The 56,741-nt window shown below is 67.9% G+C and carries 50 protein-coding genes and 1 tRNA gene (2 of these 51 running past the window's edge); 24 read left to right on the top strand and 27 right to left on the bottom strand.

Translation table 11 applies throughout. The features are described 5' to 3' along the window. From PSC72_RS04135 to PSC72_RS04120, 4 genes are all read right to left on the bottom strand, one after another. Nucleotides 1-328: the 5' portion of a DUF2391 family protein gene (locus PSC72_RS04135; protein WP_274324629.1), read on the bottom strand. It extends 278 nt beyond the left edge of the window; 328 of the gene's 606 nt are visible here — the first part of the coding sequence; its start codon is at nt 326-328; the stop codon falls past the left edge of the window. 91 nt (nt 329-419) lie between these two features. Further along, a complete protein-coding gene (locus PSC72_RS04130; RefSeq protein ID WP_274324628.1) occupies nt 420-704 on the bottom strand; it encodes a DNA-directed RNA polymerase subunit L in 285 nt (94 codons plus the stop codon). A 130-nt stretch (nt 705-834) separates the two neighbouring features. Then, nucleotides 835-1,101, bottom strand: a complete 267-nt coding sequence (locus PSC72_RS04125; RefSeq protein WP_274324627.1) for a C2H2-type zinc finger protein — start codon at nt 1,099-1,101, stop codon at nt 835-837. Between the two features lie 2 nt (nt 1,102-1,103). Next, nucleotides 1,104-2,486 carry a hypothetical protein gene (locus PSC72_RS04120; protein ID WP_274324626.1) on the bottom strand — a complete coding sequence of 461 codons (1,383 nt, stop codon included), beginning with the start codon at nt 2,484-2,486 and terminating at the stop codon, nt 1,104-1,106. A 256-nt stretch (nt 2,487-2,742) separates the two neighbouring features. Between PSC72_RS04120 and PSC72_RS04115 the strand changes: the two genes are divergently transcribed. Together PSC72_RS04115 and PSC72_RS04110 are read left to right on the top strand one after the other, a co-directional pair. Continuing rightward, nucleotides 2,743-3,606 (top strand): cytochrome c oxidase subunit 3, encoded by an 864-nt coding sequence (locus PSC72_RS04115; RefSeq protein WP_274324625.1) that lies wholly within the window; start codon nt 2,743-2,745, stop codon nt 3,604-3,606. Nucleotides 3,607-3,643: 37 nt separating this feature from the next. Beyond that, nucleotides 3,644-3,886 carry a DUF7385 family protein gene (locus tag PSC72_RS04110; RefSeq protein ID WP_274324624.1) on the top strand — a complete coding sequence of 81 codons (243 nt, stop codon included), beginning with the start codon at nt 3,644-3,646 and terminating at the stop codon, nt 3,884-3,886. Between the two features lie 30 nt (nt 3,887-3,916). On the opposite strand, the gene PSC72_RS04105 is transcribed toward PSC72_RS04110, so the two are convergent. Next, entirely contained in the window at nt 3,917-4,279 is a 363-nt protein-coding gene (locus PSC72_RS04105) for a hypothetical protein (protein ID WP_274324623.1), read from the bottom strand. Nucleotides 4,280-4,367: 88 nt separating this feature from the next. Then, entirely contained in the window at nt 4,368-4,544 is a 177-nt protein-coding gene (locus tag PSC72_RS04100; protein ID WP_274324622.1) for a hypothetical protein, read from the bottom strand. A 108-nt stretch (nt 4,545-4,652) separates the two neighbouring features. On the opposite strand from PSC72_RS04100, the gene PSC72_RS04095 reads away from it, so the two are divergent. Next, nucleotides 4,653-5,648 (top strand): glycosyltransferase family 2 protein, encoded by a 996-nt coding sequence (locus PSC72_RS04095; RefSeq protein WP_274324621.1) that lies wholly within the window; start codon nt 4,653-4,655, stop codon nt 5,646-5,648. A gap of 73 nt (nt 5,649-5,721) precedes the next feature. On the opposite strand, the gene PSC72_RS04090 is transcribed toward PSC72_RS04095, so the two are convergent. The 3 genes from PSC72_RS04090 to PSC72_RS04080 form a co-directional block, all read right to left on the bottom strand. Further along, nucleotides 5,722-6,174, bottom strand: coding sequence for a GtrA family protein (locus PSC72_RS04090; RefSeq protein WP_274324620.1), 453 nt, complete (start codon nt 6,172-6,174; stop codon nt 5,722-5,724). Nucleotides 6,175-6,232: 58 nt separating this feature from the next. Beyond that, entirely contained in the window at nt 6,233-8,041 is a 1,809-nt protein-coding gene (locus PSC72_RS04085) for an ArnT family glycosyltransferase (protein ID WP_274324619.1), read from the bottom strand. Nucleotides 8,042-8,393: 352 nt separating this feature from the next. After that, nucleotides 8,394-8,468, bottom strand: a tRNA-Thr gene (locus PSC72_RS04080). A gap of 211 nt (nt 8,469-8,679) precedes the next feature. On the opposite strand from PSC72_RS04080, the gene PSC72_RS04075 reads away from it, so the two are divergent. After that, nucleotides 8,680-9,033, top strand: coding sequence for a hypothetical protein (locus PSC72_RS04075; RefSeq protein WP_274324618.1), 354 nt, complete (start codon nt 8,680-8,682; stop codon nt 9,031-9,033). Between the two features lie 100 nt (nt 9,034-9,133). Then, nucleotides 9,134-9,775, top strand: a complete 642-nt coding sequence (locus PSC72_RS04070) for a plastocyanin/azurin family copper-binding protein (RefSeq protein ID WP_274324617.1) — start codon at nt 9,134-9,136, stop codon at nt 9,773-9,775. Between the two features lie 27 nt (nt 9,776-9,802). On the opposite strand, the gene PSC72_RS04065 is transcribed toward PSC72_RS04070, so the two are convergent. After that, nucleotides 9,803-10,789, bottom strand: a complete 987-nt coding sequence (locus tag PSC72_RS04065; protein ID WP_274324616.1) for a class I SAM-dependent methyltransferase — start codon at nt 10,787-10,789, stop codon at nt 9,803-9,805. Nucleotides 10,790-10,912: 123 nt separating this feature from the next. On the opposite strand from PSC72_RS04065, the gene dph5 reads away from it, so the two are divergent. Beyond that, nucleotides 10,913-11,692 carry a diphthine synthase gene (gene dph5, locus PSC72_RS04060; RefSeq protein ID WP_274324615.1) on the top strand — a complete coding sequence of 260 codons (780 nt, stop codon included), beginning with the start codon at nt 10,913-10,915 and terminating at the stop codon, nt 11,690-11,692. Here dph5 and artA read toward each other — a convergent pair. From artA to PSC72_RS04035, 5 genes are all read right to left on the bottom strand, one after another. Next, the gene (gene artA / locus PSC72_RS04055; RefSeq protein WP_274324614.1) at nt 11,681-12,688 is read right to left on the bottom strand and encodes an archaeosortase A; all 1,008 of its coding nucleotides are present in this window, start codon (nt 12,686-12,688) and stop codon (nt 11,681-11,683) included. The two genes, dph5 and artA, sit on opposite strands and share 12 nt — an antisense overlap. 167 nt (nt 12,689-12,855) lie before the next feature. After that, nucleotides 12,856-15,948 (bottom strand): DUF7282 domain-containing protein, encoded by a 3,093-nt coding sequence (locus PSC72_RS04050; RefSeq protein WP_274324613.1) that lies wholly within the window; start codon nt 15,946-15,948, stop codon nt 12,856-12,858. A 499-nt stretch (nt 15,949-16,447) separates the two neighbouring features. Continuing rightward, entirely contained in the window at nt 16,448-17,200 is a 753-nt protein-coding gene (locus tag PSC72_RS04045; protein ID WP_274324612.1) for a VOC family protein, read from the bottom strand. Between the two features lie 47 nt (nt 17,201-17,247). Beyond that, nucleotides 17,248-17,685: a TIGR04206 family protein gene (locus PSC72_RS04040; RefSeq protein WP_274324611.1), complete on the bottom strand. Its 438-nt coding sequence runs from the start codon at nt 17,683-17,685 to the stop codon at nt 17,248-17,250. Continuing rightward, nucleotides 17,682-18,791, bottom strand: coding sequence for an OBG GTPase family GTP-binding protein (locus PSC72_RS04035; protein WP_274324610.1), 1,110 nt, complete (start codon nt 18,789-18,791; stop codon nt 17,682-17,684). Before PSC72_RS04035 ends, PSC72_RS04040 begins: the two co-directional genes overlap by 4 nt. 147 nt (nt 18,792-18,938) lie before the next feature. On the opposite strand from PSC72_RS04035, the gene PSC72_RS04030 reads away from it, so the two are divergent. After that, on the top strand, nt 18,939-19,139 hold the full coding sequence (locus PSC72_RS04030; protein WP_274324609.1) for a VNG_1110C family protein: 201 nt from the start codon (nt 18,939-18,941) through the stop codon (nt 19,137-19,139). Between the two features lie 61 nt (nt 19,140-19,200). Here the strand turns inward: PSC72_RS04030 and PSC72_RS04025 are convergent, their stop codons facing one another. Together PSC72_RS04025 and PSC72_RS04020 are read right to left on the bottom strand one after the other, a co-directional pair. Continuing rightward, the gene (locus tag PSC72_RS04025; protein WP_274324608.1) at nt 19,201-20,037 is read right to left on the bottom strand and encodes a TrmB family transcriptional regulator; all 837 of its coding nucleotides are present in this window, start codon (nt 20,035-20,037) and stop codon (nt 19,201-19,203) included. Nucleotides 20,038-20,189: 152 nt separating this feature from the next. Further along, nucleotides 20,190-21,188 (bottom strand): transcription initiation factor IIB, encoded by a 999-nt coding sequence (locus PSC72_RS04020; protein WP_274324607.1) that lies wholly within the window; start codon nt 21,186-21,188, stop codon nt 20,190-20,192. Between the two features lie 286 nt (nt 21,189-21,474). Here PSC72_RS04020 and PSC72_RS04015 point away from each other — a divergent pair, with 286 nt between their 5' ends. The 6 genes from PSC72_RS04015 to PSC72_RS03990 all read left to right on the top strand — a co-directional run bounded on the left by PSC72_RS04015 (nt 21,475) and on the right by PSC72_RS03990 (nt 27,292). Next, nucleotides 21,475-21,963 (top strand): 50S ribosomal protein L11, encoded by a 489-nt coding sequence (locus PSC72_RS04015; protein ID WP_274324606.1) that lies wholly within the window; start codon nt 21,475-21,477, stop codon nt 21,961-21,963. Between the two features lie 206 nt (nt 21,964-22,169). Continuing rightward, nucleotides 22,170-22,808, top strand: a complete 639-nt coding sequence (locus PSC72_RS04010; protein WP_274324605.1) for a 50S ribosomal protein L1 — start codon at nt 22,170-22,172, stop codon at nt 22,806-22,808. A gap of 1 nt (nt 22,809) precedes the next feature. Further along, nucleotides 22,810-23,850 (top strand): 50S ribosomal protein L10, encoded by a 1,041-nt coding sequence (locus PSC72_RS04005; RefSeq protein WP_274324604.1) that lies wholly within the window; start codon nt 22,810-22,812, stop codon nt 23,848-23,850. Nucleotides 23,851-23,855: 5 nt separating this feature from the next. Continuing rightward, on the top strand, nt 23,856-24,203 hold the full coding sequence (gene rpl12p / locus PSC72_RS04000; protein WP_274324603.1) for a 50S ribosomal protein P1: 348 nt from the start codon (nt 23,856-23,858) through the stop codon (nt 24,201-24,203). A gap of 187 nt (nt 24,204-24,390) precedes the next feature. Then, the gene (locus PSC72_RS03995) at nt 24,391-25,992 is read left to right on the top strand and encodes a long-chain-fatty-acid--CoA ligase (protein WP_274324601.1); all 1,602 of its coding nucleotides are present in this window, start codon (nt 24,391-24,393) and stop codon (nt 25,990-25,992) included. Between the two features lie 61 nt (nt 25,993-26,053). Continuing rightward, nucleotides 26,054-27,292 (top strand): tripartite tricarboxylate transporter permease, encoded by a 1,239-nt coding sequence (locus PSC72_RS03990; RefSeq protein ID WP_274324600.1) that lies wholly within the window; start codon nt 26,054-26,056, stop codon nt 27,290-27,292. A 403-nt stretch (nt 27,293-27,695) separates the two neighbouring features. On the opposite strand, the gene trpG is transcribed toward PSC72_RS03990, so the two are convergent. Genes trpG through trpD form a run of 4 tightly spaced genes read right to left on the bottom strand, consistent with a single transcriptional unit; the run spans nt 27,696 to nt 31,715 of the window. After that, the gene (gene trpG / locus PSC72_RS03985; protein ID WP_274324599.1) at nt 27,696-28,319 is read right to left on the bottom strand and encodes an anthranilate synthase component II; all 624 of its coding nucleotides are present in this window, start codon (nt 28,317-28,319) and stop codon (nt 27,696-27,698) included. Further along, nucleotides 28,316-29,995, bottom strand: a complete 1,680-nt coding sequence (trpE, locus tag PSC72_RS03980; RefSeq protein WP_274324598.1) for an anthranilate synthase component I — start codon at nt 29,993-29,995, stop codon at nt 28,316-28,318. The genes trpG and trpE overlap by 4 nt, the downstream gene beginning before the upstream one ends. Further along, on the bottom strand, nt 29,992-30,693 hold the full coding sequence (locus PSC72_RS03975; RefSeq protein WP_274324597.1) for a phosphoribosylanthranilate isomerase: 702 nt from the start codon (nt 30,691-30,693) through the stop codon (nt 29,992-29,994). Before PSC72_RS03975 ends, trpE begins: the two co-directional genes overlap by 4 nt. Then, nucleotides 30,690-31,715 carry an anthranilate phosphoribosyltransferase gene (gene trpD, locus PSC72_RS03970; protein WP_274324596.1) on the bottom strand — a complete coding sequence of 342 codons (1,026 nt, stop codon included), beginning with the start codon at nt 31,713-31,715 and terminating at the stop codon, nt 30,690-30,692. The genes PSC72_RS03975 and trpD overlap by 4 nt, the downstream gene beginning before the upstream one ends. 142 nt (nt 31,716-31,857) lie before the next feature. Here trpD and PSC72_RS03965 point away from each other — a divergent pair, with 142 nt between their 5' ends. After that, entirely contained in the window at nt 31,858-32,949 is a 1,092-nt protein-coding gene (locus PSC72_RS03965; protein ID WP_274324595.1) for a M24 family metallopeptidase, read from the top strand. A 119-nt stretch (nt 32,950-33,068) separates the two neighbouring features. Here PSC72_RS03965 and PSC72_RS03960 read toward each other — a convergent pair whose 3' ends face one another. The 3 genes from PSC72_RS03960 to PSC72_RS03950 all read right to left on the bottom strand — a co-directional run bounded on the left by PSC72_RS03960 (nt 33,069) and on the right by PSC72_RS03950 (nt 36,503). Then, nucleotides 33,069-33,239 (bottom strand): hypothetical protein, encoded by a 171-nt coding sequence (locus tag PSC72_RS03960; protein ID WP_274324594.1) that lies wholly within the window; start codon nt 33,237-33,239, stop codon nt 33,069-33,071. A 113-nt stretch (nt 33,240-33,352) separates the two neighbouring features. Beyond that, nucleotides 33,353-34,705, bottom strand: coding sequence for a hypothetical protein (locus PSC72_RS03955; protein ID WP_274324593.1), 1,353 nt, complete (start codon nt 34,703-34,705; stop codon nt 33,353-33,355). A gap of 208 nt (nt 34,706-34,913) precedes the next feature. Beyond that, a complete protein-coding gene (locus PSC72_RS03950; protein WP_274324592.1) occupies nt 34,914-36,503 on the bottom strand; it encodes an alkaline phosphatase family protein in 1,590 nt (529 codons plus the stop codon). Nucleotides 36,504-36,689: 186 nt separating this feature from the next. Here PSC72_RS03950 and PSC72_RS03945 point away from each other — a divergent pair, with 186 nt between their 5' ends. From PSC72_RS03945 to PSC72_RS03920, 6 genes are all read left to right on the top strand, one after another. Beyond that, nucleotides 36,690-38,087, top strand: a complete 1,398-nt coding sequence (locus tag PSC72_RS03945; RefSeq protein WP_274324591.1) for a sulfatase-like hydrolase/transferase — start codon at nt 36,690-36,692, stop codon at nt 38,085-38,087. Between the two features lie 202 nt (nt 38,088-38,289). Further along, a complete protein-coding gene (locus PSC72_RS03940) occupies nt 38,290-39,213 on the top strand; it encodes a hypothetical protein (RefSeq protein ID WP_274324590.1) in 924 nt (307 codons plus the stop codon). Between the two features lie 219 nt (nt 39,214-39,432). After that, nucleotides 39,433-40,545, top strand: a complete 1,113-nt coding sequence (locus PSC72_RS03935) for a DUF1616 domain-containing protein (protein WP_274324589.1) — start codon at nt 39,433-39,435, stop codon at nt 40,543-40,545. Then, entirely contained in the window at nt 40,542-42,389 is a 1,848-nt protein-coding gene (locus PSC72_RS03930) for a hypothetical protein (RefSeq protein ID WP_274324588.1), read from the top strand. The genes PSC72_RS03935 and PSC72_RS03930 overlap by 4 nt, the downstream gene beginning before the upstream one ends. Nucleotides 42,390-42,517: 128 nt before the next feature. Then, nucleotides 42,518-44,035 carry a flippase gene (locus PSC72_RS03925; protein WP_274324587.1) on the top strand — a complete coding sequence of 506 codons (1,518 nt, stop codon included), beginning with the start codon at nt 42,518-42,520 and terminating at the stop codon, nt 44,033-44,035. A 178-nt stretch (nt 44,036-44,213) separates the two neighbouring features. Continuing rightward, nucleotides 44,214-45,167 (top strand): alkaline phosphatase family protein, encoded by a 954-nt coding sequence (locus tag PSC72_RS03920; protein ID WP_274324586.1) that lies wholly within the window; start codon nt 44,214-44,216, stop codon nt 45,165-45,167. Between the two features lie 46 nt (nt 45,168-45,213). On the opposite strand, the gene PSC72_RS03915 is transcribed toward PSC72_RS03920, so the two are convergent. Next, nucleotides 45,214-46,656 (bottom strand): right-handed parallel beta-helix repeat-containing protein, encoded by a 1,443-nt coding sequence (locus PSC72_RS03915; RefSeq protein WP_274324585.1) that lies wholly within the window; start codon nt 46,654-46,656, stop codon nt 45,214-45,216. Between the two features lie 169 nt (nt 46,657-46,825). Here PSC72_RS03915 and PSC72_RS03910 point away from each other — a divergent pair, with 169 nt between their 5' ends. Then, complete coding sequence (locus tag PSC72_RS03910) at nt 46,826-48,010, top strand: glycosyltransferase family 4 protein (RefSeq protein WP_274324584.1); 1,185 nt, start codon at nt 46,826-46,828, stop codon at nt 48,008-48,010. A gap of 132 nt (nt 48,011-48,142) precedes the next feature. Here the strand turns inward: PSC72_RS03910 and PSC72_RS03905 are convergent, their stop codons facing one another. Next, nucleotides 48,143-50,185: a right-handed parallel beta-helix repeat-containing protein gene (locus PSC72_RS03905; protein WP_274324582.1), complete on the bottom strand. Its 2,043-nt coding sequence runs from the start codon at nt 50,183-50,185 to the stop codon at nt 48,143-48,145. A 737-nt stretch (nt 50,186-50,922) separates the two neighbouring features. Between PSC72_RS03905 and PSC72_RS03900 the strand changes: the two genes are divergently transcribed. Beyond that, a complete protein-coding gene (locus PSC72_RS03900; RefSeq protein WP_274324581.1) occupies nt 50,923-51,090 on the top strand; it encodes a hypothetical protein in 168 nt (55 codons plus the stop codon). Nucleotides 51,091-51,096: 6 nt separating this feature from the next. Here PSC72_RS03900 and PSC72_RS03895 read toward each other — a convergent pair whose 3' ends face one another. Beyond that, nucleotides 51,097-52,131, bottom strand: coding sequence for a hypothetical protein (locus PSC72_RS03895; protein ID WP_274324580.1), 1,035 nt, complete (start codon nt 52,129-52,131; stop codon nt 51,097-51,099). 254 nt (nt 52,132-52,385) lie between these two features. On the opposite strand from PSC72_RS03895, the gene PSC72_RS03890 reads away from it, so the two are divergent. Both PSC72_RS03890 and PSC72_RS03885 read left to right on the top strand, forming a co-directional pair. Next, nucleotides 52,386-56,288 carry an MMPL family transporter gene (locus tag PSC72_RS03890; protein WP_274324579.1) on the top strand — a complete coding sequence of 1,301 codons (3,903 nt, stop codon included), beginning with the start codon at nt 52,386-52,388 and terminating at the stop codon, nt 56,286-56,288. Further along, on the top strand, nt 56,285-56,741 hold the 5' portion of the coding sequence (locus PSC72_RS03885) for a TrmB family transcriptional regulator (protein ID WP_274324578.1). The gene runs 326 nt beyond the window's last position; 457 of the gene's 783 nt are visible here — the first part of the coding sequence; its start codon is at nt 56,285-56,287; its stop codon lies beyond the right edge, outside the window. The genes PSC72_RS03890 and PSC72_RS03885 overlap by 4 nt, the downstream gene beginning before the upstream one ends.

The following is a 56,741-nucleotide window of genomic DNA, read 5'->3' as shown; positions in this document are numbered from 1 at the left end:
TCGAGCCCGCGATGGCCTCACCGATCTCTAGCGTCCCGCCCTCGACTATCATCGGGATGCCGAAAATGAACGCGCCGACGACGGCCTCGCCGGCGTCCCGCAGGTCGAAAGAGTCGCGGAGCCGCCCGATCACCCGCGGAGTGTGCGCCCGTCGTGCGGTCCGCATCGCCTCGCGGACCTGCTCGCGCTCCTCGGGCGTGTCGACCAGCTCCTCCAGTTCCTCCAGCTCGTCCAGCACGTCGTCGATGTCCGGTTCCGATTCGGGGCCGCCGTCGGTGCTGACGGGGGGCGCCGCGGACCCGGACCCGTCGGTTCGCTGCCGTTCCATACCACCTCGATCGGACGAGCGACTCAAAAACGTACGGTAGCCGCGGCTCGCGGGCCGAGGGAAACGGAGAACGAACGTCAGCGAAGGGGACTCAGGCGGCCGCTTCGAACGCGTCGCGCAGGGAGTCGGACTTCTCGATGACGCGGTTGGCGCCGTCCTCCAGGGCGTCGAGCGCGTCGGTGTTCTCGTCGGTCTTGATCGTCAGCACGGGGTCGGTCTGCCCGCCGGACTGCTCGGGGTTCACGTCGTAGGTCGCCGCGGTGATCCCCTCGGTCTCCAGCAGCGCGCCCTTCAGCACGTTCATGAACGTGTGGTCTTCGCCCGCGATCTCGATAGAGATCATCGTCGGCTCTTTCTCGATGACCCGCAGTTCCATACCCGTATCCAGCGCGCTCGCGCGCATCAAACTTACGTTCCCGCTCCAGATTCTCGCAGTTCCGGCCGCGCGCGCTCCGTTTGTCCGCCGGTTTCCCCTTCGGCTCGCCGATCGCACCCCTGCCGCGTCGTCAGACGACCGCGTAGACCATCAACAGCCCGAAGTAGACGACGACCAGCACCGCGAGCGCCTTGAGCCTGAACCGACGGAGCTGGCCGGTTTCCGCCTCGTGTGCCTCCTCGTATGCCTCCCGTTCCGCCTCGTCGATCGCGTCGGGGTGGACCTGCCCGCGGTGGAGCGCGAGCAGTCCGTCGCTCTCGAAGGGGCGACCGCAGTAGGCGCACTCGGCGGGGGTCCGGTCCGGCGGAACGTCGTAGCTGGTCCGTTCGTCGGTCATGGTCAGGGGATGTACGGGAGCGGCACGTCCGGTCGGGTCACGATCCAGAGGCTCGCCATCGTGTAGCCGATCATCACGGCGATGAAGGGGTACTGGCTGCGGATGGCCTGCAGGCGGCCGGGGAAGAGGTCGAACGCGGTGGCGTGGGCCGCCAGGATAGCGAGCAGGTGGCCGCCGAGGACGCCGGCGATGGCGACCCCGCCGAACCAGCCGGGCACGACGATCAGGCCGGGGTTCACCGTCGCGAACGGGGCCACCACGGCCGCGAACAGCGCCGGGATCAGCGAGAGGAAATAGCCCAGGAAGTGCGCGACGTGGTAGCCGGCGGCGATGGCCAGAAGCGGCGGGGCGAACCGCCGCGCGAGCGTCTCGCTGGCAACGTAGGTGGGCGCCGTCCGACGGGCGAGGCGGGCGGCCAGCAGATAGACGCCGAAAAAGAGCGCGAATCCGGCGAGCATCGCCCCCGGGTAGAGCAGTTCCGGGGGGTACCCGAAGCCGACGAGGCCGCGCGCGAGGTCGCGCCAGGCCGGCGTGGCGACGAAGCCGTCGAAGGTGGTCACCCACAGGATCGCGACGACGAACGCCGCGTCGTCGACGCCGTCCAGCAGGTCCGAGGCGAGCGCGGCGCCGGGCAGGCGCAGGGACAGCGAGCCGTCTCTGTCGCGGCCCAGCGGTGCGACGGCGCCGTAGTAGCGGAACACCCGCGCGACGGGGTCGACCTCGTCGAACCACGTCTCGGTCCCGTAGACGACGGCGCCGGCGACGGTCACGACGGAGTACCCGACGACCGTTACGGCGAGCACGCGCGGTTCGTCGGCGAGCGGGCTGACCACCTCGATCCAGACCAGCGCGAGCAGGCCCGCGACGCTGGGCCACGCGCCGAAGCGCCAGCGGTAGGTCCGGCCCAGGTCCGGGAGCGCCGCGACGGCGGTCCGCCAGGGGTTCACCGCCGGCCAGGCGTTGCCGACGAGGTACGTGCTCATCGCGAATCCGGCCCACCAGCCCGCCCAGACGATCACCACGGCCGGGTTCGAGAGCGGGTCGCTCGGGCCGACGAACCCCGTGACCACGACGCCGACGAGCGCGACCACGCCGAGCGCGCCCGCGCCCCAGCGGAGCGCCGCCGGAGCCGGGAGGGCGACCGTCCGGCGTCGCTCGATCACCGCGTCGACGGCCGAGCGGTCCGTCGCGAAACTCGCCAGCAGGAAGGAGGCGCCGACGATCGCCCCGCCCGTCGCGAGCATCAGCCACGTCGGGACGGTCAGCGATTCGCGGGCGGCGCCGCCGAGCGAGCCCCCGTGCGCGAGCACCGGCCGCGCCGCGACCGCGACGAGCGAGGCGAGTGCGGCCCCAGCCAGCCAGGACCTTCGCGTGCGTCGTCCCATCTGCCGGGAGTTCGCTCCCCCGTCGCCTCAAAGTATCGAAACCCTCCGCGAGGCCGCCGGCCGACCGCGTGCGAAGCCGTTCGATCCCGCCGATTTTCGGTATCCGGACCGGACCGATTCCGTCGACGGGCGACGGCCGAACCGGTTCGCCCGGAGTGCCGAACGAGTTCGGAATCTCACACGAACGATCGCGAGAGTGCGGCCGGCCGCGGTCGGTTTGAGAGGCTTTTTAGTGTTGCTGGCGCAAGCCAGAGGTATGAGTCTCGCGGACGATACGACAGAGGACCACGGGGACCACGGCGGTCACCACCTGCCGGCGGTCGAGGACTGGCCGCGCGGGTTCGGCGAGGCGAGCTGGTGGCCGTTCGTCACCGCCGCGGGCGCGGCGGGCATCTACCTCGCAGCCGCGCTGTTCGTGCTCGGCCGGGGCACCGAACCGCTCGTCGGCCCGATGGTCGGGCCGGCCGCAATCATCGCCGGCGTCGTCGTGTTCCTCGTCGGCCTGTACGGCTGGCTGTACCACGCGTTCGTCGTCAACTTCTGGGAACAGGGGACAGACGAGCACGGCGCCGGGACACTCCGACTCGCGATGATACTGTTCCTCGTCTCGGAGGTCGCCACGTTCGGCGCCGGCTTCGTCTACTACTTCTTCATCCGCGCCGGCGAGTGGTCCCACGAGGGCCTCCCCCACCTGCTGAGCAGCCTCGTGCTCGTCAACACGGGCATCCTGATCGTCAGCAGTTTCACGCTCCACTACGCCCACGTCGCGCTCCGCAAGAACAACCGCACTCGGTTCCTCCAGCTGCTGGGACTGACGCTCCTGCTCGGTGTCGTCTTCATCGGCGGCCAGGTCCTGGAGTACTACGAGTTCATCGTCAACGAGAACTTCACGCTCGCCGAGGGCGCGTTCGCGTCGGCCTTCTACGGGCTAACCGGACTCCACGGCCTGCACGTCAGCATGGGCGCGGTCCTCCTCGGCATCGTCTTCGTGCGCGGCCTCAAGGGGCAGTACTCCGCCGATCGGCACACCTCGGTCAGCACCGCTTCGATGTACTGGCACTTCGTCGACGTCGTCTGGGTGTTCCTGGTCGTCGTCCTCTACGTCGGCGCCACGCTCTGAGCGGGAGTTTCAAGACCACTTCTCCCCATCGAGGGGTATGGAACCGCTCGACGTCGACGACGGGTTCGACGTGCACGAGTACCGCCACGGTCTGAAGCTCCGCAAACAGGACCGCGGGACGATGCACCTCGAAAACCGCGACGACTTCGCCTGTCCCGCCTGCGGCGAGGTCTTCGAGCAACTGTTCGTCTCCGAGCGGCGCGAGAACACCTTCGGCGACCCCGGGACCTCCTTCTGCGTCGTCCGCACGGACGACCAGATCCTGTTGCTCACCCACTGAACGGGCGCTCGCCGTGGGCGACCCCCGCTCTCAGGACGCCGTCGGATTCCAGACGCCGGTCAGCACGAGCGCGAGCAGGACGAAATAGGTCGCCACTCCCCAGCAGGCCGCGGCCACGAACCAGCGACCGCCGACGGCGACGGCGACGACGCCGCCGGCCGCGAGCGCGACGACGCTCCCCGCCTGGACCGCGGGCCGCTCCCACAGGTCGCCGGCGGGTGTGTCAGCGACGAACAGCGCTTCGACGGCCAGCGCCGCCGCGATACCGGCCGCTGCGCTCCCGGGTCGAACCAGCAGCGAGAGCGATTCCGTGACTGCGAGGAGGGTGAGTAGCGCGACCCCGCACACCACCGCGAGCAGCGCGTCGCGGGCGACCGACGGCGGGGCGGTCACGACTCGGCCGGCGAGGAGAACCGTTCGGGGCCGGCTGTCCGTTCGACTGGCCGGCGCGGCCCCGGTCCGGTGGTAGTCACGGGCCGGGTCAGGTGGTGAAGCCGGCGTCGGCCTCGTGTTCTTCGAGCACCCACTCCAGTTCCTCGATGGCCCGGAGGATAGCGACCTCGGCCTCGTCCTCTAGCTCCGAGGAAGGCGGGTCCGTTCTGTCGTACGCGTCTTCGAGTTCGGCGATCCGTTCCCGGATGTCGTCCTCTGACCGCATACTGGGGTGGACCGTCCGAACCCGCTTGATGGTACCGGTTGGTTCGACCCGAGCGTACATGCGAGTTAATCAAAAAGTTTAACGGAAATATTATTCAACTGTTCTACAGTGAAGCTCTCCATCGTCGTACCGGTCTACAACGAGAACGGCAACCTGGTGGACTTACACGCCGAGATCACCGAGACACTGGGACGCCACTACGAGGACTGGGAAATCATCTTCGTCGACGACGGCTCGACGGACGGGAGCTACGACCAGCTCGCGGAGCTGTCGACCCGGGACCGACACGTCAAAGTGATCCGGCTCCGCGGCAACTTCGGGCAGAGCGCGGCCCTCGACGCGGGTCTGCAGGCCGCCAAGTACGACGTGATCGTGACGATGGACGCGGACGGGCAGAACGACCCCGCCGACATCCCGCGGCTGGTCGACCGGCTGGAGGAGGGGTACGACTGCGTCTCCGGCTGGCGGAAGGACCGCGACGACCCCCTCGGAAAGCGAGCGGCGTCCAGGTTCGCCTACCTGCTCAGGCGGTTCGTGCTCCGGACGGACATGCACGACTACGGCTGTACGCTCAAGGCGATGCGAGCACAGGCGGCGAAGGAACTCACGCTCACCGGGGAGATGCACCGGTACATCCCGCCGCTTTTGACCTGGCGCGGCTACGACGTCGACGAGGTCGAGGTCAACCACCGCGAACGGCGGCACGGCGACACCAAGTACGGCTGGGAACGCCTGCCGAAGGGCTTCATGGACCTCGTGAACGTCTGGTTCTGGCAGCGCTACTCCGGTCGCCCGCTGCACGTCTTCGGCGGACTCGGGATCATCTCCGGCGTCGTCGGGACGCTGGCGGGCGCCTACTCGGTGTACCTCAAGCTCGCCGTCGGGCAGAGCCTCTCAGACACCGCTCTCCCGCTGTTCGCGGCGTTCATGTGCCTGCTCGGACTCCAGTTTTTCATGTCGGGCATCCTCGCGGACATCGGCGTCAAGAACTACTTCGAACTCAGAGACGACCGCGGCTACCGCATCGAAACGGTCCTCGACGGGGGGGAGCCCGTGGATGTCCCGAACCGCGAGACGGTGCCCAACTCCGTCCGAAGCCGATAACCGCCGACTCGGTCGAACGCGCCGCGTTTCCCGACCGGTGACGAAATTTTCGCGCCCGTTGGGGCGAGATTCGTCAGTCCGACCGGTACCAGAGGAGCCGGTTCATCGAGAACGTGCCGAAGAACACGAGAGCGCTCCCGACGAACCAGGCCAGGGGGTACCAGACGTCGACGGCGAGGAGTCCGAGGTAGATGCCGTAGTTCACGAGTTTGCCGACGCCCATGATGCCGTAGTAGCTGAGGCCCCGCTTGAGGAGTCCGGACTGGGAGTTCGAGACGTCCGCGTCGGTGAACACCCACCAGTTCGTCAGCGCGAAACTCCCCAGCAACACGACGAGGGTCGAGACGATCGCGGCGTAGCGCTCGGGGATCGTCCCGGTCTCGACGAGCACGTACAGGAGCGCGAGGTTGGCGACGAGACCGCTCCCGCCCGTGACCGCGAACTTGACGACCTCTTCGAGGAGGTCGCTGCGGTCCGCGACGAACGCCTTCAGATCGGAGCGGCTGTCGGAATCGGCGGCTGTCACGCGTTAGTGGGCCATCGTCGGTCGCTCGGAATAGTGTTACTATCGGTACCCGGTCGGCTCAGGACCCACACGCCGGGGCCTCGGCCGATTCGACGTACAGTTCGGCGTCGTGTTTCCGGTAGAACTCCTCGTCCGTCGGGCAGTAGTGAGCGTCGACCGCCCGGGCGAGCTCGGGGCTCCGGTCCAACAGCGTCCGCGTTCGCGGTCCGACGACGACGTACGGGACGCGACCGTCCTCCATCTCGGACAGCATCTGCGCCTCTATCCGGTCGGCGGCGGGCGTCCTGGTGGTGTGTTTCAGCAGCCAGAACCCACGCGAGAGGTCGCCGGCGAGTCGCCTGTCGGCATCGGTGACGTAGAGCGCGTCGGCCGTGAGGACGCGGTCGCCCGGTTCGGTTCGCTCGTCCAGATCCGCACCCGCGGCCTGGACGTCGGAGACCGTCTCCAGCCCCGACGTCCCTTCGCCCAGCGCCGCCCGCGCCGGAAGGAACGGCACCGAGGCCACGGTCGCGACCACGACGGCCACGGCGAGGACGACGCCGGCGAACGCGAGCCGTCGGTCGCCCCACTCGCCCGTCTCGAGGGACACCGCGACCGCGACGCCGGCGAGGACCGCGACGTACGGGATCAGATCCAGCATGTACCACACCGAGACCGGGCTGTCCCGGTAGAGGTACCCGCCGACGATGAACGCGACGACCAGCGCCGGAAGCGCGAGTCGGCTGTCGAACGGCCACTCGCGGGCGGGAGCCGGGCCGCGCCAGACGACTGCCACGGCGGCCAGGACGACCGACGCGGGGAGCACGACCAGTAGCGGACTGGCCTCCGCGTGCCTGGCGAACAGCAGTCCCCCCGCAGCCGTGCCGCCCAGCAGGCCGACCACGAGAACGACGGGAGTCAGCCGACGGACGCGTTCGTCGGCGTAGCGGTCGATCGCCGACCTGAGGTACACGAGAAACGGGAGTACCGCCGGCAGCGAGACGACCACGGACCACATGACGATGCGGAGCGTCCCGGCGTCACAGCCCTGGCAGACAGCCGCCAGCAGCCCGCCTGTGCTCTCTTCGGCCGTCTCGGCGCCGGTCGTGAGCGACTGCTCCACCCACGCGACGTTCCCGGCGCCCGTCCCGATGAAGCTGCTGAGCGCGTGCTGCACGGCGACCGGGCGAACCTGTCCGACGTCCGGCAACGCGATAGCGACGTACCCGAACACGACGGTCAGGAGCGCGCCCCCGAACAGCGCGACCCCGGAGACGAACAGGTCCGGTAGCTGTCGGTCGTACCGCGTGAGCCGGTAGTACGACGCGACGACGGCCACGGCCACGAGGTGGACGAGGACGACACGGCGGACCAGAAACCCCGCACCGACGAACGCGCCCGCGAGCGCCGCTTCCCCGTGGGAGATCCGTTCGCCGTCGAACGCTCGGACGGCGAGTAGCAGCGCGGTGACCCCCAGGAGCTGTGCGACCAGCTCCGTCTTGACCGGGATGCCGTAGACGTACGCCACGGGCGTCCCGAGGAAGATAGCCGCGGCGGCCAGCCCGGCACGGCGCGAATGCAACCGTCGCGCGAGGGCGAATACGGCGACACCGAGGAGCGCCGACACCGCGATCATGAACAGGCGCGCCCCGAGGATGCGGCTCCCGCCACCGACGAGGGCGAGCGCTCCCGCGAGCAGGTAGTGGAACAGCGGCGAGCGCGTGGGGTAATCGACGATGGGCGTGTTTCCGAGGAGGATCATCCGCGCGTCGTAGACGAACAGGCCAGCGTCGCTGCTGACCGCGACGAAATCGAGGAGGAGGAGCCGAAGGCAGACGCCGGCGATCACGAGCGCCAGCAGCGGCCTCGACGTGACAACTCCACTCACTCTCGTCCGAAAACCCATATTCACTATCACCTGATTTTTCACAGCCTCGTATAACTCGTGTGGTTGCTAGCTGTTGGTTCCCGATTACTGGCCCTGTTCCGGTCAGGACAACGGCGATCACCCGAGACCCGCTGGAATCGACACAGAACCGGCTACAGAGCCACTGTCTGTGTCACAGCAATACTACACGCACCGCTACGCGTCTCGCCTGCTGTGTCTCTCCGTCAGTCGCCGTTCCTCACGTCGCCCGTCACAGAAAGAGCCGGGAGAAGCACTTGAACCAGGGTCCAGTGCTCTTCGCCGATTCAGATCCGCCGGCTTGTGCTCCTCACGTCGTCCGTTCGTCGCAGGAAGCCGGTGGAGGGATTTGAACCCTCGGCCTAATCCTTACGAAGGATTCGCTCTAGCCAGTCTGAGCTACACCGGCACAGTCGGTGACCTCGTGTGCCCGGTCCTGCACTGCGTCGCAGGACGCCGGCGGTCGGTCGCTCCACTTTATCGTACCGCCGATAACCGCAATAAGGATTGCGAATCGGGTCGACTCTGGCAGACCCTCCCGGACTCGGTCAGGCCGCCAGTGCCGTCCGCCCTGTCTTTGCAGTCACTCGGTCTTCCCGTCTGGCGACCCGATCACCGACATGCGCCGATCCGACACCCGCGAGAGCCCCGAGGAACGCATCGACGAACACGCCGACGAAACCACGCTCGTCCCGTCCGCCGCGGGGAGCGTCGCGGCGTGGGCGCCGGGACTCGACTACCGCGACCCGGACACCGACGACCCCGCCTTGGCAGGCGAGCGAGCGGACCGCGAGTCTTACCGCGGGGGCGACGACGACGGCGGTTGGTGGGACGAAGGACTGATCACCGCCCTGATCGTCGCCGGCGCGGTCCTGTTCGTCATCCCCGAGCCGGCGACCTCCGGGATCGGGATCCTCCTCCTCGCCATCGGCGTACTGGCCTGGCTCGTCGACCTGGCGATACCCGGGACGTGAGCGCGGTCGGCCCGCCGACCCGGCGGCCGTCCGATCGCGGTGACCAGCCCCGAGACATGGCAAGCCGGTCGCTCAAACGTCACATCCGCTAATGGTGGGTATGAACAGACGAACCTACCTTGGCGCCGTCGGGACGACGGTGACTGGCCTCTCGGTCGTACTCGCCGGCTGCGAGGGCGCGCCCGGTGCGGGCGTCGACGAGACCGACACCGACGGCGAGGAATCGCCGTCGCCGTCGCCCACGGCCGAAGGCGAACCGGAGACCACTGCGGGCGGTGGCGAAACGGAGACCGCCGGGGGGCGGACCGCCGGGACGACCAGCCAACTGCCCAACACCATCGAGATGGTGACCGACGGGAGCGACTACTACTTCACCCCGGTGGGGCTCTACGTCGAGCCGGGGGAGACGATCACCTGGGTCAACGAGTCGGGGGACCACTCCTCGACGGCGTACGCCGAGTCGCTCGACGCCGCGTCGGTGACCCGGATCCCCGAGGGAGCCGAAGCGTGGAACAGCGGCATCCTGAGCGAGTCCGGCGCGAGCTTCGAACACACCTTCCAGGAGACGGGGACGTACGACTACTTCTGCATCCCACACGCGGCGCTCGGGATGGTCGGCCGGCTGGTCGTCGGCGAGCCGGGCGGCCCGGCGACAGAGGGGCAGCCGCCGAACGGGGAGCTGCCCAGCAGTGAGGCGATCGTCGACCGCGGCGCCATTAGCCACGACGAGTTCACCGGGTGACCGCCCGGTCCCGGCGCCCGTCGGCCGTCAGTCGGCCCGCTTTAGGCGGGCGTCGAGACAGACGTTCACCTCGTGGGGCGCGTACGACCGGACGGTGTGGCGCGTCTCGACAGTCACGTCGTACGACGGTTCGGCCGCGTCGCGGATCGCCCGCTCGCCGGGTCCGAAGGGGTCGTCCTCGTGCTGGATGTCGTAGTAGTGGACGACGCAGTCGTCGCCCGCGAGCGCGACGGCCGCGTCGAGGAACTCGTCGGCGCTGTGGGGCAGGTTCATCACCAGTCTGTCCGCCCATCCCTCGTAGTCGTCCGCGACGTCGTGCACGTCGTCACAGATCGCGGTCACGCGGTCGGCGACGCCGTTGCGCTCGGCGTTCTCGCGCAGGTACTCGACGGCGTCCCGGTTGATGTCGACGCCGACGGCCGTCGCCCCGCGCTTCGCGGCGGGGATCACGAACGGCCCGACGCCGGCGAACATGTCGAAGAAGTGCTCGCCCTCGGCGACCTGCTCAGTGACCCGGTGGCGTTCGGTCGCGAGCCGCGGCGAGAAGTACACCGTCGCGAGGTCGAGCGCGAACTCACAGCCGTACTCGCGGTGGACCGCCTCGGTGCTCTCGCCGGCGAGGACCTCCCAGTCGCGGATCCGCTCGGTCCCCTTGACCTTCGACGCGCGGTTCACGACCGTCTTCACTGGCAAGTCCGACTCGACGATAGCGTCGGCGAGTGCCTGCGCACGGTCGGGGTCGTCCTCGTCGACGATGACCACGTCACCGAGGCGCTCGTAGGTCGGGTCGAACGAGAGGAGGTCCGCCGGCATCGCCTGGGTCTCCCGGCGTTCGACCTCCCGGGCGACGACGTCGAACTCGTCGGGGACGGCGGTCTCGTCGGTGACGGGGATGAACAGCGCACCGTCGGCGACCTCGATCTCGTAGTCCTCGGCGATCAGGTCGGCCTCGGCGAGGCGTCGACGGGTCGCTTCCCCGTCTTCGCGCGGCACCCGAACGCAGGAGACGTCCATACCACCGGTAGGTCGGCGTCGAGCGGTAAGCCTGACGCTTCCGCCCGGACACGGGACGAGCGGGTCGGACGGACCGTGCCGTCGCTTCGGGGGGCTTAATCCGATCGGCGAGAGACCTCTGGTATGCTCACTTTCGTCGGACTCGGGCTCTACGACGAGCGCTCGGTCACCGTCGCCGGTCGCGACGCCATCCGGTCGGCCGACCGCGTCGTCGCCGAGTTCTACACCAGCAAGCTCGCCGGCGCGACCGTCGACGACCTCGAAACCTACCACGACACCGAGATCGAGGTACGCGACCGCGCCGGCGTGGAGCAGACGCCGGACGATATCCTCGACGACGCCGTCGAATCCGACGTCGTCTTCCTCACCGCCGGGGACACGATGATCTCGACGACCCACACGGACCTCCGCCTGCGTGCGCACGACCGAGGTATCGACACCCGCGTCGTCCACGGGACGACCGCCCAGGCCGCCGCGAGCGCGCTCACCGGGCTGCAGAACTACCGCTTCGGCAAGGCGACGACGCTCCCGTTCGAGCGCTCCCACGCCGGGGACGCGCTCCCCGGGAGCGTCATCGAGACGATCGACGACAACCGCGACCGCGGTCTCCACACCCTGGTCTTCCTCGACATCGACGCCGAGAACGACGACTACATGCGCGCCGACGAGGCCGCGACTCGCCTCGCAGCCGCCTACGACGACGTCCTCGCCGTCGTCGTCGCCCGCGCCGGGAGTCCCGACCCCGTCGTCCGCGCCGGCCGACTCTCCGCACTTTCGGAGGGGTCGTTCGGCGACCCGCTCCACCTGCTCGTGATCCCAGGCGACCTCCACCTCATGGAGCGGGACGCGCTCGCCGAACTCGGCGACGCGCCGACCGAATCGCTCGAAGAACTAGTCGTCTGAGGGGGACTCTTCACCGCCGTCTGCCGCGACCGCCGGGACTTCCAGTGCCGCACGGAGGTCGTACTCCGAGCCCGTTACGACGAACAGCAGGTCCTCGATTATCGCCAGCACTTCCGGGAGTTCCCGGACGACCAAGTACGTGATACCGACGAGCGCCACGACCGAGAGGCTCTGGGCGATGATGCGGTCTGCGACGAAGTACGACACCCGCGGGAGTTCCTCGCTCCCGAAGACCGTCAACACCAGGTCCGGGAACACGTGGAGGTACTGCTCGCCGAACGTCACCCCGATGAAGACGTTCCGGAAGAGGTTGAGCACGTAGATAACCGGCAGCGAAACGGCCAGCGCGCGAAGCTTCCGGCGCCACGGCGCGTCCACCGCCGCGATCAGCCCTGCGAATATCGACATGCTCCCGATACCCGTACAGGCGATGAGGATCGTATACGTGATCCGATGACTCTCCTCGGCTCCGGTGTACGGTAGGTCGTTCACGAAGACGAACGTGTTCCGGTACGGGTCGGGGTCGACGCCCGGCAAGTCGAGTTGCGCCCCGTTGGCGACTTCCGGATGGTGTCCCGTCAGCGCCATCAGGAACTCCGTCTGGCGCGTGACGGTCTCGACGAGGAGCTGGCGGAGGACGGGAATGGACTCGAACGGGAAGAACACCACTCCCATCAGGAGCACCGCTCGCGAGAGGACGAGCAGCGAATCGCGGCCGTTCCAGAGGAGGTACCCGACGTAGAAGGCCGCCGGGACCGCGACGACCGCCCCGATCCCCTCGATGATGCTCTTCTGGACGAACGCGAAGTGATAGACGAGGCTAAACCAGAAGACGCCGAACAGCGCCCAGCCACCGACACCGACGTATCGCGCCAGTTCGCGCTCGCCGTGCCAGTCGAGCGCCGCGGTGACGAGAAACGCCGCGAGGACCAGCCACGCGAGCGGGTCGGAGAACTGCGTGGCCCATTCCAGTCCCGCGAGTAGCCCGTCGATCATCTGTCTGTCCCCACGTACTGTGATCGCGGCTATATGCTTTGTCGTTACGTGCCCGTGGCGCACACGAGCGAGTATCGAAAACGGACCACCGCACAGCTGCCGCTATCGAGGTAGCGTCGAAAAAATATCGAGTGAGTCGGGTCGGGCGTCAGCCCGATGGTTCAGCCTTAGTCGCGGCGGCGCGCCGTGAGGAGCGCAGCAGCGAGCAGGGCGATGAGCGAGACAGCGACACCGAAGCCGGGCCCGTCGCCCGTGGTGGTCGGCGAAGGCGTTTCGCCGTCGCTGCCGTCGCCACCGTCACCTTCCGTCGGGGTCGCCGTCGCCGTCGCCGTCGCGGTCGGCGTCGCCGTTGCGGTCGGCGTCGCCGTCGCGGTCGGCGTCGGGGTCGGGGTCGCCGTCGGGGTCGGCGTGGCGGTCGGGGTCGGCGTGACGTCGCCGACGGTGACTTCCGCGCTGTCGGTCACGGCGGAGCCGTTGACCGAGTACGGCGCGTCGGCCTGCGGGAAGTCGTAGAGGTTGTTCGAGTTGTCGTCGAGGTGCGGCATCGCGACCAGGGTGGTCGTCTCGTTGACCGGCGTGTCGAGGTCGACGCGCACGTTCGAGTGCGTGCCGGCTTCGAGGTAGCGGCTGGTGCCGATCACGTCGCCGCTGGCGCTGCCCGAGTGGATGGCGACGAAGCCACCGTCCGACAGCGTGACGGACTCGATGCGGACTTCCTGGTTCTCCTCGGCGACCGACTGGTCACTGAAGGAGACCGAGCCGGTCGGCTCGGCGAGGATGCGGCCGTCGTACGGGCCACCGATGCGGTCGCCACCGCGGCGGACGGCAACGGTGAAGTTGATGCCCGCACCGCGCTCGCTGAAGTCACCGGTCGCCGCGAACGTGCGGTCCGCGGAGACGTGGGTGTTCAGCGTGGTCAGGAACGGGCTGGAGTCGGACTGGCTGTTGACGCGCAGGCCGAGCTTCGTCCCCGGAGCGACGTTCGTGTCGCCGCGGAGGGTCTGGCCGGCCTGGTTGCGGATGACAACCTCGTCCTGGGCGTTCGTGTTCAGCGACGCCGAAGCGTCGTAGTAGGTCCATTCGGAGCTGACGGTGCCGCCACCGTCACCGCCGAGGACCGGCCCGATGGAGCCGTACTCTTCGAAGCCGAAGTACGCGCCCCACTTGTCGGTGTCCTTGAGCTTGCTCTCGTCGACACCGCCGAGCTTCACGGCGATGTAGTACGTGTCGTTCTGGTAGTCCGGAATGACTTCCGTGTTGTCCGTGTTGAGCTCGAAGGTACGGCGGTCACGGTTCGGACCGACGTTCTCTTCCTGGAAGGTCGCGTTGAACGCGGCCAGTTCGTTGTCCGCGTTGTAGTGCGACTCCTCGTTGAGGAACGCCTGCGTGACGTTCGTCTCCGAGTCCGTACGGTTCGCGAGGATACCCTCCAGACCCGAGGCGGAGACCTGGTGAACGATCAGTTCACCGTTGGTCGCGCGGTCGGACTGGGTGAGGTTGCCGTCGATGTCATCCTCGGTGTTGTCAGTGTTCTCGTCGATGAACGAGAGGTCGACCTGTCCCGTCTTGCCCGCGGGCGCGACCCAGACGGTCGAGCTCTCGGTCGAACGGGAGTTGATCGACACCGCACCAACGTCATCCTCGTCGACGTTGGTGAAGTTGTAGTCAGTCAGGTTGTCGTCTTCGTCGTTGGCGACGACTGCCAGGTCGTACGACGCGGCGTCGATCGTCGCGATGCTGGCGTAGCGGGTACTGTTGACCGGCAGGTCTCCAGCGTCCCACTCGTTGTCGTTACCGTTGTCCCAGTTGCTGGGGAAGTCGGGGTTGTCGTCGTCGCTGTAGTATTCGATCGTGGCGTTGCGGAGATCCTGGATGAAGTCACCAGACTCGCCGCTGAACGCGGTCACGTTGTCAGCGCCCTGAGCCGTGAAGATACGGTCAGAGACGCCCGTGCCGGACATGTACGTGTTCCACTCGAGGACGACCTCGCCGTCGCCGTCCTCGTCGGCAACCGTCACGTTCGTCACGTAGTTGGTCTCGCTCTTGCTACCGATGGCGACCGTCGCCTGGGCGCCCTCGGCGCTGTTCTGCAGGTTGACCGGGATCTCGACCACGTCACCGCGCTCTTCCTCGAAGACACCGCCACCGAACGAGGCGGAGTCAGCCGTCGGGAACTCGTCGACCGAGAACTCGCCGGCTTTGACCTGAGCGCCGGTACGGACGTCGGTCACGGTGACCTCGTAGTCACCGGCGTCGAGGTCGGTCTGGTAGTTGAACGTCTCTTCGAAGTTACCGCGGTTGTTGAAGCTGACTCGCTCGTGCTGCATGGTCGGACCGTCGACCGTGATCGCGACGGGCGAGTCACCGCGGATCGAACTGCCACTGACGGTGATCTTGGCGTCCTGGTTGTGCTCGAACATCGTCCCGTCTTCGGCCAGCGAGGCCGACATACGGAGCGACGTCACGTTGAAGAACTTCGAGGTAGTGCCAGTGGCGCCGCCAGTGTTACCGCTCTCGTCGAAGATGAGGCGGTAGGTGGTGCCGGACTCCAGTCGGGCACTGTCGAAGACGATGGAGTTGCTGAACTCGCCGGTGGAACCGTCGAGGACGATCTCGCCGGTCTCGACGTTGCGGAGGAGGATCTCCTCGTTGTCACCAGACGCGACGAAGCTGATCTGCGTACCCTGGTAGATACGCTCGGCGGACTGACGGTTGCTGTTATCGGGGTCAGTCTGCGAGATCTGAGCGGCGGCCGTCTCGACCGTCACGTTACCGATCTCGTTGCCGGTCGAGACGCTGCCGGAGATCACGGAGTGGATCTGCGTCCCGTTGCCGACGTCGACGATGACCTCGTCAGCCGGGCTCAGGTCGCCCCAGTTGTTGCTACCGTCGAGGACGACTCGGGTTCCGCTGTCCTCGTAGCTGATGGGGCCGGACAGACTCTCGACGTCATCGTTGTTGTTGATGTACGTCGTGTTGGTGGTACCGTTGTACTCAACGTAGTCACCGGTACCGGCCTGGCGGACGAAGACGCTGAAGTTCGAGGTGTCCAGCGTGCTACCGTCTGCCTGTGCGACAGTTTGGTTGAAATTCAGTACGATGTCACCGTTCCCGTTCTCTCGTTCCTGTGCGGTAGAGAGACCAGGGTCGGTGTTAGCCGCAGCGGCTGTCCCTGCGAATGCGATGGTAGTCGCGAAGACGGACGTTACCATCAGCATCGTCAGGAACAAACTGCGAAGTTTGTCGTTAGTTCCTGTCATAGTTTGTTGGATCTGCTATCAGCGGCCACAGCAACTTTCCGACCACGCGGACACGCGACCGGTAGTCGGCCGCGCCGAACCGGCAGTGGTGTACTCGATGCTGCAACCATGGGTAGGGGTACGGTATGAACCAGCGTCGGATGTTATAAATGTTTTGTGGTCACGGCACCGGGAGGAACGCCCGTCTTATCCCGTAAATCGGTCCGTAGAACGCGTATGTGATACGTTCACTCACCACCACTACGTGTCAGACGCCTGTCTCACGCCGGGCTGACGGACGGGGGGATTAAGTGTACAAATCACTCTATAAGGTGGAATTACTGCTCGATACGGTGGCCGGAATAGAGCCCGGCGGCTACGACGTGACGACTTCGTGATCGACGGAATTCTCCCCGACCAGCTTTCCACTCGGGATCGATCGCTGTGCTCGTGACCCACTCGTGCAAAAGATGCGGCAAAAAGGCGGTCGCTCACTTCGTCCGCGGCCGTTCGATCCGTTCTACGACGTGACGACTTCGACTTCGTGGCCGTCAGGGTCTTTCGTGAACGCGTAGTTGTTGTCGCAGCTCTCGGGATCACGATAGTCCTCCGCCTCGCGAGTCATTAGCGACTCCCAACCCTCGTCCAGGTCGTCGACACGGACCGCGAGGTGGCCCCACGCGTCGCCCAGTTCGTACGTGCGCCCGTCGTAATTGTAGGTGAGTTCGACGGCCATGGCTTCCTCGGCGGCTCCCTCGGGCTTCATGAAGTAGTTCGCGAACGTGTCGGCCTCCCAGCGGCCCGTGTGCTCGTACTCGAACTTGCGAGTCCACCATCCCAGGTGCTCGTCTGCGTCTTCGACGCGGACCATCGTGTGGTCGATGCTCCACCGGGCGCCGAAGTCCCGCTCGACGATCTCGATCTCGTGGCCGTCGGGATCCTTGACGAACGCGTAGCCCGGGTTGTCCTCGGGCCGGCGGTAGTCCTCGACGCCCTCGTCCATCAGTTCGTAGTAGGCGTCGTGGACGTCCTCCACGCGGACGGCGATGTGGCCCCAGCCGTCGCCCATCGTGTACGACCGGCCGTCGTGGTTGTACGTCAGTTCGAGCAGCGCACCCTCGTCGTGGACGTCTTCCGGGCCGAGGAAGACGTTCGTGAAGGTGTCGGCCTCCCAGCGGCCCTTCTCCTCGTAGCCGAGGTGGGTCTGGTACCAGTCGAGCGACTTATCGAGGTCTTCGACGCGCATCATCACGTGGTCGAGCGTTCCGTCCATGTCCGAAATCAGGGTAGCCAGTTCGAAAAGGATACCGAACCCGGAACTCAGGGCCGACTCGTCCAGGCCGCCAGTCCGAGAAATCCGGCACCCAGCGGGATCGCGAAGACGCCGGCGCGGGCGGAGGAGAACCCGACCGCGGCGTAGCACACGTCGAACGCCCCCAGGGCGAACAGCCCAGCGGTCACCCGCCTGTCCTCGCGGTCGACCCGCGAGAGCGCCGCGCTCACCGCGCCCGTGGCGTAGAGCAGCGTCGCGATCGGCCACGCGAGGAGCGCCGGCGGGATGTCGCGCGTGTACACGAAGACGTAGTGATAGACGGACGTCACGGACAGCGTCTCGGGTGCCACGAGCGCGACCGAGAAGGTCAGACTGAGGCCGCCGTCGTACGGGATCACCAGCCAGGGCACGAGTCCGGCGGTCAGAACGGCGAGGGCTCGCCGCGATGGTAGCCCGGTGGGCCGGCCACCGTGTTGGCGCCTCATCGCGTCGTCAGGATGCGGAGCACGTCCTCGTCGGCGAGTTCGTGGTCCATCCCGACCTGTTGCTCGTCGTGTTTCGCGCTCGGGCCGGAGACGCGGGCGAACCGGAAGCGCTCCTCGAACTCGCCGCCGAGTTTCTCGCATGCGTCCTCGATGGTGTCGCCCTCCCGCAGAACGAGCGGCTCGTCGTAGTCGACCCCGCGACCGGGCTTGTCCATGTACACCCGGATGAGGCCGAGCTCCTCCCAGATCGCTTCCTTGAGCGCGTCGAGTCCCTTCTCTTCCTGCGCGCTGATGAAGATGGCCTCGTCGGGATCGATGTCGTGCTCGCGCAGCTGCTCGTGGACGGTGTCGAGGTAGTCGGGTTCGATGAGGTCGGCCTTGTTGACGGACACGAGCGACGGTAGGTACTCGCGGTTGTCGAGCACGCCGTCGAGCAGTCGGTCGATGTCGACCTGTTCGCCGATGTTCACGTCGGCGTTGACGTATCCGCGTTCGCGCAGGACGCTCTTGATTGTCTCCTCGTCGAGGTCCAGATCGACGCTGGACGTGACGTTGATCCCGTCTTTGTGCTTCTTCCGCACGGTGATCCGCGGGGGTTCGGTGTCGATTCGGACCTTGTTGTTGTACAGCTCCTCCGAGAGGCGCTCGTACTGGTCGATCTCGAACACCGAGAGGACGAAGACGACCAGATCTGCCGTCCTGACGACGGAGAGGACGGCCTGCCCGTCGCCGCGCCCCTCTGCGGCGCCCTCGATGAGGCCGGGCACGTCGAGCATCTGGATGTTCGCGCCGTTGTACTGCAGCATACCGGGGTTTACGTCGAGCGTGGTGAACTCGTAGGAGCCGACCTCGCTCTCGGCGTTGGTGAGGGCGTTGAGGAGCGTGGACTTGCCGACGCTGGGGAAGCCGACGAGCGCGACGGTCGCGTCGCCGGTCTTCTCGACGGCGTACCCCGATCCGCCGCCGGCGGAGGACTGGTTCTCCAGCTTCTCCTTTTTCTCCGCGAGCTTCGCTTTCAGGCGACCGATGTGACTCTCCGTGGACTTGTTGTAGGGCGTGGTCGCGATCTCCTCTTCGATCTCGCGGATCTCCTCTTCGAGCCCCATTAGCAGTGAGTCGGCAAGCGGTACCGAAAAAGGTGTTCTTCCGGACCGGTCGCGGCCGCCGGCGCGGTCGTGTCCGCGAGACCGGATTTCGCGAACGCATGAATCACTTCGATAAACTAATACGACGAGAGCCGAACAGGATCGATCATGGCTGACCCGACGCGACTCCGTGACAGCACGGAGATCCTCCTGCCGGCGGACGCGGTCGACGGACTGCAGGACGACCTGGAGCAGCGGTTCACGCTGACTATCCGGGAGGAGGAGTGTCGGGTGCGTATCATCGGCAGCCCGGTCGAGATCAAAGGCGCCAGCGACTTCCTGGCGCGCAACGGGATCTCGGTCGCCTGACCGGACGGAAGAACGTGGCTCTCGGTGTTGTGCAGTCGTAGACCGCTCCGCACAGCGCCGACTACGCAGAGCCGCCGGCCGTCGATCCGGACCGGATGGCGTTCGCGAGCAGCGGTCGCATCAGCCCGACCAGCGGCGCGCGCTCGTCGTCGGTCCAGACCGCGCTGTGGCGGTCCACCCCGGGCAGGTCGGTCTCCAGATCGGAACTGACGAGCAACTGACTGCCGTCGGCCATGAGGATCGAGCTGATCTCGCCGGGGCGGATCGGGTGGTCCTCCCACCAGGTCCACGTCTCGACGACGGTCGCCCCCGGCGCGACGTCGGTGACGGTCTCCCGGATCGCCTGACTCGGGGAACCGACGGTGATCGCGACGCCGCGGTCGGCGGCGGCCGAGAGCGACTCGCGCAGTTCGTCGGTCAGCAGGCTCTCGACGGCGACGACGACGAGGAGTTCGGCGGTCGCGTCGTCGGCGAGCCCGGCCAGGCGGTCGCTGACCGCGTCGTTCCCCTCGACGACCCAGACCCCGGCCCGCTCGTCGCGGGGCTCCGGCGACCGCAACCGCGGGAGCAGCCCCTCCAGTCGGTCGAGTCGCTCGCCGTACTCCCGGCGGATCGTCTCGACGGCGTCGCGCGGATCGGGTGCGCGGAACTTGCGGGGCTTGGAGTCCTGGACGTCGGCGAGGCCGCGGTCCTGCAGCGACTCGACGCTGTCGTAGACGCGCGGGCGGGGCACGTCGGCCACTTCGGCGAGCTCGCGGGCGGTCCCGTGGCCGATGCGCGTCAGCGCGACGAAACACTTCGCCTCGTAGGTCGTCAGCCCGAACGTCTCCAGCAGCGACGCCGTCTCGGCGACGATGTCGTCTCCGTCGGGGCCGGCGGCGGACTCGTCGTTCGACATAGATTCGGGGGGTCTCTCAGCGGACATTGAACGGACGGAGGGATAACGGTGGCCGTTGACGCCGGTCGGCCACCCGGCGGTGCGAGCGGTCGGTCCGCGCGGTACCGCCGGCGACAGGCGCGGGCACTCCCGCTGACCAGGCGGGGGCCACGTCAGGCGACCTGGTCGGCCGCGTCGAGCAGTTCGGTGTACCGGTCGCGGATCGTCACCGCGGAGACGTCCGCCGCGTCGGCGACCTCGTGTTGGGTCACGTCCACGTTCGTCAGCCGCCCCGCGGCGTAGATGGCCGCGGCGGCGAGGCCGACCGGGTTCTTGCCCGAGTGGACCGCCTCGCGCTTGCCGGCGGCGAGCAACTCCTCTGCCCGCTGCTTCGTCTCTTCCGGGAGTCCGAGGTCCGAGACGAGGCGAGGCACGTACTGCTCAGGGTCCGTCGGCTCCATCGCGAGCCCGAGTTCGCGAGCGATGTACCGGTACGCGCGCGCGAACTCCTTACGTCCGACTCGACTAACGGACTGGAATTCATCGAGCGTGCGCGGGACGCCCGCCTGTCGCGCGCCCGCGTAGAGCGACCCCGTCGCCATCGCCTCGATCGAGCGGCCAGGGACGAGTTCCGCGTCCAGTGCCCGCCGATAGATGACGCTCGCCGTCTCGCGAGCGTCTTTCGGGAGGCCGAGCGCCGAGGCCATGCGGTCGATCTCGCCGAGCGCCTGTTTCAGGTTGCGGTCCTGTGCGCTCTGCGAGCGGAAGCGCTCGTCCCACGTGCGCAGGCGTGACATCTGTTCGCGCTTCTTGGCCGAGAGGGCCTGGCCGTTGGCGTCCTTGTTCTGCCAGTCGATGACCGAGGACAGGCCCTTGTCGTGGAGCATCTCCGTCGTCGGCGACCCGACGCGACTCTTCTCGGCTTTGTCCCTGGCGTCGAACGACCGCCACTCCGGGCCGCGGTCGACGACGTCCTCTTCGAGGACCACGCCGCAGTCCCGGCAGACCGTCTCCCCGCGCTTCTCGTCGGTGATCCCCGCCGCGCCGCACTCTGGACACTCGTTCCGTTCGCGCTCGCCGTCGGTCTCCTCGCGTTCACCTTCGGACTCCTCGCCCTCGCGTTCGAATGGCTGGACGTGACGGCCCGTAACTCGCTGGTTCGTGCTTGTCATTGTAATCCCGAGCCGGCGGTGTGTCCCCACCGACCCGCCTTCTGCATCCGACGCTTAGTATTGTGCACTGAAATAGGTATTGACGAGTTGTTACAGTAGTTGTTACAAAGTATGGTTCCGGGCGTTCACTGCGTCAGTCGGGGAGTACGTCTCGGTCGGGCGACCAGCCCCCGGGTATCGACGGTGGGGCCGGAGGACAATGGGGACGGTACCCCACATGTGTCGGTGTGGCACGGAGCGTCCGGGAAAAGCAATTCTTAAACCCGCCCCGACGGTTTCGTCGTGTATGGCTGGAACTATCGAAGTGCTCGTTCCCGGCGGGCAGGCCAATCCGGGCCCGCCCCTCGGACCGGAGCTCGGTCCGACTCCCGTGGACGTGCAGGCAGTCGTCCAGGAGATCAACGACCAGACCGAAGCGTTCGACGGCACCGAAGTCCCCGTCACCATCGAGTACGAGGACGACGGGTCGTTCTCGATCGAGGTCGGCGTCCCGCCGACGGCCGAGCTCATCAAGGACGAGGCCGGTTTCGAGACAGGCAGCGGCGAACCCCAGGAGACCTTCGTCGCCGACCTCTCGGCCGAACAGGTCAAGCAGATCGCCGAGCAGAAACACCCGGACCTGCTCGCCTACGACATGAAGAACGCCGCGAAGGAAGTCGTCGGGACCTGCACCTCGCTGGGCGTCACCATCGAGGGCAACAACCCCCGCGAGTTCAAAGAGCGGATCGACGAGGGCGAGTACGACGACGTCTTCGCCGAGGAAGCGTCGGCGTAGTCCGCGGACGAGAACTCCCGAACCGGCGGATTCCGCTTTCTTCGGCGGTTTTCCACAGCCGAAAGCGACGCCTATGAGTGACAGCGAGTGACGGCCTCCGTTCGCTTCGACGGGTTTAAGTTTCGCATCGGCGTCCCCACAGGTGAGACAGGCTTTGCCTGTTTCACTGACCCGTAGGAGCCGTTGGCGTACTACGGAGGTGAACAATGGCAGATCAGGAAATAGAAGACGCAGTATCTCGCGCACTCGAGGACGCACCGCCCCGGAACTTCCGGGAGACGGTCGACCTCGCGATTAACCTGCGCGACATTGACTTAGACGACCCGTCGAACCGCGTCGACCAGGACGTGGTCCTCCCGTCCGGGACCGGACAGGAGACCAAGATCGTCGTGTTCGCGGAGGGCGAGACCGCCCTGCGCGCCGAGGACGTCGCCGAAGAAGTCCTCGACAGCGACGATCTCGCCGACCTGGGAGACAACGACAACGAGGCCAAGGACCTGGCCGACGAGACCGACTTCTTCCTCGCGGAGGAGTCGCTCATGCAGGACATCGGTCGCTACCTCGGGACCGTGCTCGGTCCGCGCGGGAAGATGCCCGACCCCCTCTCACCCGACGACGACGTGGTGGAGACGGTCGAGCGCCTGAAAAACTCCGTTACCGTTCGGAGCCGCGACCGCCGCACGTTCCACACCCGCGTCGGCGCCGAGGACATGTCCGCCGAGGACATCGGCGACAACATCGACGTCATCCTCCGGCGCCTCCACGCGGACCTGGAGAAAGGTCCACTCAACATCGACTCCATCTACGTGAAGACGACGATGGGGCCGGCAGTGGAGGTCGCCTGATATGAGCGCAGAACGCAAGACAGAGACCATCCCGCAGTGGAAGCAGGAGGAGGTCGCCGACGTCGTCGAGATGATCGAATCGTACGACAGCGTCGGCATCGTCGACATCACGGGCATCCCCTCCCGACAGCTCCAGGACATGCGCCGGGACCTGTACGGGACCGCCGAACTGCGCGTCTCGCGCAACACGCTCGTCGAGCGCGCGCTCGAAGAAGTCGACGACGGCCTCGAAGTCCTGACCGGCTACGTGTCGGGACAGGTCGGCCTCATCGGCACCAACGAGAACCCGTTCGGGCTCTTCCAGCAGCTGGAAGCATCGAAGACGCCGGCGCCTATCAACGCCGGCGAGGTCGCCCCGAACGACATCGTCATCCCCGAGGGCGACACGGGGATCGACCCCGGGCCGTTCGTCGGCGACCTCCAGCAGGTCGGCGCCGACGCCCGCATCCAGGAAGGATCGATCCAGGTGCTCTCGGACTCGACGGTTCTCTCGGCCGGTGAGGAGGTCTCGACGGATCTCGCGAACGTCCTCAACGAGCTGGGCATCGAGCCCAAGGAGGTCGGCCTCGACCTGCGCGCCGTCTACGCGGACGGCGTGCTGTTCGAGCCCGAGGAACTCGAACTGGACGTCGAGGAGTACCGGGCGGACATCGAGGCGGCGGCCGCACGCGGTCGCAACCTCTCCGTCAACGCCAGTTACCCGACGGCCCAGACCGCTCCGACGCTGCTCCAGAAGGGTCGCGGCGACGCCAAGAGCCTCGGCCTCCAGGCCTCCATCGAGAGCCCGGACCTGGCCGACGACCTCGTCTCGAAGGCCGACGCGCAGGTGCGCGCGCTGGCGGCGCAGGTCGACGACCCCGAGGCCCTGCCCGAGGAGCTGCAGGACGTCGAGGAGCCTGCCGCAGCTGAATCGACCGACGACCAGACCGACACCGAGGACGCCGCCGACGAGTCCGACGACACCGAAGCCGAGGCCGACGAGGCCGAGGACGACGATGACGACGACGAGGACGTCGGCGACGCCATGGGAGCCATGTTCTAACAACAATGGAATACGTTTACGCAGCACTCATCCTGAACGAGACCGACGCAGAGATCAACGAAGAAAACCTGACCGACGTGCTCGAGGCCGCGGGCGTCGACGTGGAGGAGTCCCGCGTCAAGGCGCTCGTCGCGGCGCTCGAAGACGTCGACATCGACGAGGCCGTCGAACAGGCCGCCGCAGTCCCCGCCGCGACCGGTGGGGCCGCGGGCGGCGCCGGCGGCGAGGCCGAAGCGGCCGACGAGGGCGGCGACGACGAAGCCGAGGAAGCGGACGCCGACGAAGGCGGCGACGACGACGACGACGAGGACGACGAGGCCAGCGGCGAGGGCCTCGGCGAACTCTTCGGCTAACGCCGGCCACGAACTTCTCCGATTTATCCCGACCGGTCAGCCGCGCGGCCGTCGTCGACAGGCGTCCCGCGCACGATGGCCTCGTGGCCTGACGAGCGAACGTCCCGACTCCATAGCGCCTGTCGACCGCCCGTGCAGAAACCTTCATAAAAATACGTCATGAATACTCCGTCGTGGAGTCAGCACGATGAACGTACCACTGCGCACGACCGACTTCCTCGACCGGGGTGCGGACCTGTACGACGATGTGACGGCGGTGGTGACCGACGCGGGGCGGGAGTTCACCTACGACGAGTTCGCCGACAGGGTGAATCAGGTGTCGAACGCGCTGCTGGACGCCGGCCTCGGACAGGGCGACAGAGTCGCGCTCGTCGCCGGGAACACCCACTACTTCCTGGAGACGGAGTTCGCGACCCAGCAGCTGGGGATGGTGTTCGTCCCGATCAACTACCGATTGACGCCGGACGACTACGAGTACATCCTGAACGACTGCGACGCCGCACTCGTCGTCGCCGACCACGAGTTCGCCGACAAGATCGAAGCGGTCCGAGGCGACGTGCCCGCGAGCCGGTTCGTCGGCTACGAGTCCGACCGGATCGACGGCGACTGGGAGGACTACGCCACGTGGATCAGCGACTATCCGACGGAGCGACCGGAGCGGCCGGCGATCGCCGAGGACGACGACGCCACGATCAACTACACGTCGGGCACGACCGGTGACCCGAAGGGCGTCGTCCGGACCCACCGGACCGAGCACTACCACGCGCTGCTTTTGACCCATCACATGGACCTGTCGGACGACGACACCTACCTGTGGACGCTGCCGATGTTTCACTGCAACGGGTGGGGGTACACCTACGCGCTGACGGGGGTCGGCGCGACCCACGTCTGCCAGCGGGCCTTCGACCCCGGTCGAACCTTCGAACGGGTGGTCGACCGCGACGTGTCGCACCTCTGTGGCGCACCGACGGTGCTGAACCGCCTCATCGAGTACCACGACGAGCACGAACCGGAGACCACCGGAGAGAGCGGCGTGCGCCTGACGACGGCCGGGAGCGCCCCGCCGAAGGCGACCATGCGGACCGTCGAAGAGGCGTTCGGCTGGGAGATGATCCAGCTCTACGGGCTGACGGAGACGGCGCCGCTCGTCACGACCAGCAACTCCGCGCGTCGCCTCGCCCAGACCGACGATCGGTTCGGCCTCAAGCAGAAGCAGGGGTTCGAAGTCCTCTCGACGCGGGTCCGCGTCGTCGACGAGGACGGCGAGGACGTCCCACCCGACGGGAGTACCCAGGGGGAGGTCGTCGTCAAGGGGAACCAGGTGATGGACCGGTATCTCGGCAAGCCCGAGCGGACGGAGGAAGCGTTCAGCGGCCGCGTAGAGGGGTGGTTCCACACGGGCGACATCGCGACAATCGACGAGAACGGGATGATACAGATCCAGGACCGCAAGAAGGACATCATCATCACGGGCGGCGAGAACGTCTCCTCGATCGAGGTCGAGGACGTCCTCTTCGACCACCCCGGAGTCCTGAAGGCGGCCGTGGTCGCCGCGCCCGACGACGAGTGGGGCGAGCGCGTCCACGGCGTCGTCGTCGAGCAGGACAACGCCGACCTCACCGAAGACGAGGTGATCGACTTCGCCGCCGAGCGACTCGCGAGCTACAAGAAACCGCGGAGCGTCGACTTCGTCGACGACCTGCCGGAGACGGCCACGGGCAAGGTACAGAAGTACGAACTCCGCGAGCGCTACTGGGAAGGCGAGGAGACTCGCGTCGGGCAGGGGTAGCCGGACCCGGTGGCCCGAGCGGGCGAGAGTTTATCAGCTATTCCGGGGCCACTCCGTGTCGATGGACCCGTTCGGCGTCCGCGTCGTCGTCGCTCCCCACCAGACACTCCTGTTCTGCGGCTTCCTCGCCGGCGGGATCGCACTCGGGACCGTCAGCGGACTCACGCCGGGGATCCACGCCAACACGTTCGCCCTCCTGCTCGCGGGCGTCGCTCCGTCGGTCCCCGGTCCCGTCCGGTACGTCGGCGCGGCGATGCTCGCCGCCGGAACGGTCCACACCTTTCTCGACATCGTCCCCGCGCTCGCGCTCGGGGTGCCCGACCCGGCGATGGCGAGTTCCGCGCTGCCGAGCCACCAGTTGGTGCTGGCCGGTCGCGGGCGGGAGGCGTTGCGGCTCTCGGCCCTCGGTAGCGCGGGTGCGGTCGTGATCGCAGCGCCGCTGGCGATCCCGATGACTCGCGTGATGACCGCCGTCTACCCGACGCTCCGGGCGCATCTGCCGCTACTTCTGGGCGGCGTCGTGGTCGTGCTCGTCGCGACGGAGTCGACGAATCTCGGGCGACTGGGCGCCGCGCTGTCGGTCGGCGCCAGCGGTGCGCTGGGGATCGTGGTGCTGGACCTGCCCGCCGGCGGCCTCGTGGACTCGGGCGGGATGCTCGCCCCGATCTTCACCGGCTTGTTCGGCGCGCCGGTCCTGCTCGACGCGCTGACCGGCGAGGGCGTCCCCGAACAGGAGGGGGCGAACGTGAGCACGTCTCGACAGGCGATCGCGGGATTCGCCCTGATAGGGACGCTCTCGGGCGCCGTCGTCGGGTACGTCCCAGGCGTGTCGAGCGCCATCGCGGCGACGGTCGCCCTGCTGGCCGTCTCCGGCGACGGCCCGCGAGCGTTCGTGGTGACGACCAGCGGCGTGAACACGGCAAATTCGGTCTTCGCACTTCTGGCGCTGGTCGCGCTCGGCACGCCACGTACCGGCGTGATGGTCGCCGTCGACGAGGCGGGCGTGCCGCTGGATCTCCCGCTCCTGCTCGGGAGCGTGCTGGCGGCCGCGACCGCCGGGTTCGTCCTCGTGGTGACCCTCGGCGACGGATACTTGCGGCGGGTCGGCCAGGCCGATTACACGAAACTGTCCGTCGGCGTGTTGTGCCTCGTTCTAGTGGTCGTGGCTGTGTTGACCGGGCCGCTCGGCGTCGGGGTGTTCGGCCTCTCGACGCTCGTCGGGCTGGTACCCGTCAAGTTCGGCGCTCGGCGCGCCTCTCTGATGGGCGTCCTGTTGGTCCCGTTGATGTTGGGCGCGTAGGCGTCAGCATTAGCGGTCTGCTGAAATCTCCCCGCTCGCTAGTCGTAGAAGTGTCCGCACTCTACGTAGAGAGTTGAAAGCCCTCGGCCCGCTCGCGGACGCTGTGCGGGATATCCTCGGTCGCTGGCGCTCCCTCGGATAGAGCCCGCACCACCCGCGAGCGAATCTCGCCCTTTCAGTCCACCAGGGATCAGCGAACACAACCGCACAGCACGGTATACAGCCACGCGCCTCCCCAACCGATTGCGATGCTCACTCCGTTGCGCTTCTCATCCACCGAAAGACTCGCTTCGCTCGTCTTTCGAGCCTTCGCTCGTTCCACTCGCGAAGACCTCGCACGATGCTGTCGCGAGCTGAAACTCGCGACAGCGCGCGCCACGGTGGAAAAGGCGGTCGCAGACACTCAAACGCCGTCGAGGAAGTTCCGGATGACGTCGTGGCCGACGGCGGTGAGCACGGACTCGGGGTGGAACTGCACGGCCTCGATGGGGTGCTCGCGGTGGCGGATCCCCATGACGAGTTCCACGGGTTCGCCGTCTTCACCCTCGGTTTCCGTCGTCGCGGTCACCTCGAAGCAGTCGGGGACGTCCGTGGCGACCAGCGAGTGGTAGCGGCCGCCCTGGAACCCCTGGTCGAGGCCGGCGAAGACGCCCTCGCCGTCGTGGTCGACGGGGAAGGCCTTGCCGTGGATGGGTTCCGGGGCGCGGCCGACCTCGCCGCCGTAGGCGTGGACCGCGGCTTCGAGGCCGAGACAGACGCCCAGCGTCGGCACATCGGGGCTGACCTCGGTGAGGACGTCGGTCGTCACGCCCACGTCGCGGTCGTTCTTCGGGTGGCCGGGGCCGGGGCTGACGACGACGGCGTCCGGGTCGACGGCGCGCACGTCGTCGAGCGACGCCGTGTTGCGGACGACCTCGGTGTCGGCGTGCTCGCTGACGTACTCGACGAGATTGTAGGTGAACGAGTCGAAGTTGTCGACGAAGAGCACCTCGGCCTTCTCGGTGCGCTCGTGCTGACCGGCGCTCATCGGGACACCTCCTCGGCCTCGACGGCGGCGTCGCTCTCGTCCACTGCTCCGCCCGCTGGATCGTCGACCTCGATGGCTTCGAGGGCGTCGAGGACGCCGCCCATCTTTTTCTCGGTCTCCTCGTACTCGCTTTCGGGGTCGCTGTCGGCGACGATGCCCGCGCCGGCCTGGACGGTGACGCGGTCGGAGACGCCCGACGCGAGAGCGTCACTGTCGACGTCCGCGCCGTAGTCGCTGTCCAGATCCTCGACGGTCGCGGTCCGGATGACGATGCAGAGTTCGGCGTCGCCGGTCCACGTGAAGTAGCCGACGCCGCCGCCGTAGGGGCCTCGCGGCGACAGTTCGAGGTCGTCGATGATCTCCATGGCGCGGATCTTCGGCGCGCCGGAGAGGGTGCCCGCGGGGAAGGAGGCCCGGGTCGCGTCGAAGGCGTCCGAATCGTCGGCGAGCGTGCCCGTCACGGTGGATTCGATGTGCTGGACGTGGCTGTACTTGAGGACGCTCATGAACTCCTCGACGCGGACGCTCCCGGGATCGGAGACGCGGCGCACGTCGTTCCGCGCGAGGTCGACGAGCATCGTGTGCTCGGCGCGCTCCTTCCCGTCGGCGAGCATCTCGCCGGCGAGGCGGCGGTCCTCGACCGGGCTGGTGCCGCGCGAGCAGGTGCCCGCGATGGGGTTCGAGAGCACCTGATCGCCGCGGACGGCGACGAGCGTCTCGGGGCTCGCGCCGACGATGGAGAGTCCGTCGTAGTCGAGGACGTACATGTACGGCGAGGGGTTGACCGACCGGAGCGACTCGTAGAGGCCGAGCGGGTCGACGTCGCCGTAGAGTTCCCGCGTCCGGGAGATGACGCCCTGGTAGATGTCGCCGGCGAGGACGTGCTCCTTCGCCGCCTCGACGGCCTGTTCGTACTCGTCTTTCGGGCCCGCGTCCTCGCGCTCGCGGACGAACCCGCCGGTCTCCAGTTCGGCGGCGCCGGCGAGCAGGTCCGCGACGCGCTCGACCTCTGCCTCCAGTTCCTCGTAGCGGGCGGCGGCGTCGTCGCCGGGTTCGAGGATGGGCGTGAGGACGAGCGAGACGGTCCCCTCGACGTCGTCGAAGACGAGCGTGCTCGTCGTGAGGACGAACTGCGCGTCGGGGAACCGCGAGTCGGGCCGCTCCAGTCCGACCTCGTCCAGCCAGAGGTCGTAGACGGCGTCGTAGGCGAGGAAGCCGACGAGGCCGCCCTCGAAGTGCTCGCGGTCCATGTCGGGGAACCCGCGTCGCTCGACATCGGGCATCGACCCGCGGACGCGGTCGAGCACGTCGCCGCCGTTCACGTCGAAGCACGTCTCGTAGCGGTCGTCGAACACGTCGACGGTCGCGTCGTCGGCGGCGACGGTCACGACGCCCTTCGGGTCGTAGCCGACGAACGAGTAGCGGGCGTGGCGGTCGTCGGTGGTCGGCGAGAACGCGCCGTCCGGATCGCTGGAGGCGACCTTCTCGGCGCTCTCCAGCAGGAAGGTGTAGTCGGCGCCCTCGACGGCCGTCGTCCGGCCCGACAGCGCCGCGTAGGCCTCCAGCGGCTCGACCGCGGTGTCGAGTTCGGCCGCGGCACGGACGACGACCGGCTCGTCGGCGTCGGCGAGTTCGACGAACTCCTCCTTCGAGTGGTCGAGCGCGGGTCCGCTCATGCGGTCGTCACCTCTCGGGTCGCGTTCGAGACGAACTCGCGGACGCCCTCGTGGTCCTTCTCGCCGCCCACGCGGTCGCCCGCGTCGTTGACGCGCTCGACGCCCGTCGCCACGTCGACGCCGAACGGCCGGACCGTCTCGACGGCTTCGGCGACATTGTCGGGGGTGAGTCCGCCTGCGAGGATCACCGGAACGTCGAGGTCGTCGACGATATCTCGGGTGCGCTCCCAGTCGTGGGTCTCGCCGGTGCCGCCGCCGCCCTCGGCGTCGACCGAGTCGACGAGCAGGGCGTCGGCCGCGTCGGCGTATGCTCCGACGTCGTCCGCGTCGGCGTCGACGGCCACGACGATGTCCTGGCTCAGTCGGCGACCGAGCGCGGCGAGTTCGCTCGGCGAGAGCCCGCCGTGGACCTGGACGGCGTCAGGACCGAGGGCCTGGGCGAGTTCGACCGCGTCGTCGACGTTGTCCGGCATCGTGACGAGCACGCCGGTGACCAGTGGCGGGACGCCGTCGAGCAGATCCGCAGCGGTCTCCTCGTCGACTTCGCGGGGCGTGTCCACGGGAACGTCGCAGATGACGCCCACGGCGTCGGCCCCGGCGACCACAGCGGCGTCCCGATCAGCCGAGCGGGTGACGCCGCAGATCTTGACGCGCGTGCTCGACCGCGACCCCGGGTTCGAGTCGCTCACGCCGCTCATCGGCCCCCGTCGGTGGCGACGCGGGCGCTCACTTCGCGCAGCTCGTCCAGCTTCGCGGCGGCGTCGCCGGAGTCGATGGCGTCGGCCGCGGCCGCGACGCCCGCTTCGAGCGAGTCGGCCTGCCCGGCGACGTACACCGCCGCGCCCGCGTTGGCGAGGATGATGTCCCGCTTCGCGCCGGTGACCGTCCCCTCGACGATCCCCCGCAGGTCCTCGGCGTTCTCCTCCGGCGTTCCGCCCGCGACGGCCCCGATGTCGTGGGTCTCCAGCCCGAGGTCCTCGGGCGTGATCGTGTACTCGGTGACCTCGCTCCCCTCGACCTCGGCGACGGTCGTCTCGTCGTGGATCGTGATCTCGTCCATGCCGGAGCCGTGGACGATCAGCGCGTGGTCGACGGGCATCTCCGCGACCGCGCGGCCGATCAGCCCGACGAGGTCGTGGTCGAAGACGCCCATGACCTGCGCGTCGGCGCCGGCGGGGTTCGTGAGGGGCCCGAGGACGTTGAAGATGGTCCGCATCCCGAGTTCGCGGCGCGGGCCGATGACGGCCTTCATCGCCGGGTGGAACGCCGGCGCGTGCATGTAGCCGATGCCGGCCTCCTCGACGGTCGCCTCCACGGCCTCGGGCGCAGTGTCCATGTCCAGCCCGATCTCTTCGAGCACGTCCGAACTCCCCGACGACGAGGAGACGGAGTAGTTGCCGTGCTTGGCGATCGGGACGCCCGCGCCGGCGGCGACGATGGCGCTCGTCGTTGAGACGTTGATCGTGCTGTAGTCGTCACCGCCCGTGCCGCAGGTGTCGACGAGCGGCGACCGGTCGGGGTCGATCGTTCGAGCGGCCTCGCGCATCCCCTGTGCGAAGCCGGCGATCTCGGCCTCCGTCTCGCCCTTCGCGCGCAGTGCGGCCAGCAGCGCGCCGATCTGTGCCTCCGTGGCCCCGTCGAAGACGGCCGTCGCCGCCTCCCGAGCCTCCTCCAGCGTCAGGTCTTCCCCGTCTGTGACGGCTTCGATGTATGCTTCCATAGATGTCACCGATGGACTGTTCCGTAGTACGATGAACAAATAAGTACATTCACTTAAGGATGTCGGGAGCGCCGGCCGTCGAGCGGGTCGAACACCCGCCTCGGACGGGAGTTTTAATGGGCGCTGCCGAGCAGTACGACCCATGACTCACCGAGAGGCAGTCCGCGAGCGCCTCGACGCACTGCTTTCCGACCGCGGCCTCGAAGCCGTCTGGTTCGCGCGCCCGGCCTCGTTCACCTGGGCGACCGGCGGCAACAACGTCGTCGACCGCGCGTCCCCGCTCGGCGTCGCCGCCGCGGGCTACGACGGCGAGGAGTTCACCGTCGTCACCGACAACATCGAGGCGTCCCGTCTGGCCGAGGAGGAGTTGCCCGACGACGTCACCGTCGCGCAGGCCGACTGGTTCGAGGCCGATCTCGACGAGGCGGTCGCCGACGTGAGCCCGACACCCGCCGCGGCCGACTTCGACGTGGGGGGCTTCGAGGACGTGGACCCGACGCCGCTCCGCCAGCCGATGACCGACCGGGACGTCGAGAACTACCGGTCGCTCGGCGAGGAGGCCGCCGAAGTACTGGAGAACGTCGTCCGCGAGGCCGGCTCCGACGACGAGGAGCGCGAAGTCGGCGGCCGGCTACGCGACCGGCTGTTCGCCCGCGGCATCGAGTCGCCGGTCGTCCTCGTCGGGAGCGGGAAGCGCTGCCAGCAGTACCGACACTTCACGACCGGCGACGCCGAACTCGGCGAGTACGCCATCGCCTCCATCACCGCCGTCCGCGACGGGCTCCACGCGAGCGTCACCCGCACGGTCGCCTTCGACGCGCCCGATTGGCTCGACGAGCGCACGGAGATCGCCACGCGCGTCGAGGCGAGCGCGCTCGCGGCCACCCAGCGCGTCGGTCGAGCGGGCGGCACGGCCAGCGACGTCTTCTCCGCGATCCAGGACGCCTACGCCGAGCAGGGCTACGAGGGCGAGTGGCGCAACCACCACCAGGGCGGCGCCGCGGGCTACGCCGGCCGTGAGTGGTTCGCCACCCCCGACGCCGAGAACCCCGTCCACCTGCCGATGGCCTACGCGTGGAACCCGACCGTTCAGGGCGCCAAGAGCGAAGACACCCACCTCGTCACAGAGGACGACATCGAACTGCTGACCGGCACCGGCGACTGGCCGACCGAGACCGTCGACCCCGTCGGCGACGGCCCCGCGCTCGAACGCCACACCGTCCTGCACAAGTGAGCGTCACGGTCGTCCGTCCAGACAACTGACCGACGGCCGACTTCTTCCGCGACTCTATCGTCGCATAGCTGTCGCTGTGCGGTTTGTCTCGCGGAAAAACGAGCCCGGGTCCGAACCGCTCAGTCGTCGTCGGCGACCGCCGCCGAATCCGCCGTCGCCGAAGCCGTGACTCGATAGGCGGGTTTGCGCACGATCTCGGTCCGGTGGCAGCGAGCGCAGACGTACTCCGTCAGCTTCGTCGTCTCGTCGTTGCGGCTCATGCGCTCGCCGCAGTTCGAACACTGGGGCATTATATTCCTATTACGGTGAGGCACACTATAAATAGTTACGTTCGCGCGTCTCGACCGCGAGAAGCGCGGCTCTCGGGCGCTAACGTCCGGAGAACGGTGGCGGTCGCGACCGGTTAGCTGGTCCCGCTGGGGACCGGCGTCTGGTCGTCGGTGGTGTCCAGGCGGCGGAGGCGGCGTTCGACCGCGTCGCAGTGGTCCTGCACGGCGTCGTGGGTCTCGGGGACCAACTCGCGGGCGACAGGGACGGTGTCGACCAGCGCGTCGTAGGCGTCCCGGTAGCGCGCCTCCGCCTGGGTGTGGCGACCGGCGTCGCGGTGGACGTCGCCCCGTCTGACGCGCTGTGTCGCGTACCGGCGCCGCGTCTCGACGAGTTCCCTGGCGACCGTATCGACGGCGGCCCGGATCGCCTCCGGGTCGCCGTTGAAGCGCCGTTCCGACCGGCCCCAGTCGAGTTCCAGCGCGGTCCGGTAGCGGTCGAGGGCGAAGGCCAACTCCTCGCCGCGTTCGCGGAGGTCGTCCGTCTCGCGGGCGCGCTCGTGGGCGGCTTCGGCCCGCTCCACCGGCGCCTGCTCCAGGGCGGCGACGTTGCGCTCGACCCTGTCGAGTTTCGTCCGGAGGCGCTCGGCGACCTCCGGGTCGCCGACGTTCGCCGAGAGGGCCTCCTCGTAGTCGTCGTGGGCGGTCCCGTAGGCGTCGTGGGCCTGCGCGTACTCGCCGTCGCGCCAGTGGGCCTCCGCGAGGTCGATCGTGTGTGCCGCCCTCCCTTCCAGCGTCCGGAGCCTCGCGCCCTCGATCCGGGCTTCGACGCGTTCGATGCGGGTCGTCGCAGCCTCGACGCCGTCCTCCGAGAGCTCGCGCTCGTTGCGGCGGGCGGCGTCCGTCTCGCCCATCGCGTCGCGGACGGCGTCCATCGCCTCGTCGTAGAGCCGCGACCGCGTGAGGCGGTCGGCCTCCATGATCGCCTCGCGGGCGTCGTCCAGGTGCTCCTCGACGGCGATCCAGCGCAGCGATGCCGCGTCGAGGTACTCGACCATCGGCGCCAGGTCGTCCCGACTGGGGAAGTACAGTTGCTCGTCGTCCGCCGTCGTCACGACGAACTCGCTGGTGAGGACGCCGTCGCTGTGCTCGACGACCTCCACGTCCGTCAACGGAACGCTGGCCGACCAGTCGCCGTCGTCGTCGGTATCACCGACGACAATCAGCAGTCTCGTATCCGTGGCGAGCGCGAACGCACGGTAACCGTCGCCCGGTGCGATCTGCTCGCGCTCCTCCGATCTGACCGTACTGCGCACGACGCCTCTCTTGGCGTTCGATCGAAGCACGACCGGCTCTTCCCCGTCTTCGAGATACGCCGCGAGCGGCTTCGACCGCAGGTACCCGTCCGACAGGATCCCCCCGCGCCCCGTCCTCTCGAGCGCCGACCTGTCGACGCCCTCTGAATTATATGTGTTGATAATCGGGGCCATGCGGGTCCGTACGTCATCGGGGGTAATGAGTGGCTAGGAAAAGCGGATGATACGTTCGGAACGCGCGACGATCCGGCAGCCGAACCGCCCGTATCGAACCACCGAACAGGCGTAGGTGGGGCATACCCGCCGACTCACTGAAGTTCGAGCGCGATGCCACCCCCCGACCGTGTGCACCTGTCGAGCGGTCAGCAGGACGGCGCCTGATTCACTCGAGGTAGCCGAGGCCAGTGAGGCGGTCTTCGACGTCTTCGAAGTCCTCGCCGGCCACCTCTGCGGTCTCGTTGCCCTCGTAGGTAACTGACGTCGGGACCGTCTCGGCCGCCGGCGAGGCCGGTTCGAAGATCTCGGTGAGCACCCGACCGTCCGTGCTGGCCGGGACGGGTTCGCCGACGCCGTGCAGGAGCGTCGGCGCGATGTCGTACACGGAGGCGTCGATCGGCGACCCGCCGGCCTTAACGTTCGGTCCCCAGGCGATCATGATGCCCTCGGACCGGTGACTCGCCGTCTTCTCGCCGGGGCTGACGAACGGGTCCTGCGACAGGCGGCCCGTCGACTCGTACTCCGGCGCCGTCTCGACGATGAGGTCCGGCGAGTGCGGGTCGGTCGGGAACAGGTCGTCTCCGTCTCTGACAGTCACGGGCGCCGCGCCCGTCTGCGGGTCGGTGATCCCCTCGAGCGCGTCTTTGACTTCGGCCTTCACGGCCTGCCGGTCCTCCGGGGCGACGCAGCCGTCGACGAACCGGCTCTCGTCGTTGATGTACAGGCGGCCGTGGTCGTACGTGAACACCTCGGTCTCGCTGTAGTCGACGTCGAACAGGACGTCGTCGCCCGGGAACTGCCGCCCGACGACGCGGAGGAGCCGCTCCGGGACGGTGTTGACGATGGACTCGCCGCTGATCCCCGCCTTCGAGAGGACCGAGATGATCCGATCGCGGGAGACGCCGAACCGCGAGAGCAGCGACTGCGTGCCGGTCCCCTCCTGGCGCGACAGCAGCCCCTCGGTCTCGAAGACGCGGTTCGCCGCGACGAACTTCGAGAGCGGGCCGAAGCCGTGGTCGGAGACGACGTACAGGGTCGCGTCGAGTCGCTCCACGTAGTCGATGACCTCCCCGACGACGTCGTCCAGTTGCCGGTAGTGTTCGAGCAACACGGCCTCGTCCCAGACGAGGTGTTGCAGCCGGTCCGGCGCGGTGAAGACGAAAAAGAAGAGCCGCCAGTCCTCGGTCTCCATCAGCAGCCGCAGCAGCTCCCGGCGCTTCTCGACGAGCGCCGAGAGGTCCGAGAGGAGTTCCTCCTCGCGACCCACGTACTCGCTCCAGTCGAGGCCGATCTCGTACTCGGGGACCCGGTCGAGGAGTTCGCGTCCGAGCTCCGGCGGCGACGAGAACTGGTCGTCGATCTCCGGGGTCATCATGCCGCTGACCAGCTTCCCGTCGATCGGCTGGGCCGGATACGTCATCGGCACGTTTCCGACGACAGCCGGCGAGAGGACGTCCCAGAGCGCCGGCTGTTGACGGTCGTGACTCGTGTACATCTGCGGCGTGTACGACGGCGTTATCTTCCGAAACCCGTAGATCCCGTGCTTGTCCGGCCGCGCCCCCGTCGCGATCGACGGCCACGCGAGCGCGGTCGTCGCCGGCGTCGTGCTCTCTAGCGGACCGGCGGCGCCCTCTTCTATCAGTCGGGTGAGGTTCGGGAGCTCACCCTCGGTGATCCACCCCTGCAACAGTGACCACGGAACCCCGTCTAGTCCGAGTACGAACGCCTGGTCCGCGGAGTGATTCGATCCATCCATGAGTATCACTCAACTTCGAGGAAAGTATCTGCCAGCGGTAATTGTTATACTGTAATTAATACTGCAAGCCCAGTCCGCACAGACGTCGCGTGTAGATTCCCCGATCCGGCGAACGAACTGTTATTGACCGCATGTTTACACGTAAGCGAGAGAATACTAATAGCCGGAGTCCGCGTTGGCGACCCCATGCGGAACGTCGTCGTTCTCTGTTACGATTCCGTCCGAAAGGACTTCTACGACCTGTACGCGCCGCGCGTGCGGGCGCTTTCGGACGTTTCCATGGACGAGTGTCGAGCGGCGAGTTCCTGGACGGTCCCGAGCCACGGGAGCATGGTCACCGGCGACCTCCCCCACGAGCACGGGGTCCACACGCATGACAGGAACTACGCCTCGATCCCGGTCGAGGAGACGCTGTTCGCGGCGATGCCGGACCACAGGCGGATCGGCATCAGCTCGAACGTCTTCGCGAGCGAGGCCTTCCAGTTCGACCGCTTCTTCGACGAGTTCGAGACCGTCACGGAAGCGCGCCGGTTCCCGCGAGGCGTCGACCCGGTGGACTACATCTCGCCGGACGACGGCGGGCTCGTCCGGAATCAGCTCCGGCTCCTCGCCGACTCGGCTCGACACGACCAGCCGTTGCGGAGCGGGGCGAACGCCGCTCTCGCGTACGCGGACAGCCTCTCCCGGCGGCTCCCGGTCCCGCGGCTGTTCGACGGCGGGACGAAGCCGTTGCTCCGCTCGGCGCGGCAGAAAGTACGGCGCACGGACGGCCCCTTCTTCCTGTTCGTGAATTTCATGGAGTCGCACCTCCCGCTGGAACCGACGGCCGGGTACGACGAGTCGCTGTATTCGGCCCCGGACACGTTCTCGACCGGCGACAGGAGCGTCTGGGAACTGCTGGGGTCGGCCGAGGAGTACCCCGAATACCTGCGGCGGCGGCGCGGGCTCTACGGGGCCAGCATCGACTACCTGGACCGACACGTCTCCGAGTTCATCGCGGACCTCCGCGAGGAGACCGACCGGGAGACGACCGTCGTCGTCACCGCCGACCACGGCGAAAACCTCGGGTATCCGGGCGACGGCGGGCTCGTCAGGCACAAGAGCAGCCTCTCGGAGGGGCTGTTGCACGTGCCCTGCGACATCGTGAATCCGCCCGACGGGGCGGCGCCACCGACGGGCCGATTCACCAGCCACCTCGACTTCGACACGCTCCTCCCGGCGCTTGGCCGCGGCGAGTTCCCGGATATCGGTCGGGAGGCCGTCCCGGCCGAACTCGTCGGGCTGAGCGCCGGTCCCAATCCGGACCCCGAACACGAGCACTGGGATCGGATGATCCGGACGGTGCTCCACGGCGACCAGAAGGAGATCAGGGACTCCACGGGTCGGACGGTCCGGTGCGACCTCGACCCTGACCGGCCCAGTTGGCAGGGTCCCCCCACGGACATCGACTCGGTCTCGCCGGTCTGGTCGCAGTTCTTCGACGGCGACCTCTGTGAGTACAAGCGACGGGCGAGCGGCGACGAGGACGCGGCCGCCGTGTCGGCCTCCGTGGAGCAGCGCCTCGCGGAACTCGGTTACCAGTAGCCCGCACACCGACCCGCCACCGGCGCCAGGTCGCGCGATTTTAGGACGCTTATTCTCGCCGGGCGACGTTCGTATAACGCTTCTACTTCCCGGCGTCACTCCCCTCGACGGGGGGTTAGGAGGTATCTTCTTTTTATCTAATGGATCGAGCGTGGAGACGTAATCGGCGGATACCGGATGAACGGACCCCGAGGACACAGTCATGGATAAGGTCAAACGTTTCTACCGGTCGGTGCGGCGCAACGTCGACGAGCAGGGGCTAGCGGGCCTTCTCGACACCGGGCGAGCGGTGAAAAACTACGGCGTCAGGCACCTGAACGTCCGTCAGGGGACCAACGTCTACGAGCGCGACTGGGACGTACTGGTGCTGCTGGACTGCGCGAGGGTCGACATGGTCGAGGCGCTCAGCGACGAGTTCCCGTTCCTCGCCCCCGTCGGAACCCACCGGACGCCGGGGACGAACTCCGCCGAGTGGATGGACGTCACGTTCGTCGACGAGTACGCGGAGGAGATGGCCCGGACGGTCCACCTGACGGCCAACCCGAACTCGGCTGACCACCTCGACGGGCGAGCGTTCGACCGCCTGGAGGAGATCTGGCGCCACGGGTGGGACGAAGAGACGGGCACGGTGCCCGCCCGGACGGTGACCGACCGCGCGATCGCGGCCGGGCGCGAGGACAGCCCCGAGCGCATGATCGTCCACTACATGCAGCCGCATCCGCCGTTCGTCACGCGCCCCGACATCGACGCCGTGCAGGTCACCCGCCCCGGCGACGAACGTCGGGGGATGAACGTCCAGGAACTGCACGAGGAGGGCGGCTACTCCCTGGAGGCGCTCTGGGAGGCGCATTTGGAGAACCTCCGATACGTGCTCTCGGAGGTCGAACTGCTGCGGTCGAACCTCGACGCGGACCGCCTCGTCGTCTCCGCCGACCACGGCCAGGCCCTCGGCGAGGAAGGCGCGCTCGGCCATCCGGCCAGCTCGACCGTCGACGTCGTCCGAGAGGTCCCGTGGTGCGAGACCACCGCCACGGACACCGGGGAGTACCGTCCTGACGCGCGCCCGCACACCGACGACCCCGCCGTCTCGGTCGAAGAGAAGCTCGAACACCTGGGATACAGATGAACTACCAATGACGCGAACACGGCAACGACATCGAGCGGATCGCCTCTTGCATCGTCCGGACGCATCGAACCGACGCCAGTCACCGAGACCCGGCGACGACCCGCCGGGATCTGGCCCGAACGCGTGGCAGCCAGATCCGAGGGCCGTGCGCGGTCCCTCGCGAGGACAGCCGGCTGGCCAGGGGCGCGTCCGGCCGGACGACGAGAGGGGCGAGCGGCCATGAAGTACCAGAACACGACCGAGAAGGTCGCGGTCGACCGGACGCTTCCCGTCTTCGCCGACCTGGTGATGATCGCCGCCTACGTCGTTCTCGCCGACGTTCTGGTGTACGTCCTTCCCGCCGGCTCGGTCCTCCGGAAGGTGATCACGATCCCGCTGCTGTGTTTCGTTCCGGGGTACGCCGTCGTCTCGGCGCTGTATCCGCGGCGGCCCGACGCCGGACTCTCGAACGCGGGGACTGAACGCGGTCGCGAGTGGCTCCTCGGCGACTCGGCAGGCTGGAAGGTTCGGGGATTACTGTCGGTGCCGCTCAGCGTGTGCGTGCTCTCCGTTCTCGGCGTCGCGCTGTCCCTCCTCGGCTTCAGCCTGGCCTCGCAGTGGGTCCCGCTCGCCGCGCTCGAGACGGTGGTCATCGCGGCGCTGACGGTCGGACTCGTCCGGCGCCTCTGGGTGACGCCCAGCGAGCGGTTCCGCGTCCCGTACCGGCGGCCGGCGACGCGGTTCGCCGACGCCCTCTCGTCGCCCTCGTGGCCCGAGCGGGCGCTGAACCTGACGCTGGTGGTCCTCGTGTTGCTGTCCATCGGCGGTCTCGCATACGGACTGACGGCGTACTCCTCCGCGGAGCGGTACACGACGATGACGCTGGTCACGGAGAACGAGTCCGGGGAGTACGTCGCCGGAGACTTCCCGAGCAACCTGTCCAGCGGCGAGGAGGCCTCGCTCGTCGTCAACGTCGAGAACCACGAGGGCGCGAGCGCGGAGTACTCCGTCGTGCCGGTCGTCCAGCGGGTGGCGACCGACAACGGGTCGGCCGTGGTCGTCGAGCGGCGGCAGTTCGACCCGTTCAATCTCGCCGTCGACCGGGGCGAGTCCGTCTACGAGCGGCACACGTTCGAAGCGCGACTGACCGGGTCGAACGTCCGGATCGTCTACCTGCTCTATCGAGGCGCTCCGCCGGACAACCCCACCGTCGACTCGGCCTACCGGTACGTCCACGTCTGGCTGAACGCCTCGGCGAGCGGCGTGCCAGCGACCGAACAGGTACAGCCCCCCGAACCGTCCGGCGACGCCGTTTCGCCGGCCATCACTGAGTTCGACGCCCGATACAGATGAGATACGACAAATCGAACGCGCGACCGGTACGGACCGCCTCCAGTCGCCTCAGGGTGCTGCTTGCGCTGAGCTTCGCCCTGTTTTTCGGAGGGTTGCTGACTGCACTGCGGACGCCCGCTGTCGAGTACGAGCTGTCCATCTATCGGGCGACGCCATGGCTGTTCTGGGCGGCGATAGCGCTGGCGTTTGTGGGCGGCGTCGGGGTGGCGCTGCGCGCGACGACTGACGCGTGGGCGCGCCGCGGCGCCTACCTCCAGTTGTATCTCTGCGCGCTCGCGGTCGCTACGGTCCCGCTCCTGCGCAACTACTACTTCATCGGGCTCGGCGACCCGCTCTCTCACCTGGGGTGGATCAAGGAACTCGGGCGGGGCGCGTTAGACCCCGTCGAGTTTCGGTACCCCGGCGGGCACACGATGGCCGTCCTCCTGCACGACGTCGGCGGGTTCCCGTACCGCCTCGCGGAGCAGGTGGTCGCCGCCGTCTTCGTCGCGACGTACCTCCTCGCGTTCCCGCTGCTCGTGCTCGCGGTGGTCGGCGAGCGTGACGTCAACGAGGGGTTCGTCTTCCTCGTCGGCCTGCTGACGGCGCTGCTCTGGCTGCCGATCAACGGCATCAGCGTCCACAAGGCCTTCCACCCCTTCTCCATGGGCGTGCTCTTTCTCCCCTTCGTCCTCTACCTCCTGTTCTCGTACGTCGCGACGTCGTCTGAGGGCGGCTCGCACGCGCTCGTCCCGACGAGAGTCGGTGCGCTGCTCGCGTTCGCGAGCGTCGCGATGACGCTGATACACCCGCAGGCCGCGCTGGTCCTCGTGATGATACTCGGGACCGTCTCGGGGGTGCAGTTCATCGCCCGCCGGACGAAGTGGAGCCGCGGGATCGCCGAACACCGCACCGTCCACACCCAGACCGCGTTCGCCCTCGGCGTCCTCTTCCTCTGGCTGACCCAGTTCACCGTCGCGAGCCGGATCTTCTGGACCACGGTCGACAGGATCATGGCGGGCGGCGCGCCCGGGGCCGAGGCCACCCAGCGCGGGAGTTCGCTCCAGCAGGTCGGCGGGAGCATCCCGGAACTGTTCGCGAAGCTCTTCCTCCCGAGCACCCTGTTCGTCGTCCTCGTGGCCGCGTTCCTGTTCGCGAAGTGGGTCCTGAACGCCGGCTGGGCGGTCGAGCGAGAGCGCGGTCTCGTGGAGTACGTGGCCGCCGCGCTCTGCGCCCTGGGCGGCCTGTTCGTCGTCGCGTTCGTCGCGAACGTCACGACCCAGCACTTCCGATACCACGGTGCGGCGATGCTGCTGGTCGCGCTGCTGGGCGCCGTGGCGCTCGCATCGTTCGCCCCGAAACGGGTCGGGCGGTCCTCGCACTCCACTCGCGCCGTCGCAGTGGTGCTGTTCCTGGCCCTGCTGATCCCCCTCGCCGGCATGGTGCTGTACTCCTCGCCGTACATCTACCAGCCCTCGTCGCACATCACGGAGTCGCAGGTCGAGGGGTACGAGACCATGCTGGAACACCGCGACGACGGCGTCGCTATCACCGGGGTGCGCAAGAAGTACGTCCGCTACATCGACAGCATCCGCGGGCGTGAGACGACCAGACGGGCCGCGTACGAGGCCCCGGCCGGCGTTCCAGGACCCATCTTCAACACGAACCTCTCCACGCACTACGAGGAGCCCAGATACCTCGCCGTGACCACGCTCGACTACGAACGCGAGGTGGTCCTGTACGAGGGGTTCCGCTACTCGGCGGAGGGGTTCAGGTCGCTCGACACGACGCCGGGGATCAACCGAGTCCAGTCGAACGGGGGATTCCGACAGTACCACCTGACGGGTGACGATGAGACGGCCTGATCGGACACCGATGCGGGCGGCTCGATCCGCCGACCGCCGGCCCCCGTTCGCGGCCACCGACGAATCGTCCCCGGCGAATCGGGTGTACGAACGATCGCGAGACGCTCCGAAGGACTGGACCCGGTGAGATGGCTGGACACAACGTCGAGGAACCCAAGCAGGCCGAGTCCGATAGCTGGCTGTCGTCGATCCGGTCGGTCACCGACGGCGCCGTCCTCCACTTCGGCAGTAACATCGTGAAAAACGGCGTCGCGTTCGTCCTCAGCCTGATCCTGACGAACGTGCTCGGGGCCAACCTCTACGGGTTCTACACGTTCGCCCGCCGGATCGTCAGCGAGGTACAGAAGTTCACCAACCTCGGCACGGACATCGCGATCACCCGCCTGATATCGTCCAATCTCGACGACCGGGCGGCCAGGAACCGCGCGTTCACGATGGCGTACGCGACCAGCGCGGTCGTGAGCACGCTCGGGGCGGCCGTGCTGTTCGTCGCCGCACCCGTCGTCAGCTCCTACACGCTCGCCGACCCGACCTTCACGAGGGGGCTGCAGGCGTTCGCGATCGCGGTCCCGTTCATCTCGCTCGCGAAGCTGGGGATCAACTCCTTCCGCGGCCTCGAGATGCCGGTCCACCAGAACGCGCTCAGGATCGTCGTCCGGCTGTCGCGGCTGGGGATCATCAGCGCGGCGGTGCTGGGCGGATACATGCTCATGGGCGCGGTGGTCGGCTTCGCGCTCGCGAGCGCGTTCGCGTTCGTCCTCGTCACGATAGTCGTCGTCCGCCGGACGGATCTGCGCCCCACCGCGGACATCTCGGGCGGCGAGCTGAAGGAGTTCTACAACTACTCGCTGCCGCTGTCGGGGTCGAAGGCGGGGTCGCTGCTGTACAACCAGGTCGACGTCTTCATGGTCGGGATCTTCCTCTCGTCGGCCGAGGTCGGCATCTACAGCATCTCGATGCTGCTCGCCGGCGTCATCCTGCTCCCGCTCAGCGGGTTCAACCAGCTGTTCCCGCCCGTCGCCTCGCGGCTGTACTCCGAGGGCGACATGGAGATGCTCCAGTCGGTGTTCACGACGGTCACCCGCTGGACCATCACGGCGACGCTGTTCATCGGGAGCGTCCTGGTGATCTACCGCCGGGAGGCGCTCGTGCTGTTCGGCGAGGAGTTCACCGCGGGGACGATGGTGCTGACGCTGTTCGTCGTCGGCAAGGCGGTGGTGGCGTTCTCCGGCCCCAGCAACGACCTCCTGATGATGACCGACCACCAGTACGTGGTCATGCTCAACCACTGGACGTTCGGCGTCCTCAACGTCGCGTTGAACTACGTGCTGATCATGGAGTACGGCTTCATCGGCGCCGCCATCGCGACCGCCGGGATCAACGCGGTGCTCAACGTCCTCCGGGTGCTCGAAGTGTGGTACTTCGAGGGCATGATCCCGTACTCGGTCCGCCTGTGGAAACCGCTCACCGCGGCCGTCGGCGCCGTCGCAGTCATGTACGGGGCAACGTTCGTCCTCTCCGGCGTCGTCCTCCTCGCCGTCGGCAGCCTCCTCGGCGGCCTCGTCTACGTCGGCGCCCTCCTCCTCTTCGGGATCGAAGCGCGCGACAAACGGATGTTGAACGACTACTACTCGCTGCTCGACTGAGCCGTCGGTCCCCGGCGACGCGACTTCGACGGTTCGCGTCGCCGTTCGGACTCCGGGAGGCCGCGTCGCTGCCGGCCCGGCAGACGGCGTCTCTCCGCCGCGAAGGGGCAGCATAACAATATCCGGATGATCCGTTGCCACGGGTAGTGCAGCGACGCGACCGCCGGAACGTGTAACGATGCTCCCGAGTAGATACAACAGAGAGAACCTGCGACGACTCACGGACAACCCCGGGCTCGTGCTCGGGGAGTTGAATCGGATCGGCTGCGAACTGAACAAGGCCTACCACCGACGGCGACAGCCGCGGCCGTCGGGCGTCGACGTGATGGCCGAAGACTGGGACAACCTGCTCATCCTCGACGGGTGCCGGTACGACATGTACTGCGAGCACACGTCGTTCGAGCGGCCAGTCGACCGGCGCAGGTCAGCTGGCAGCGACAGCTGGGAGTTCCTCGAAGCCAACTTCGCCGGGCGGCAGTTCCACGACACCGTCTACGTCACGGCGAACCCCCACGCCTACCGCCTCTCCGAGGGCGTGTTCCACCACCGTCGGAACCTCCTCGACGATGCGTGGGACCCGGACGTCGGGACCGTTCGACCCGCCGAGATGGCCGCCGCCACCAGGGAGGCCCACCGTCGGTTCCCGGACAAGCGACTGCTCGTCCACTTCATGCAGCCGCACTTCCCGTTCCTCGGCGAGACGGGGCGCCGACTCGACGAACCGGGGATCGACCTGCACATGGACGACGAGGAGCGCAGCGACAGCCTCGACGTCTGGGACAAGCTCCGCTACGGCGAACTCGACCGAGCGCCCGTGTGGGAGGCCTACCGGGAGAACCTCGATATCGTCCTCGACACCGTCCGGTCGCTGGACGCCGACCTCGACGGGAAGACCGTCGTCAGCACCGACCACGGGAACCTCGTCGGGGACCGCCTGCGACCGATCCCGGTCCGCGGCTACGGTCATCCCCGCGGGCTGTACGCCCCCCAGCTGATAGAGGTCCCCTGGCAGGTCGTCTCGGTCGACGACCGCCGGACGATCCGGTCGGAACAGCCGGTCGAGGCGGGAGAGGACTCCCTCTCGGACGACGTCGTCGAGGACCGACTCCAGAACCTCGGCTACAAGGCGTAGCTGAGAACCAGATTGCGGGCGTTTTCACGCCGAAGAATTCGACCGTTCACGACGAGGCGTCCGGCGTCGAGTCCGAGTCCGATCCCGACTTCGGCGCCAGCGTCGTCGTCTCGACGTTGATCCGCTCGACCGACGAGTCCTCCGCCCGGATCGGCTGTCCGGTGACGCCGATGACGGAGTCTCTGACCACGGCCCCGTCGGAGCGGATCAGGTAGAGCCCGTCCCGGTTTGCGCCGCTCTGGTGGATCGAGATGTTTTCGAACGAACAGGACTCGTAGTCCGTGACGAGCACCGTCGACGCCTTCGCCGCCGACCCATCGATCGTGACGTCGGTGCACGTGATCCCCTGGTCCACCTTCGAGTGCGAGCGCCCGGCGTCGTCGCCGGGCTTGACCGATATCGCGGGGACCTCGTCGGCGTCGACGCGGATATCGGTGTTCCGGAGGTCGCCGTGCCAGACGCCGACGACGGCGCCGTCGCTGTAGGTCAGCGTCCGCAACTCGATTTCGCAGTTCTCGACCGTGCATCGGCCGCCGCGGAGCCAGATCCCGCGCATGTTGAGGAATCCCTCCGGCGCGCGGTCGCACGTCACCGTGACGCCGTCGACGGTGCTCGGCCCGCTCACGCGGACGTTGGCGATACCGTTGTTCGTGAACTGCCCGCCGTCGACGGTGACGGGGCCGTTCGACGGGGACGCGTAGAGCCCGTTGTTCGGGAACCCGGCGATCCGGCAGTCCTCGAACACCAGTTCCCCCTGGTTTTTCGGACTGACGAGACAGCCGACCGCGTTCAGGCCCGGCAGGCCGCCGTCGGTCAGTCGCAGTCGGTTGATCTCCCCGCGTCCGTCGGGGTCGGTCACGTCGAACCTGACCCCGCGTGTCGACCCCTTGACCGCGACGTCGCCGACGAATAGCTCGTCGGTGGCGCGGAGGTTCATCGGCCGCGGCCCCGTCTCGTCGGCGGAAAAGTCGAACGTGACTCCCTCGATGTGGACCGAGCGCGTCTCCCTGTCCTCGGCGAAGTAGAACATGGTGCCGCGGTAGCCGTCCCGCGGGACGAGCGTCGCGCCGTCGCCGATCAGCGCCAGCCGGTCGAACGTCGAGAGGTCCCAGCCGCCGTCGACGAGGTACCGACCCTCCGGCAGAAACAGCAGCGCGTCCGTCCCCAGGTCGGGGAGCCGATCGCGGATCGGGATCTCGCCGGTCGGGTCGACCCCCTCCTCGACGACGTCGATCGCGCGGTCGTACTCCTCGGCCATCGGATGGACGGGCTCCGGCGTCGCCGTCGGGTCGCTCTCCGTCGGCGTCGGACCGCCCGGGTCCTGACTGGGGGTCTCGGCCGGGTCGGGCGTCGATTCGGCTCTCGGCGTCGGTCCCCGTTCACCCTCGCCGCCGTCGAACGAACACCCTGCGAGCGCCGCGCTCGCCGAGCAGAGAACCGTCTGGAGGAAGGTGCGCCGGGTCGGCTCTCGGCTACACTCGCGGGACACGTGATGTATCGTCCGGATCCGATACGATAGTAATGGAGCGCGTACGCCCGCTCGAACGCGCTGCGCTCGACCCGCTGTCATCGAAGTTGGCGTGTAAACCCGTTGCCCGCGAAATTCGCCGGGGTAAAGCTGTCACTAACAATATCTGATAGGGTCCAACCTGGGACCGATGAGAATCGGGTTCTACCACGAGAGCGCAGGCGCACGTGAATCGGGTGGGATCGCCGTCTTCGTCCGCGAGATGGCGATCGAACTGGCTGACACCTTCGAGGTAACGCTCTACACGAGAGAGTGCGACCCGATTCCGAAGCTCGAGGAGTCGGCGGTCGACGTCGTGCAGATTCCGATACCCGGCCCCGAGGAGGCGATCCGGGCGGCGGTCTCGCGGGTGACGCCGCTGAACAGGCAGAACGTCTCGAAGCTCCTCATGTTCCAGTCCGCGCGGCGGAACGGGTACCTCGACCACATCGACAGGACCGTCGACCTGCTGCTCACCTCCCAGTGGTTCGACGACGTGCTCCTGTCCAACGCGACCGAGACGCCGACCGCCTACGAGTTCCACGGCTGTCCGAACATCGGTCTCGGGATCAAGGCGCGAAACCGCTTCTCGGACGCCGAGTACACGCTGGTGAACAGCCACCACACCGCGATCCGGGTCCGCCACGAGTTCGGCATCTCGGTCGACGAAGTGGTCTACCCCGGCGTCGACGTCGACGAGTACCACCCGGACGTCGAACCGGCGTTCGAACACGACGAGCCCGCGGTCCTGTACGTCGGCCGGGTCACCGAATCGAAGGGCGCCTTCGACCTGCTGCGGGCGTTCGAACCGCTCGCCGAGGAGGCGACGCTCCACGTCGTGGGCCGCGGCGACTACGAGCGGGCGAAGGAGACGGCCGACGCGCTGGGGATCGCCGACGCTGTGGTATTCGAGGGCGTGATCCCCGAGGAGGCGCTGCCCGGGTACTACACGGCAGCGGACGTCTACTGTCTCCCCTCGCACTACGAGGGCCTCGGCATGGGGAACATCGAGGCGATGGCGTGCGGGACGCCGGTGGTCACGACGAACGTCGGCGGCGTGCCGGAGTACGCGACCCACGAGGAGTCGGCGCTGCTCTCCCCGCCGCAGGCCATCGAGCGGATCCGCGCGAACCTGGAGCGACTGGTCGACGATCCGGACCTCCGCGAACGGCTCGGACGGGAGGGGCGCTCCGTCGCGGAGCGGTTCGCCTGGGAGCGCCAGGCGGAGACGCTGGCGTCCTTTTGCGAGCGGGTGGTCGACTCGGACCGCACGATCGAACGAGAGGGTCGGACGTCGGTAGAGACAGCGCCGGACGTCTCGCCCGTCCCGAAGTAGACCCAGGCGCGGTCGGTCCCAGCGCAAGCGGGCGAGTGCTCCTCGGAAAGCGGCCCGAAGCGGCCCGTCGCACGGAGTCTCGGATGGCGACGAATGGTCGACGCTCTCGGGGAGAGACCGCGAGAACGCGCGTTACTCCTGGACGGTCGCGGACGCGGTAGACTCGTTGCCCTCCGCGTCGGCGACGGTCAGTCGGATATCGAATGTCTGGTCCGGGACGTCAGCGATCACGAAGTACTCGACGCCGTACTCGCGTTCGCCGCCGACGGTCGTCTCGGAAGAGTCGACGACGGCTCCGCTGTCGTCCAGCACTTCCACCGTGACCGAGGCGAGGTCGCCGTCGTCGTCGGAGACCGCCCACGTGGCGGTGATGTTCGCGTCGTTGTTCCTCGATCCGGCCTCGGCGACGTCGTACCGGTCGACCGAGGGGGGAGACCCGGAGCCGTACTGGCTCGGATCGACTTCCGTGCCGTTGACGGTGACGGTGGCGGGGTCGCTCAGCGAGAAGTCGGTGATCTCGCCGCCGAATCTGTAGCTGTCTCTGCCGCCCCAGACGCGGCCGGTGGCGGTCGAGCCGTCGATCGTGTCGTAGCTGTTGATGCCGGCGCCGTCGGTGTTGGGTTCGAGGTCGCCGCTGACGGTGAACTCGTACTCGGCGAGGTCCTGGTCACCGTGGACGGTGACGACGTTCGGCAGGTCGGGTTCGCCGAGGTCCGCGGGGTCGACCACCTGGCCGTTGACGTAGACGGTTGCGGCGTCGCTCAGCGAGAAGTCGGTGATCTCGCCGCCGAATCTGTAGCTGTCTCTGCCGCCCCAGACGCGGCCGGTGGCGGTCGAGCCGTCGATCGTGTCGTAGCTGTTGATGCCGGCGCCGTCGGTGTTGGGTTCGAGGTCGCCGCTGACGGTGAACTCGTACTCGGCGAGGCCCTGGTCACCGTGGACGGTGACGACGTTCGGCAGGTCTGTGCTACCGCCGGTCTCGTTTCCCGAATCCGTCTCCGTGGTGGTCGTCTCCGTGGACGTCGTGCGGTCCACTTCGGGGGCGGTCGTCCGCGGTTCGGTGCAGCCGCTCGCGGAACAGGCGACCCAGTCCGACGGCGCGGAGAGGTCGCCGTCGCCGGAGAGGTGGATGCCGGACCCGGAGTAGGAACCGCCCGGGTTGACCGCGGCCGCGCTCGTATCGTTGCGGACGCAGCAGTCGGTGACGGTCCCCTCGCCGCCCTCGACGAGGATCGGGTGGGAGTCGTCGTCGCCGGTGTGCGTGACGTCGCAGTTCTCGACCGTGACGTTCCCGCTCCCGCGGTCGCGCAGCCAGATCCCGCGCTGGTTGCGGCCGCCGCCGTGGGTTCGCGCGAGCGAGTCGTTGACCACGACGACGTTGCGGACGGTCGCGGGCATGCTGACGCGGACGTTCGAGATGTTGTTGTTCTTGAAGAAGCAGTTGAGAACGCGGACGGGGCCGTTCGACGGCGAGCAGTAGATACAGTTGTCCGTCATGTTCTCGAAGTGGCACCCGTCGATGACGACCTCGCCGTTGTTGCCGGAGGGCACGAATGCACCGCGACCGCGCTCGCCCTGGACGGCCCCGTCGACGGCCGTGCAGTCCTGCAGGAGGCCGGTCGCGTTGCTGTCCGTGCAGGCGAGGCGGAACGCGCTGGCCATCACCTGTCCGACGTGGTCGACGTTACGGCACACCCACGGGCCGGTCATGTGGAGGTTGATCGTCCCGCGCGGGTGGCCGTTGTGGTCGAAGGTGATCCCGTCGAGCAGGACGTTGCGGCCGTCGAAGTTGAACCAGCGACCGCCGAGCGACTCCGGCGCGACGAAGGTCGGCGACGCTCCGTCCTTCGCGGCGATGCCGAAGTTCTCCAGCCCGCCGAAGTCGACGCTGCCGCACTGGTAGGTTCCGTCGGGGACTTCGATCAGCGTGTTGTGGTCGGCGAGGTCCGAGAGCACTCCGTCGATCCGGTCGCCGGACGCGGCGTGGTCCGCGAGATCGACCGTCGTCGAGAAGTCGTACGTCTCCGACGCGCTCGCACCGCGAGTGGCCATCTGTGAGACACCGGCGACCGTCGCGAGACCGCCGACGGCCTTCAGTAACGTCCGCCTATTCGTCCGAAATGCCGCCTTATCTTCCGTTCCGTCGTCGTCGCTTGGTGCGTCTGAGTCGACCATCGGCTGGTACGATGGACTTACCTTTCAAGAGGGTTCTTTCGATTTCGTCGCTGTATACGTGGCGTTTGGGAGCAGGTTTAGTTACGGTTACGTGCGGCTTTCTACTGGTCAGTACGCTATCCTTACCGGCGGGTAGGAGCCGGCATAGTGGAGTTAAGCAGTGCTTTCGACGGCGTAGACGGATTCGAACGGTTCACTACAACCGCTCCGCAGAGTGATTCTGTGTCGAAACCCGTTGCGCGACGGGCTGATACAGCTACAACGGGATATCTTTGGAAACAGGGTAGTCCCAGTGTATCCAGTCTTACTCGACGATAAGGCGTCCTTAACGCCGGATTACTACGCCATAGCGGCTTCCTCCTTGAGTCTACCCACGCGCGAACAGCGGGATCGAATCAGCGGCGAACCGCAGTGTGGATCACGCAGGACCGGATCGGCTCGGTGCGGTGCCGCCGCGGGTCACGGCAGCTGGCTCTCGCGATCGAACGTAACGAGGTCAGAGTAGGTGACCCTCGCCCATTGCCCTCGACCATCGCCCTCGTCGATCCGCTATCTACGGCCCGGTAAGCTCACCCTACGAGTCGAAGACGGGCGGCTGAGCGGACGGGCAGTCGCCAATCGGCAGACGCCGGCGGAATCGCCCGTCGAACGGCGGCGTCAGGGCGAGCGGGTCGCGAACGGCCGACAGACGCCCGTCTGACGGTGTTTTACATAGGGAGTTCGGTAACAAGGTGCCAATGGCTCGATTGACGATAGAGATGCCGTCGGAACTGAATCGCGGGAACGGGACAGCGACCGAGCGGGCGACGGCGGCGACCGAGGCCGAGAGCGGCTACCGCACGGAGGACGTCGACGCCGCCACGGAAGCGTTCGTGGACTGGGTCGACTGCTGGGCGGGCGCCTGACTCGCTTCAGAGCGAATCGACGAGGCGACCGGCGATGCGCTGGGCGCCGAGCGACGGGGAGATGTCGGGACGCCCGGCGGCGACTGCTTCGACCTCCCGGTCGAGTTCGTCGCTGACGCGGCGCTCGAACTCCTCGACGATGCCGGGGATGCAGGCCATGCCTCCCGTGAGGACGATCCGGTTGTCGAGCGCGAGCTGGTACACCTTCATGTAGTCGTTGGCGAGTTCGGGCAGGAACGTGTTGCAGAACTCCTCGACGGCGTCGTCGAGGTACTCGTTGCAGGCGTCCATGACGCTGCGCTCGATGGTGAACTCGTGGGAGCCGCCGCCGGGCTGCTGGATGATGTCCGTGAACGGCTCGAAGCTCTCGAAGTCCGCGTGTTCCTCCTTGTACTCCCGGGCGGTCTGGGTGTCGATGTTGACCCGGCCCTGGGTCTCCTCCTCGACGTAGTTGGCGATCATCCGGTCGACCTCGTTGCCGGTGACGGCGCCGGTCGTGAACGGCGCGAGCTGTTCGCCCCGGCGGTAGCCGGACGCTTCGAGGTTCGTCGACCCCATGTTGACGGCGACGAAGATCTCCTCGATGGCCTCCAGGTCGTCGCCGCGGGCCGGGATGGCGCCGCACAGCGATTCGGGGTAACTCTCGACGAGCGCCTGCCCGATCGACGACTCCTCGATGACCGCTTCGAGGTTGTCCAGCCCCTCGGGGTTGTCGATGGTCGGGATGGCGTAGACGACGCCGCTGTTCTCGGGGATGTCGTTGGCGTCGATGAACGCCTCGAAGAACTTCTTGGTCAGTTCCGCGCGGTCCTCGTCCTCGGGGAGGCCCGAGCGGAGCATGAACTGGACCTCGTCGGGGTACTCGCGGGCGGCTTCCTCGCCGTAGAGGACCTGCTCCTCGCCAGTCAGTGCGTCTTCGTACGTCGCCAGACAGGTCAGCGTCCGGATCGTCTCTATCTCGCCGTCCTCGTCGGGGTAGGCCAGGACCGTTCGGGTGCTGCCGAGCTTCACGCCGATCGGGACCGGCTCGTCGTCGCTCATGCCCCGGGATTTAGCACAACCCCGGATAAATGTACCCCGCGAATTATCGTTTCTGCGAACGTCCGAGTGCACGGAAATTACGCGCAGCAGGCTCGGAAATTAGGGGACACGGCGCCCGTCCGTCGCGCTGACACTGGCGCCCGCGGCGCGCAGATCCCATTCGGCATGGTTAAGTGCGTCCGTTAGTAGAATCCTAACAACAGAGTTGTCGTGATGAGAGAACACATCGACGCGGCCGGACGGAGGGATCGCTGATGGTCGGGATCAGGGACGTCGCGGAGGGCATCGTCGACCACAGGCGGCTGGTGATCGTCGGCCTGCTCCTGGTGATCGGGGCCGTCGGCGTCGGCGCCGCGCAGGTCGAGGACTCCTCGTCGCTGTCGCAGTTCCAGACCGACTCGGTCGAGGCCGAGAAGCTGGACTACGTCGACTCGAACTTCGGGACGGGCGCGAACACGACGTCCGTCCAGGTGATCGTCCGCGGCGACAACGTCCTCGCGCGCGGCGCGCTCCTGGAACAGTTGCGGTTCGAGCGTGCCGTGCTCGAAGACCGCTCGATCAACGGGACGCTCTCGGACGCCCAGCCGCCGGTCGGCGTCGCCAACGTGGTCGCGACGGCCGCGATCCGCGAGGAACAGGCGGCCAATCTGACCGAGCGGGGGCGGGCGCTCCGCGCGGACCGGCAGCGGCTCAACGAGACCGGCGCGCGGCTGAGCGAGGCCCTCAACCGGACGCGGGGACTCCAGCAGCGGTACGTCGAACTCAACCGCTCGTACGCCCGCGGTGAGCTCGACAACGCCACCTATCGGGAGCGATCGGCAGCCATCGAGCGGAACCTCACCTCCGTGCGCGAGCGGGCGACGACCGGCCTCTCGGCCAACCAGACCGCGACGTTCACGGAGCTGACCTCCCGGGCGCGGACGCTCCAGACGGAGCTTGCGTCGCTGAACGCCTCCTACGCGCAGGGCCAGATCAACGAGTCGACCTACCGGCAGCGCGCCGGTGAGATCCAGCAGCGGTTCGGGCAGGTGTACGCCGGCATCGAGCGCGTGCTCGCCCCTGACGCTCGCGCGCTACGGGAGCGCGCGTCGTCGCTCCAGCGGGACCAGCAGCGACTCCAGCAGCGCGTCGAGAACGGTTCGATGCCGCCGCTGGCCGACCAGATCGACCAGATCGAATCGATGAACGCGTCGGCGGTCGAGTCGACGGTCGAGCGGGTCCTGAGCCAGGACAGCGGCGCGCAGGCGTTCGCGCTGATGCCGACGAGCTACGAGCCGGGATCGACCTCGGCGAACGCGACGATGATCGTCCTCACGCAGACGACGGAGTCGGCGGTCACGGGCGGGTCGGCGAGCGAGCGCATCCAGACCTCCCAGACCGCAATCCAGCAGCTCGCGCGGCAGGAACTCGGCGACGACGCCATGGTGTTCGGCGCGGGCATCATCGCCGACGAGACCAACCGGTCGATGGAGGACAGCCTCACCGTCGTGGGGCCGTTCGCCGCTATCTTCGTCCTCGTCGTGCTCACGTTCGCGTACCGCGACCTGCTCGACATCGTCCTGGGCGTCCTCGGACTGGCGCTCACCCTGCTGGTGACGTTCGGATACATGGGCTGGATGGACATCGCGTTCAACCAGCTGTTCGTCGCGATACCGGTCCTGCTGATCGGGCTGTCTATCGACTACGCCATCCACGTGTTCATGCGCCACCGCGAGGAGCGCGAGGCGCGGTCGGACGGGAGCGACGACGCGTCCGTCGCCGAGGCGATGCGGATCGCGCTGGCTGGCGTCGGCACGGCGCTCGTGCTCGTGACCGCGACGACGGTCATCGGGTTCCTCTCGAACCTCACCAGCCCCGTCGGACCGATCCGCGAGTTCGGGGTCGTGAGCGCGATCGGTATCGCGGCTGCACTGGTGGTCTTCGGGGCGCTGATCCCCGCAATCAAGGTCGAGGCCGACGCCTTCCTGGAGCGGCTTGGCTTCGACCGGCGCAAGCGAGCGTTCGGGACGGGCGGCGGCGCGTTCAGCCGCGTCCTCTCGCTCGGCGCGAGCGCGGCCGAGCGGGCGCCGTGGGCGGTCATCGTCCTCACGCTGCTGATCAGCGCGGGCGGCGCCTACGGCGCCACGCAGGTCGACACCTCCTTCCAGCAGAAGGACTTCATCGCCGAGGAGCCCCCGGAGTGGATGGACAACCTGCCCGAGAGCATGCAGCCGGGCGAGTACTCGATGCGGGCGACCTTCGAGTACGTCAACGCCAACTTCCTGCGGGAGGACTCGGCCGCGGAGTTCCTCTTCGAGGGCGACGTGGCGACCGCCGACGCCCTCCAGCGGGTGAACAGAACCGGGAACCTCGCCGCCGACAAACCCGTGACGGTCAGGCTCTCCAACGACGAGGCGGACGTGCGGAGTCCGCTCACCGTGATGCGCTCGGTCGCGGCGACCAACGAGACGTTCAACGCCACCTTCGCCGCGGCGGACACTGACGGCGATGGCGTCCCCGACCAGAACGTCGAGGGCGTCTACGACGCGCTGTTCGACGCGGCGCCGGACGAAGCCGCGGGCGTCATCCACCGCGAAGGCGGCGACTACCGCGCACTCCGCCTGACCGTCTCGCTGAACGGCGGCGCCTCCGGGTCCGCGGTCACGACCCAGATGGACGCCGTCGAGTCTGCCGTCTCCGGCGGCGACGTGACCGTCACCGCGACCGGCCGCCCCATCGTCGACAAGATCGTCCAGGACGACCTGCTGCAGACGGTCGTCGAGAGCCTGATCATCACGCTCGTCGTCTCGTTCGTCTTCCTGATGGTCGTCTACCGCGTCGCCGAGGGGAGCGCGACGCTCGGACTGGTGACGCTGCTGCCCGTCGTGTTCAACGTCTCGTGGATCCTCGGCACGATGTACCTGCTCGACATCCCCTTCAACCTCCTGACGGGGATGATCACCAGCCTGACCATCGGCCTCGGCGTCGCCTACAGCATCCACGTCAGCGAGCGGTTCAGCCTGGAACTCGACCGGCAGGGGAGCGCCAGCGACGCGATGCACACCGCCGTCACCGGAACCGGCGGCGCTCTGCTGGGGAGCGCGGCGACGACCGTCGGCGGGTTCGGCGTCCTCGTGTTCGCCATCCTGCCCCCGCTCCAGCAGTTCGGGTTCATCACCGGGCTCACCATCGTCTACGCGTTCCTCGCGAGCGTGTTCGTCCTCCCGAGCCTGCTGGCGGTCTGGACCCGCCACGTCGGCCCGGCCGACGCGTTCGACCCGGACGACTCCTCCGACGACGGACCGAACGCCGATCCGATCGCGGACGACGGGCCGGCGGACGGAACGGGTGCTGACGGGTCTGTCGGCGCGGACGGCGCCGCGGACGATTCGACCGCTGCGACTACCGCGAGCGGAGCAGTCGCCGCGGGCGCGACCGGCGCGGCCGCGACGAACGGCGCGCCCGACGCCGCTACCGCGGACGACGGCCCGGACACTGCGACCCCGAGCGAGGCTGCGACCGACGCGGCGGCCGTGCCCGCGGCGAGCGCCGAAACGAACGGGGACGCGATGCCGTTCGCGACGCGCTCGCTGACGCCCGGACGGGTCTGGCCCGGCGGGACTACTCGCGTGACCGTCACGCTTCCCTCGGCCTCCGGTCGAGTCGTGTTCCGCGAGGCTCCCTCGGTCGGGTCGATAACGCTCGACCAGGTGACGCCGGAGCCGATAGAGCGAGTGGCGATGGACGGGCGCGTATACGTCCTCTGGGAGTTCGACGCCGAGACCGCGGCGCAGGTCGAGTACACGGTGACGGTCCCCGACGACCTCGCGGACGGCGAGGCGGTGACCTTCGACGGTGAGTTGCTCCTGCCGGACCACGTGGTCCCCGTCGCGGGCGCCGACGCGGCGCCGGTCACGACCGACGTCGCCGGGGCCGTCCTCGGCGGCGACCGGGTGACCGACCGCGACCTCGCGGACGCCGGCAGTCACCTCGCGGCCGGCCAGCTCTCCGTCCCGGCGTTCGAACGGGTCTGTCACGCCTGGCTCGACGAGCACGCCAGCGACGGGGACGCAGCGACCGACCCGGAGCGTGCAGGCGAGCGGACGCGATCGAACGGCGAAGGCCCATCAGTCGACGGGAACGGTTCGTCCGTGGACGGCGAGGGGGGCGAGCGATGACCGACGACGGCGAGTCGGAGGCGGTCGAGGCCCTCCAGCGGCTCGGGCTCTCGAAGTACGAGGCCCAGGTGTTCATCGCGCTGGAGCGGCTCGGCGCCGGCACCGCCAGGGACGTCGACCGGATGACCGACGTGCCCCGCTCGCAGGTGTACGGCGCCGCCGAGAACTTAGAGGAGCGGGGACTCGTCGAAGTCCAGCAGTCCAACCCGATCCAGTACCGGGCGGTGCCGCTCGACGAGGCCCGGGAGACGCTGACCGAGCGCTTCGAGCGCGAACAGGCGCGGGCGTTCGACTACCTCGAGACCGCGCGCCGGGGCGAGGACTACAAGGACGAGCACCAGGAGGGCGTCTGGACGGTCCACGGGCGGGACAACGTCTCCGCTCGCGTCCGGCAGATCGTCGCCGACGCTCGCGAGCACGTCCTCTACGCGAGCGGCCCGGAACTCGTCGACG

It is taken from the genome of Halosimplex aquaticum (assembly GCF_028747785.1).
Classification (GTDB): domain Archaea; phylum Halobacteriota; class Halobacteria; order Halobacteriales; family Haloarculaceae; genus Halosimplex; species Halosimplex aquaticum.
This window is presented reverse-complemented; position numbering and strand designations above follow the sequence as displayed.

What these genes read in the sequence shown, in the direction of transcription:
- PSC72_RS04025 (WP_274324608.1), bottom strand. Translation starts at nt 20,037, where the DNA reads ATGTCGAACGACGAGTCCGCCGCCGGCCCCGACGGAGACGACATCGTC.
- PSC72_RS03920 (WP_274324586.1), top strand. Translation starts at nt 44,214, where the DNA reads ATGCTCCCGAGTAGATACAACAGAGAGAACCTGCGACGACTCACGGAC.
- PSC72_RS04005 (WP_274324604.1), top strand. Translation starts at nt 22,810, where the DNA reads ATGAGCGCAGAACGCAAGACAGAGACCATCCCGCAGTGGAAGCAGGAG.
- dph5 (WP_274324615.1), top strand. Translation starts at nt 10,913, where the DNA reads ATGCTCACTTTCGTCGGACTCGGGCTCTACGACGAGCGCTCGGTCACC.
- trpE (WP_274324598.1), bottom strand. Translation starts at nt 29,995, where the DNA reads ATGAGCGGACCCGCGCTCGACCACTCGAAGGAGGAGTTCGTCGAACTC.
- PSC72_RS03930 (WP_274324588.1), top strand. Translation starts at nt 40,542, where the DNA reads ATGAGATACGACAAATCGAACGCGCGACCGGTACGGACCGCCTCCAGT.
- PSC72_RS04110 (WP_274324624.1), top strand. Translation starts at nt 3,644, where the DNA reads ATGGAACCGCTCGACGTCGACGACGGGTTCGACGTGCACGAGTACCGC.
- PSC72_RS03925 (WP_274324587.1), top strand. Translation starts at nt 42,518, where the DNA reads ATGGCTGGACACAACGTCGAGGAACCCAAGCAGGCCGAGTCCGATAGC.
- PSC72_RS04130 (WP_274324628.1), bottom strand. Translation starts at nt 704, where the DNA reads ATGGAACTGCGGGTCATCGAGAAAGAGCCGACGATGATCTCTATCGAG.
- PSC72_RS03895 (WP_274324580.1), bottom strand. Translation starts at nt 52,131, where the DNA reads ATGAGCGACGACGAGCCGGTCCCGATCGGCGTGAAGCTCGGCAGCACC.
- PSC72_RS04020 (WP_274324607.1), bottom strand. Translation starts at nt 21,188, where the DNA reads ATGACAAGCACGAACCAGCGAGTTACGGGCCGTCACGTCCAGCCATTC.
- artA (WP_274324614.1), bottom strand. Translation starts at nt 12,688, where the DNA reads ATGATCGACGGGCTACTCGCGGGACTGGAATGGGCCACGCAGTTCTCC.
- PSC72_RS03945 (WP_274324591.1), top strand. Translation starts at nt 36,690, where the DNA reads ATGCGGAACGTCGTCGTTCTCTGTTACGATTCCGTCCGAAAGGACTTC.
- PSC72_RS04125 (WP_274324627.1), bottom strand. Translation starts at nt 1,101, where the DNA reads ATGACCGACGAACGGACCAGCTACGACGTTCCGCCGGACCGGACCCCC.
- PSC72_RS04115 (WP_274324625.1), top strand. Translation starts at nt 2,743, where the DNA reads ATGAGTCTCGCGGACGATACGACAGAGGACCACGGGGACCACGGCGGT.
- rpl12p (WP_274324603.1), top strand. Translation starts at nt 23,856, where the DNA reads ATGGAATACGTTTACGCAGCACTCATCCTGAACGAGACCGACGCAGAG.
- PSC72_RS03965 (WP_274324595.1), top strand. Translation starts at nt 31,858, where the DNA reads ATGACTCACCGAGAGGCAGTCCGCGAGCGCCTCGACGCACTGCTTTCC.
- PSC72_RS04035 (WP_274324610.1), bottom strand. Translation starts at nt 18,791, where the DNA reads ATGGGGCTCGAAGAGGAGATCCGCGAGATCGAAGAGGAGATCGCGACC.
- PSC72_RS04070 (WP_274324617.1), top strand. Translation starts at nt 9,134, where the DNA reads ATGAACAGACGAACCTACCTTGGCGCCGTCGGGACGACGGTGACTGGC.
- PSC72_RS04040 (WP_274324611.1), bottom strand. Translation starts at nt 17,685, where the DNA reads ATGAGGCGCCAACACGGTGGCCGGCCCACCGGGCTACCATCGCGGCGA.
- PSC72_RS04050 (WP_274324613.1), bottom strand. Translation starts at nt 15,948, where the DNA reads ATGACAGGAACTAACGACAAACTTCGCAGTTTGTTCCTGACGATGCTG.
- PSC72_RS03910 (WP_274324584.1), top strand. Translation starts at nt 46,826, where the DNA reads ATGAGAATCGGGTTCTACCACGAGAGCGCAGGCGCACGTGAATCGGGT.
- PSC72_RS03955 (WP_274324593.1), bottom strand. Translation starts at nt 34,705, where the DNA reads ATGGCCCCGATTATCAACACATATAATTCAGAGGGCGTCGACAGGTCG.
- PSC72_RS04030 (WP_274324609.1), top strand. Translation starts at nt 18,939, where the DNA reads ATGGCTGACCCGACGCGACTCCGTGACAGCACGGAGATCCTCCTGCCG.
- PSC72_RS04120 (WP_274324626.1), bottom strand. Translation starts at nt 2,486, where the DNA reads ATGGGACGACGCACGCGAAGGTCCTGGCTGGCTGGGGCCGCACTCGCC.
- trpG (WP_274324599.1), bottom strand. Translation starts at nt 28,319, where the DNA reads ATGAGCGCCGGTCAGCACGAGCGCACCGAGAAGGCCGAGGTGCTCTTC.
- PSC72_RS03950 (WP_274324592.1), bottom strand. Translation starts at nt 36,503, where the DNA reads ATGGATGGATCGAATCACTCCGCGGACCAGGCGTTCGTACTCGGACTA.
- PSC72_RS03890 (WP_274324579.1), top strand. Translation starts at nt 52,386, where the DNA reads ATGGTCGGGATCAGGGACGTCGCGGAGGGCATCGTCGACCACAGGCGG.
- PSC72_RS03995 (WP_274324601.1), top strand. Translation starts at nt 24,391, where the DNA reads ATGAACGTACCACTGCGCACGACCGACTTCCTCGACCGGGGTGCGGAC.
- PSC72_RS03940 (WP_274324590.1), top strand. Translation starts at nt 38,290, where the DNA reads ATGGATAAGGTCAAACGTTTCTACCGGTCGGTGCGGCGCAACGTCGAC.
- PSC72_RS04010 (WP_274324605.1), top strand. Translation starts at nt 22,170, where the DNA reads ATGGCAGATCAGGAAATAGAAGACGCAGTATCTCGCGCACTCGAGGAC.
- PSC72_RS04015 (WP_274324606.1), top strand. Translation starts at nt 21,475, where the DNA reads ATGGCTGGAACTATCGAAGTGCTCGTTCCCGGCGGGCAGGCCAATCCG.
- PSC72_RS03990 (WP_274324600.1), top strand. Translation starts at nt 26,054, where the DNA reads ATGGACCCGTTCGGCGTCCGCGTCGTCGTCGCTCCCCACCAGACACTC.
- PSC72_RS04045 (WP_274324612.1), bottom strand. Translation starts at nt 17,200, where the DNA reads ATGGACGGAACGCTCGACCACGTGATGATGCGCGTCGAAGACCTCGAT.
- PSC72_RS03900 (WP_274324581.1), top strand. Translation starts at nt 50,923, where the DNA reads ATGGCTCGATTGACGATAGAGATGCCGTCGGAACTGAATCGCGGGAAC.
- trpD (WP_274324596.1), bottom strand. Translation starts at nt 31,715, where the DNA reads ATGGAAGCATACATCGAAGCCGTCACAGACGGGGAAGACCTGACGCTG.
- PSC72_RS03960 (WP_274324594.1), bottom strand. Translation starts at nt 33,239, where the DNA reads ATGCCCCAGTGTTCGAACTGCGGCGAGCGCATGAGCCGCAACGACGAG.
- PSC72_RS04075 (WP_274324618.1), top strand. Translation starts at nt 8,680, where the DNA reads ATGCGCCGATCCGACACCCGCGAGAGCCCCGAGGAACGCATCGACGAA.
- PSC72_RS03935 (WP_274324589.1), top strand. Translation starts at nt 39,433, where the DNA reads ATGAAGTACCAGAACACGACCGAGAAGGTCGCGGTCGACCGGACGCTT.
- PSC72_RS03975 (WP_274324597.1), bottom strand. Translation starts at nt 30,693, where the DNA reads ATGAGCGGCGTGAGCGACTCGAACCCGGGGTCGCGGTCGAGCACGCGC.
- PSC72_RS04100 (WP_274324622.1), bottom strand. Translation starts at nt 4,544, where the DNA reads ATGCGGTCAGAGGACGACATCCGGGAACGGATCGCCGAACTCGAAGAC.
- PSC72_RS03905 (WP_274324582.1), bottom strand. Translation starts at nt 50,185, where the DNA reads ATGGTCGACTCAGACGCACCAAGCGACGACGACGGAACGGAAGATAAG.
- PSC72_RS04065 (WP_274324616.1), bottom strand. Translation starts at nt 10,789, where the DNA reads ATGGACGTCTCCTGCGTTCGGGTGCCGCGCGAAGACGGGGAAGCGACC.